At 71.8% G+C, this 57,158-nt stretch carries 49 protein-coding genes (1 of these 49 running past the window's edge); 29 read left to right on the forward strand and 20 right to left on the reverse strand.

Annotated features, from left to right (window positions below; genetic code table 11):
* Positions 1-762: 762 nt before the first annotated feature.
* Positions 763-2,724: an acyl-CoA dehydrogenase gene (locus tag ACH4SP_RS37195; RefSeq protein WP_398421920.1), complete on the reverse strand. Its 1,962-nt coding sequence runs from the start codon at positions 2,722-2,724 to the stop codon at positions 763-765.
* 377 nt (positions 2,725-3,101) lie between these two features.
* Here ACH4SP_RS37195 and ACH4SP_RS37200 point away from each other — a divergent pair, with 377 nt between their 5' ends.
* The 13 genes from ACH4SP_RS37200 to ACH4SP_RS37260 all read left to right on the forward strand — a co-directional run bounded on the left by ACH4SP_RS37200 (position 3,102) and on the right by ACH4SP_RS37260 (position 20,582).
* Complete coding sequence (locus tag ACH4SP_RS37200) at positions 3,102-3,788, forward strand: ScbR family autoregulator-binding transcription factor (RefSeq protein ID WP_398421922.1); 687 nt, start codon at positions 3,102-3,104, stop codon at positions 3,786-3,788.
* Between the two features lie 139 nt (positions 3,789-3,927).
* The gene (locus ACH4SP_RS37205) at positions 3,928-5,166 is read left to right on the forward strand and encodes a cytochrome P450 (RefSeq protein ID WP_398421924.1); all 1,239 of its coding nucleotides are present in this window, start codon (positions 3,928-3,930) and stop codon (positions 5,164-5,166) included.
* Between the two features lie 190 nt (positions 5,167-5,356).
* The gene (locus tag ACH4SP_RS37210; protein ID WP_398421925.1) at positions 5,357-5,566 is read left to right on the forward strand and encodes an acyl-CoA carboxylase subunit epsilon; all 210 of its coding nucleotides are present in this window, start codon (positions 5,357-5,359) and stop codon (positions 5,564-5,566) included.
* A 188-nt stretch (positions 5,567-5,754) separates the two neighbouring features.
* Positions 5,755-6,369, forward strand: a complete 615-nt coding sequence (locus tag ACH4SP_RS37215; protein WP_398421926.1) for a ScbR family autoregulator-binding transcription factor — start codon at positions 5,755-5,757, stop codon at positions 6,367-6,369.
* Between the two features lie 364 nt (positions 6,370-6,733).
* Positions 6,734-7,585, forward strand: coding sequence for a BTAD domain-containing putative transcriptional regulator (locus ACH4SP_RS37220; RefSeq protein WP_398421928.1), 852 nt, complete (start codon positions 6,734-6,736; stop codon positions 7,583-7,585).
* A 5-nt stretch (positions 7,586-7,590) separates the two neighbouring features.
* Positions 7,591-8,274 carry a ScbR family autoregulator-binding transcription factor gene (locus tag ACH4SP_RS37225; RefSeq protein ID WP_398421930.1) on the forward strand — a complete coding sequence of 228 codons (684 nt, stop codon included), beginning with the start codon at positions 7,591-7,593 and terminating at the stop codon, positions 8,272-8,274.
* Between the two features lie 83 nt (positions 8,275-8,357).
* A complete protein-coding gene (locus ACH4SP_RS37230) occupies positions 8,358-11,312 on the forward strand; it encodes a DEAD/DEAH box helicase (RefSeq protein ID WP_398421931.1) in 2,955 nt (984 codons plus the stop codon).
* Positions 11,309-12,685 (forward strand): hypothetical protein, encoded by a 1,377-nt coding sequence (locus tag ACH4SP_RS37235; protein WP_398421932.1) that lies wholly within the window; start codon positions 11,309-11,311, stop codon positions 12,683-12,685. Before ACH4SP_RS37230 ends, ACH4SP_RS37235 begins: the two co-directional genes overlap by 4 nt.
* A 501-nt stretch (positions 12,686-13,186) precedes the next feature.
* The gene (locus ACH4SP_RS37240) at positions 13,187-14,125 is read left to right on the forward strand and encodes an MBL fold metallo-hydrolase (protein ID WP_398421933.1); all 939 of its coding nucleotides are present in this window, start codon (positions 13,187-13,189) and stop codon (positions 14,123-14,125) included.
* Positions 14,126-14,712: 587 nt separating this feature from the next.
* On the forward strand, positions 14,713-16,518 hold the full coding sequence (locus ACH4SP_RS37245; RefSeq protein WP_398421935.1) for an acyl-CoA dehydrogenase: 1,806 nt from the start codon (positions 14,713-14,715) through the stop codon (positions 16,516-16,518).
* Positions 16,519-16,604: 86 nt separating this feature from the next.
* Positions 16,605-17,420, forward strand: a complete 816-nt coding sequence (locus tag ACH4SP_RS37250) for a 4'-phosphopantetheinyl transferase family protein (protein ID WP_398421937.1) — start codon at positions 16,605-16,607, stop codon at positions 17,418-17,420.
* Between the two features lie 418 nt (positions 17,421-17,838).
* Complete coding sequence (locus ACH4SP_RS37255) at positions 17,839-19,989, forward strand: condensation domain-containing protein (protein WP_398421939.1); 2,151 nt, start codon at positions 17,839-17,841, stop codon at positions 19,987-19,989.
* A 92-nt stretch (positions 19,990-20,081) separates the two neighbouring features.
* Positions 20,082-20,582 carry a DUF5949 family protein gene (locus ACH4SP_RS37260; protein WP_398421941.1) on the forward strand — a complete coding sequence of 167 codons (501 nt, stop codon included), beginning with the start codon at positions 20,082-20,084 and terminating at the stop codon, positions 20,580-20,582.
* A gap of 186 nt (positions 20,583-20,768) precedes the next feature.
* Here ACH4SP_RS37260 and ACH4SP_RS37265 read toward each other — a convergent pair whose 3' ends face one another.
* On the reverse strand, positions 20,769-21,170 hold the full coding sequence (locus ACH4SP_RS37265) for a rodlin (protein ID WP_398421942.1): 402 nt from the start codon (positions 21,168-21,170) through the stop codon (positions 20,769-20,771).
* A 259-nt stretch (positions 21,171-21,429) separates the two neighbouring features.
* Here ACH4SP_RS37265 and ACH4SP_RS37270 point away from each other — a divergent pair, with 259 nt between their 5' ends.
* The 3 genes from ACH4SP_RS37270 to ACH4SP_RS37280 all read left to right on the forward strand — a co-directional run bounded on the left by ACH4SP_RS37270 (position 21,430) and on the right by ACH4SP_RS37280 (position 24,766).
* Positions 21,430-21,837 (forward strand): rodlin, encoded by a 408-nt coding sequence (locus ACH4SP_RS37270; RefSeq protein ID WP_398421944.1) that lies wholly within the window; start codon positions 21,430-21,432, stop codon positions 21,835-21,837.
* A gap of 399 nt (positions 21,838-22,236) precedes the next feature.
* Positions 22,237-24,315, forward strand: a complete 2,079-nt coding sequence (locus tag ACH4SP_RS37275; protein ID WP_398421946.1) for a reprolysin-like metallopeptidase — start codon at positions 22,237-22,239, stop codon at positions 24,313-24,315.
* A 211-nt stretch (positions 24,316-24,526) separates the two neighbouring features.
* Positions 24,527-24,766: a chaplin gene (locus ACH4SP_RS37280; protein WP_398421948.1), complete on the forward strand. Its 240-nt coding sequence runs from the start codon at positions 24,527-24,529 to the stop codon at positions 24,764-24,766.
* A 71-nt stretch (positions 24,767-24,837) separates the two neighbouring features.
* On the opposite strand, the gene ACH4SP_RS37285 is transcribed toward ACH4SP_RS37280, so the two are convergent.
* From ACH4SP_RS37285 to ACH4SP_RS37310, 6 genes are all read right to left on the reverse strand, one after another.
* Complete coding sequence (locus tag ACH4SP_RS37285) at positions 24,838-25,083, reverse strand: hypothetical protein (protein ID WP_398421950.1); 246 nt, start codon at positions 25,081-25,083, stop codon at positions 24,838-24,840.
* 129 nt (positions 25,084-25,212) lie between these two features.
* Complete coding sequence (locus ACH4SP_RS37290; protein WP_398421951.1) at positions 25,213-25,533, reverse strand: hypothetical protein; 321 nt, start codon at positions 25,531-25,533, stop codon at positions 25,213-25,215.
* Between the two features lie 355 nt (positions 25,534-25,888).
* Positions 25,889-26,902 carry a chaplin family protein gene (locus ACH4SP_RS37295; RefSeq protein ID WP_398421953.1) on the reverse strand — a complete coding sequence of 338 codons (1,014 nt, stop codon included), beginning with the start codon at positions 26,900-26,902 and terminating at the stop codon, positions 25,889-25,891.
* 205 nt (positions 26,903-27,107) lie between these two features.
* Positions 27,108-27,341 carry a chaplin gene (locus ACH4SP_RS37300; RefSeq protein ID WP_398421955.1) on the reverse strand — a complete coding sequence of 78 codons (234 nt, stop codon included), beginning with the start codon at positions 27,339-27,341 and terminating at the stop codon, positions 27,108-27,110.
* Between the two features lie 196 nt (positions 27,342-27,537).
* Entirely contained in the window at positions 27,538-27,717 is a 180-nt protein-coding gene (locus ACH4SP_RS37305; RefSeq protein ID WP_398421957.1) for a hypothetical protein, read from the reverse strand.
* Between the two features lie 53 nt (positions 27,718-27,770).
* A complete protein-coding gene (locus ACH4SP_RS37310; protein ID WP_398421959.1) occupies positions 27,771-28,016 on the reverse strand; it encodes a hypothetical protein in 246 nt (81 codons plus the stop codon).
* A 335-nt stretch (positions 28,017-28,351) separates the two neighbouring features.
* Here ACH4SP_RS37310 and ACH4SP_RS37315 point away from each other — a divergent pair, with 335 nt between their 5' ends.
* Positions 28,352-28,720, forward strand: a complete 369-nt coding sequence (locus ACH4SP_RS37315) for a hypothetical protein (protein ID WP_398421961.1) — start codon at positions 28,352-28,354, stop codon at positions 28,718-28,720.
* 105 nt (positions 28,721-28,825) lie between these two features.
* Here the strand turns inward: ACH4SP_RS37315 and ACH4SP_RS37320 are convergent, their stop codons facing one another.
* The 3 genes from ACH4SP_RS37320 to ACH4SP_RS37330 form a co-directional block, all read right to left on the reverse strand.
* Positions 28,826-31,102, reverse strand: coding sequence for a DPP IV N-terminal domain-containing protein (locus ACH4SP_RS37320; protein WP_398421963.1), 2,277 nt, complete (start codon positions 31,100-31,102; stop codon positions 28,826-28,828).
* A gap of 103 nt (positions 31,103-31,205) precedes the next feature.
* Entirely contained in the window at positions 31,206-32,333 is a 1,128-nt protein-coding gene (locus tag ACH4SP_RS37325) for a serine hydrolase domain-containing protein (RefSeq protein ID WP_398421965.1), read from the reverse strand.
* A gap of 38 nt (positions 32,334-32,371) precedes the next feature.
* Positions 32,372-33,040, reverse strand: coding sequence for a DUF4097 family beta strand repeat-containing protein (locus ACH4SP_RS37330; RefSeq protein ID WP_398421967.1), 669 nt, complete (start codon positions 33,038-33,040; stop codon positions 32,372-32,374).
* A gap of 238 nt (positions 33,041-33,278) precedes the next feature.
* Between ACH4SP_RS37330 and ACH4SP_RS37335 the strand changes: the two genes are divergently transcribed.
* The 4 genes from ACH4SP_RS37335 (at position 33,279) to ACH4SP_RS37350 (ending at position 37,082) form a co-directional block, all read left to right on the forward strand.
* Positions 33,279-34,010 (forward strand): helix-turn-helix domain-containing protein, encoded by a 732-nt coding sequence (locus ACH4SP_RS37335; RefSeq protein ID WP_398421969.1) that lies wholly within the window; start codon positions 33,279-33,281, stop codon positions 34,008-34,010.
* Between the two features lie 240 nt (positions 34,011-34,250).
* Complete coding sequence (locus ACH4SP_RS37340; protein ID WP_398421971.1) at positions 34,251-35,525, forward strand: beta-ketoacyl-[acyl-carrier-protein] synthase family protein; 1,275 nt, start codon at positions 34,251-34,253, stop codon at positions 35,523-35,525.
* Positions 35,522-36,763 carry a ketosynthase chain-length factor gene (locus ACH4SP_RS37345; protein WP_398421973.1) on the forward strand — a complete coding sequence of 414 codons (1,242 nt, stop codon included), beginning with the start codon at positions 35,522-35,524 and terminating at the stop codon, positions 36,761-36,763. The genes ACH4SP_RS37340 and ACH4SP_RS37345 overlap by 4 nt, the downstream gene beginning before the upstream one ends.
* A gap of 55 nt (positions 36,764-36,818) precedes the next feature.
* Positions 36,819-37,082 (forward strand): acyl carrier protein, encoded by a 264-nt coding sequence (locus ACH4SP_RS37350; RefSeq protein WP_398421975.1) that lies wholly within the window; start codon positions 36,819-36,821, stop codon positions 37,080-37,082.
* A 93-nt stretch (positions 37,083-37,175) separates the two neighbouring features.
* Here the strand turns inward: ACH4SP_RS37350 and ACH4SP_RS37355 are convergent, their stop codons facing one another.
* A complete protein-coding gene (locus ACH4SP_RS37355) occupies positions 37,176-37,622 on the reverse strand; it encodes a nuclear transport factor 2 family protein (RefSeq protein ID WP_398421977.1) in 447 nt (148 codons plus the stop codon).
* A gap of 201 nt (positions 37,623-37,823) precedes the next feature.
* Between ACH4SP_RS37355 and fabG the strand changes: the two genes are divergently transcribed.
* The 3 genes from fabG (at position 37,824) to ACH4SP_RS37370 (ending at position 40,896) form a co-directional block, all read left to right on the forward strand.
* Positions 37,824-38,609 carry a 3-oxoacyl-ACP reductase FabG gene (fabG, locus tag ACH4SP_RS37360; RefSeq protein WP_398421979.1) on the forward strand — a complete coding sequence of 262 codons (786 nt, stop codon included), beginning with the start codon at positions 37,824-37,826 and terminating at the stop codon, positions 38,607-38,609.
* An 86-nt stretch (positions 38,610-38,695) separates the two neighbouring features.
* A complete protein-coding gene (locus tag ACH4SP_RS37365; RefSeq protein WP_398421981.1) occupies positions 38,696-39,634 on the forward strand; it encodes an aromatase/cyclase in 939 nt (312 codons plus the stop codon).
* A gap of 74 nt (positions 39,635-39,708) precedes the next feature.
* Positions 39,709-40,896 carry a cytochrome P450 gene (locus ACH4SP_RS37370; RefSeq protein ID WP_398421983.1) on the forward strand — a complete coding sequence of 396 codons (1,188 nt, stop codon included), beginning with the start codon at positions 39,709-39,711 and terminating at the stop codon, positions 40,894-40,896.
* Positions 40,897-41,004: 108 nt separating this feature from the next.
* Here ACH4SP_RS37370 and ACH4SP_RS37375 read toward each other — a convergent pair whose 3' ends face one another.
* The 5 genes from ACH4SP_RS37375 to ACH4SP_RS37395 form a co-directional block, all read right to left on the reverse strand.
* Positions 41,005-42,270 carry an SRPBCC family protein gene (locus tag ACH4SP_RS37375; RefSeq protein ID WP_398421985.1) on the reverse strand — a complete coding sequence of 422 codons (1,266 nt, stop codon included), beginning with the start codon at positions 42,268-42,270 and terminating at the stop codon, positions 41,005-41,007.
* Entirely contained in the window at positions 42,267-43,463 is a 1,197-nt protein-coding gene (locus ACH4SP_RS37380) for a hypothetical protein (RefSeq protein ID WP_398421987.1), read from the reverse strand. The genes ACH4SP_RS37375 and ACH4SP_RS37380 overlap by 4 nt, the downstream gene beginning before the upstream one ends.
* Positions 43,464-43,649: 186 nt before the next feature.
* Complete coding sequence (rfbD, locus tag ACH4SP_RS37385; protein WP_398421989.1) at positions 43,650-44,546, reverse strand: dTDP-4-dehydrorhamnose reductase; 897 nt, start codon at positions 44,544-44,546, stop codon at positions 43,650-43,652.
* Positions 44,543-45,208 carry a dTDP-4-dehydrorhamnose 3,5-epimerase gene (rfbC, locus tag ACH4SP_RS37390; RefSeq protein WP_398421991.1) on the reverse strand — a complete coding sequence of 222 codons (666 nt, stop codon included), beginning with the start codon at positions 45,206-45,208 and terminating at the stop codon, positions 44,543-44,545. The genes rfbD and rfbC overlap by 4 nt, the downstream gene beginning before the upstream one ends.
* Before the next feature lie 70 nt (positions 45,209-45,278).
* Positions 45,279-46,061 carry an SDR family NAD(P)-dependent oxidoreductase gene (locus ACH4SP_RS37395; RefSeq protein ID WP_398421993.1) on the reverse strand — a complete coding sequence of 261 codons (783 nt, stop codon included), beginning with the start codon at positions 46,059-46,061 and terminating at the stop codon, positions 45,279-45,281.
* Between the two features lie 189 nt (positions 46,062-46,250).
* Between ACH4SP_RS37395 and ACH4SP_RS37400 the strand changes: the two genes are divergently transcribed.
* A complete protein-coding gene (locus tag ACH4SP_RS37400) occupies positions 46,251-47,771 on the forward strand; it encodes an FAD-binding oxidoreductase (protein ID WP_398421995.1) in 1,521 nt (506 codons plus the stop codon).
* Between the two features lie 105 nt (positions 47,772-47,876).
* Here ACH4SP_RS37400 and ACH4SP_RS37405 read toward each other — a convergent pair whose 3' ends face one another.
* The 3 genes from ACH4SP_RS37405 to ACH4SP_RS37415 form a co-directional block, all read right to left on the reverse strand.
* A complete protein-coding gene (locus ACH4SP_RS37405; protein ID WP_398421997.1) occupies positions 47,877-48,182 on the reverse strand; it encodes a muconolactone Delta-isomerase family protein in 306 nt (101 codons plus the stop codon).
* 79 nt (positions 48,183-48,261) lie between these two features.
* On the reverse strand, positions 48,262-49,551 hold the full coding sequence (locus ACH4SP_RS37410) for an activator-dependent family glycosyltransferase (RefSeq protein ID WP_398421999.1): 1,290 nt from the start codon (positions 49,549-49,551) through the stop codon (positions 48,262-48,264).
* 132 nt (positions 49,552-49,683) lie between these two features.
* Positions 49,684-51,120, reverse strand: coding sequence for an MFS transporter (locus ACH4SP_RS37415; protein ID WP_398422001.1), 1,437 nt, complete (start codon positions 51,118-51,120; stop codon positions 49,684-49,686).
* Positions 51,121-51,677: 557 nt separating this feature from the next.
* Here ACH4SP_RS37415 and ACH4SP_RS37420 point away from each other — a divergent pair.
* The 4 genes from ACH4SP_RS37420 to ACH4SP_RS37435 form a co-directional block, all read left to right on the forward strand.
* Positions 51,678-52,868, forward strand: coding sequence for a hypothetical protein (locus tag ACH4SP_RS37420; RefSeq protein WP_398422003.1), 1,191 nt, complete (start codon positions 51,678-51,680; stop codon positions 52,866-52,868).
* Positions 52,869-53,028: 160 nt separating this feature from the next.
* Positions 53,029-56,088: a DEAD/DEAH box helicase gene (locus ACH4SP_RS37425; RefSeq protein ID WP_398422005.1), complete on the forward strand. Its 3,060-nt coding sequence runs from the start codon at positions 53,029-53,031 to the stop codon at positions 56,086-56,088.
* Entirely contained in the window at positions 56,085-56,897 is an 813-nt protein-coding gene (locus ACH4SP_RS37430; protein WP_398422007.1) for an SWIM zinc finger family protein, read from the forward strand. The genes ACH4SP_RS37425 and ACH4SP_RS37430 overlap by 4 nt, the downstream gene beginning before the upstream one ends.
* Positions 56,898-57,034: 137 nt before the next feature.
* On the forward strand, positions 57,035-57,158 hold the start of the coding sequence (locus ACH4SP_RS37435) for an antibiotic biosynthesis monooxygenase family protein (protein ID WP_398422009.1). 191 nt of this gene lie beyond the right edge of the window; only the first 124 of its 315 coding nucleotides appear in the window; the start codon lies at positions 57,035-57,037; its stop codon lies off the right edge, out of view.

The raw sequence follows: 57,158 nt of genomic DNA on the forward strand, positions 1-57,158 counted from the left end.
GGGGGGGGGGGGGGGTGGGGGGGGGGGGGGGGGGGGGGGGGGGGGGGGTTTTTTTTATCCCCCCCAACCCCCCCCCCCCCCCCCCACAGCCGTATCGACAGCTACCGAAGCGACCCAAGCGACTCTGACACCAGGTTGTCCCAAAGACCGTTTGTCCCAATGGAGGCTTGTCCCCAAGACGGGTTGTCCCCAAAGAAGGTGCGGTGGCAAGACGCTATGGGAAGACACGGTGAGAAGACCTGGCGGAACGACGTGGTGGGGGCCTCGTGGGGGCACGGTGGGGGAGGGGAACCCCGCGGAGTGCGGCCGCCCTGCGACACAGTGCAGCGCAGCGCCGCAGGGCAGCACAGTGCCGCAGCGCTGTGCACTGCCGCACGGCACAGCGCTGCACTGTGCGGCACTGCGCAGCGCAGCGCCGCACAGCCGGACCGTGTGGCCACACAGCGCTGCGGGTGATTACGCCGTAATCACTTTCCGGGGTGTCCCAGTACACCAATGCACCCAGGCAACCCGGATAGCCCGGATGAACCAGAAAACCCAGACGATCCAGGCAACCTGGATAGTTCGAGCAACCCGGATAATCCGGTGCTCCCGGTGCTCCCGGTGCTCCCGGTGCTCCCGGTGCTCCCGGTGCTCCCGGTGCTCCCGGTGCTCCCGGTGCACCCGGTGCACCCGGAGAACCCGGAGAACCCGGAGAACCCGGAGAACCCAGTGCACCCGGAGAACCGGGAGCACCAAGAGCTTCAAGTGATTACGCCGTAATCACTCTCCGGCCCAGGCGGGCAGAGCGTCCGGGAGGAAGCCGTAGCCGTTGTCCTGAAGCATCGGGAGGGCGTCCAGGAACTCGGTCGGCAGGTCGAACGCGTCGACGAGGGTCGCCATGTGGGGCGCGAGCTCCGAGGTGACCGCCTCGACCGCTTCGGGCAGGGCGCGGACATGGTCGGCGCTCAGGTGACCCGCAGCCAGCAGATCGCCGGTGTGCTCGTCGAGCTGCTCCAGCAGGAACAGCCGGCACACGTTCTCCAGCAAGGCCCTCGTCGCCGGGTCGGCGGCCCGGCCGATGGTACGGAAGAAGGCGTCGGCCGCCCGTACGGTGGCATGGATCTTGACCATCCTCAGCGCGGCGAACGAGGCAGAGTTCCAGCGGCCGAGCGGATCCCCCGCCGGGCCGCCCCGCAGCCCCGCACTGGCCCTGGTCCGCCACAGCTGCTCGGCATCGGCCAGCAGCGCGCGCAGGAAGCGCAGTTCCGTCAATGGCTGTTCCTCCAGCGGGACTTCACTCTCCTCACGCTGCGCGGTGCCGGACCGGAAGAGCATCTCGCTCGCGGCCTTCAGCCAGACCACCAGGTTGTCGCCCTCTGCGGTGATCGTCCCCTCGGTGTACTGCGGGAAGTCGGCGAGGCCGTTCACCGAGAACAGGGCCTGGGCCCCGCACCGCTCCCGGCACTCGGTGGTGATGGTGCGCGCCTGCCAGGTGATCCAGCCCTTCATGACGGCGACTTCGCGCTCGACGGCTTCCCGCTCCTCGGGGGAGTCCACCTCGTTCCAGCGGTCGACCACCTCGCGGTGCGCGAAGGTCATGGCGTAGGAGGTGACCAACGAGCTGAGCAGCCTGCCGTGGTGGCTGCGGTGCGCCTGCAGCGCCACCCGCTCGCCGGCCTTCGCCCCGCTGATGCGGCGGTGGTGTGCATAGCGCACGGCGATGGCGAGGGCGGCCCGCGAGGCGCCCACCGCGGCGCCGCTCATGCAGAGCTTGCCCGTGGTGACCCGGCAGATGGAGTGTAGGAAACGTTTGCGTCGGTTGCCCAGGGCGCTGGTCAGCCGCCCCTCCTCGTCCAGCCGTCCGTGCTCGGCCTCCAGCAGGGCCTCGCGGCCCAGCCGGACCCGGTCGAAGGAGGTGAGGCAGTGGTCCACCGGAGCACCCGAACGGTAGGGCAGCAGACGGACGTTGACCCCCGGCAGCGGACCCTCTTCGTCGCTCAGTGGCACCAGGAAGAGGAAGACGCCCTCGTCCCGCCCGCCGACGAGCAGCCGCGCCGCCACGAGTGCGCTCTTGGGGCCGCCGACGGGGCTGGTGTTCGGCATGAACTTCTGGGCGCCCGCGGTGGGAGTGTGCAGGACGAAGCCGTCGCACTCGGGGTCGTACTCGGCGACGGTCTCCAGGGCGCTCGCATCGTTCCCGTGCTCCAGCTCGGTGCACAGGAAGGTGCCCGTACGGCGCATGGAGGTGAAGTCGGACAGGTCGCGCTTCTCGCTGCCCTCGTGATCGAGGAGGCTGCCGAGGAACAGGTTGTAGTGGATGCTGGCGACCGTGCACAGTCCGCCGCCGCCGTCCACGACCGCGGCCCACTCGTGCAGGCTGGCCAGCATCCGCGGGTCGCGTGCGAGGGTCTCGGGGCTGCCGATCAGGGAGTTGACCTCCCGCAGCCGTTCGTAGGCGAGCGAAGCGCGGTCGGCGGGAGAGAGGCCGTCGCGGTAGCGGAACGCCTCGTCCGAGATGAATTCGCGCCAAGTGCCGTGCACCCGCTGCCGCTCACCGCCGTCGAAAAGCAGATGGCTGAGCTCTCCGGTGATCGTGCCGGTGGGGGAGACCTGTGCCGACGCCGGTGGGGCGCCGTGCTCCGGGACGTCCAGGACGTCCGGAAACAGAGCTGTTCCGGCGTGAAAGGGCTGCGGGAGCCCGGAGGAGGTCAGCTGTTCCTGGTGGTACGAGAGCACGGTCATGTATTCCCCCACAGCATCGTCACAGAGCCAGTTCCAGCCACGAAGATACGTACCACCCGGTTTTGTTTTCAAGTGTCTCTGAGCACTAAATTGAGGTCAGCACAAGAGGAATGTCAGCTTCATAGCGCGGGATGCCGGTGCACATGCGGGGGGAACTTGCCAAGATGCGAGCCATTGAAAAACCGGCTGACTGGTTTTATTGTCCTGTCGCAGGGCGAAACGAGCACACAGTTCGCCTCTGCAGGGGAGTGGTCCCCGCCTTTCACCAAAACCGCGTGGTGGAGGCATCTACTACGGAGGAAGATCAAGATAAGATACGTACCGCCCGGTCTTTAAATGTTGGGGCGGTCCTGGCAAGACGTGGCGCGGAGGTAGTTGTGGCGAAGCAGGAGCGGGCAGTCCGGACGCGAGACGCGATTCTGGTCGGGGCGGCCGAGGTGTTCGACGAGGTCGGGTACGAGGCCGCGGCCATCTCCGAGATCCTCAGCAGAGCCGGGGTGACCAAGGGCGCCCTCTACTTCCACTTCGCGTCCAAGAAGGAACTGGCCCAGGCGGTACTCGCCAACCAGGTCATCGCGGTCCCGGAGATCCCCCGGCGCGAGCTGCTGCTCCAGCAGGGGGTGGACGAGTCGCTGGTGATCGCCCACATGCTCAGTACGGGCGACGCGATGGTGCGCGGCAGCGTACGGCTCACCGTCGACCAGGGTTCGCGGGTCGACGGTCTTGACCGGCGGGTCCCGATGAGCGCGTGGGTCGACCGCAACGCCGCGATACTCACCGCGGCGCAGGAGAACGGGGAGCTCCTTCCTCAGGTGGACATCGACTCCGCGGCGAAGCTGTTCACCGGGGGATTCACCGGTGTGCAGGTTCTCTCGAAGATCATGACCGACCACGCCGACCTGCCGGAACGCGTGGCGGATCTCCAGCGGTACCTCATGTCGAGTCTCGCGGTGCCCGCGGTGCTCGTCCGGCTCGACATCTCGCCGGACCGGGCGGCACGGGTGTACGAAGAGGCCGTCACGGCGCGCGCGGAGAAGATGGCACTCGCGGCCGGGGCGAACTGAACCGACAGCGCGACCTGAACCGACACCGCGACCTGAACCGACACCGCGACCCAAGTACGAGTCACACACCGGAACCCAGTACGCATCAGTACGAGTACGACGTGCACGACAGCAGTGGACATCGACGCAGGGGTGGGAAATGACCGAGATAGCCGCATGCCCGTACGCGCTGGACGTCACCGGGCGTGACCTGGCGGGCGAAGCCACGATGCTGCGGGCCCAGGGCCCCGCGGTCCAGGTGACCCTGCCGGGCGGGGTGACGGCCTGGGCCGTCGTGGGCCAGCAGCAGGTCGAGCGGTTGCTGACCGACCCGCGGGTGTCCAAGGACGCGCGGCAGCACTGGCCGGCCCTGCAGGAGGGGCGGATCACCCCGGACTGGCCGCTGTACGCCTGGGTGGCCAACGAGAACATGCTGTTCGCGTACGGCGACCAGCACTCCAGGCTCCGGCGGCTGGTGGCGGGGGCCTTCACGGCACGCCGCTCCGAGGCCATGCGGCCCCGCGTCGAGGAGATCGCCGCCGAGCTGGTCGACCGGCTGGCCGACCTGCCCGCCGACGTACCCGTCGACCTGCGTGCGGAGTTCGCCGAGCTGCTGCCCATGCGGGTGATCTGCGAGCTCTTCGGAGTCCCGCAGGGCGCCGCCACGAAGGCCCTGTGCACGGCCCTGCACACGGTGTTCAGCACCACGGTCTCGGCCCAGGAGATGGAGGCGGCGCGGATGGAGGCCTTCGGGCTGCTCGCCGCGCACGTGGCCGTCAAGCGCGCCGAACCGGGCGAGGACCTGACGTCGCTGCTGATCCAGGCCCGGGACGAGGGGGACCGGCTCAGCGAGGCCGAACTCCTGGGCACCCTCTACCTGATGATCGCGGGCGGCCAGGACACCACGGCCGCGCTGATCACCAACGCCGTCGGCCGGCTGCTCACCCACCCCGAGCAGCACGACCACGTCCGGGCCGGCCGTGCCACCTGGGACGACGTGGCCGCCGAGACGATGCGGATGCACACGCCCGGGGCGTACTCGCCGATGCGCTTCGCCGTCGAGGACATCGACCTGGACGGAGTGCGGATATCGCAGGGCGACCCGATCCTCGTCTCGTTCGCCGCCGGAGGCCTCGACCCGGAGCGGTACGGGGAGGACGCGGCCGCGTTCGACCTGCTGCGCACCGACCGCGACACCCTCGGCTACGGGCACGGCGCGCACCGCTGCATGGGGGTCCCGCTGGCCAGGGTGGAAGCCACCTCCGCCTTCGCCGCCCTCTTCGAGAGGTTCCCGGACCTGCGGCTCGCGTGCGCACCGCACGAGCTCGAACCCCTGCCCACGTTCCTGATGAACGGCTACCGGGAGCTGCCTGTCCTGCTCGGCGCCCGGGCGCGCTGACGAGGCCCCTCCACCCCTGTGCGGCCTGATCCGCCGGACAGACCCTGGAGCTCCGCGGCCCGCGAGCGGGCCGCGGAGCTCTTTTCATTGGCCGCTTCCCTCCGCCCCTCCACCGGAGTTGGAGCGGTCCTTGAGAGGAGTGTCGGACCGTGACGGGGTTCGGACCGTGACGGAAAGTCAGGAGGACTTCATGAGCAGTGCGGCAAGCGCCGGAGCAGTCGTCCGGGTGGAGCGTGGCGAGGCCAGCGAGGAGGAGCTCGCCGCGGTGGTGGCGCTCTTCTCGCTGCTCGCGCAGCGCAGGACGAGTACGAGCGCAGCAGGGGAAGCGGTACGGCCCCGCGCCCGGTGGCGGCGGCCGGAACGCACCGTCGGCTACCACGCCCCGTACAGCTGGAGGTGACAGAACCCGGCGGCGGCCGAGAAACATGCTTCCCACATCTACAAACCGCACGTGCGGTTTGTTAATGTGTTGATCAAGGCCTCAGGGCGTTCCGCCGGTACGGCGGAGTGCTCGTCGGGCCGCGATCGCGGGGTGCGACACGGCGGTGCCGCCGTCGCCTGCCGCCGAAAACCCCCGGGAGAGAACAAATGGTCCGACAGGAACGCGCGGTACGCACGCGGAATTCGCTGATCCGCGCGGCTGCCGAGGTGTTCGCGGAGGAGGGGTACGTGCCCGCCTCGCTGACCACGATCAGCCAGCGCGCCGGGGTCAGCAACGGCGCACTGCACTTCCACTTCGAGAACAAGCAGACGCTCGCCCTGGCCGTCGAGGAGGAGGCCGCCCGAGCACTGGGCGGGATCACCGAGGGAGCCACCGGCGCCGAGGGCGGTGTGTTCCAGGAGCTCGTCGGCGCGACCCACGCGCTGATGGACAGGCTTTCGCAGGACGTCGTGGTCAGGGCCGGTTTCGAGCTGGGCGGGGACCGCACCAGGGGAGCCGGATCCTGCCGGCGGGACTGGCAGCGGTGGGTCGAGGAGGCGCTGTCCCGGGCCGAGCGGGAGGGGAGTCTCGCGGAAGGCGTCTCGCCGGACGACGCCGCCTGTGCGATCGTCGCCGTCACCGCGGGCTTCGAGGTGCTCGGCGCGCGGGACCCCGGCTGGTACACCGAGCAGAGGATCGCGGGGTTCTGGGAACTGCTGCTGCCCCGGCTCGCGCAGGGCCAGGACCTGCTGCGTTCCCGCTCCGGTGAGGTTGTCGGCTGACCTCGCACCAGCAAAACAGACCGTTCGGTCTGTTAATTCATCAACTTCTCTGGCCGGTCCAGATTCCTCAGTATGTTTTCTTCGACGACCCCTGCAGGGCGCACCGAGCCGTGCTGAAGTGCGGCAAGCGGCGAAGGCCGTCAACTCACCATGAAACGGGCGGCCTTCGGGGAGTTCCCCTCCCTTCCGGTGAAGCTGTAGGGGCGCTTGAGCTGGCCCTACGACTCTAAGAAAACAGCGTGAGCGGTTTGGTATTGACAGACCGGTCGGCCTGTTTTTAACTAGGGGTGCACCGAGTCCGAGAAACGGGCTCGCGACGGGGCCTCGGGCGACTGATGACTCAGGCACGAAGAGGGGAAACGGCGTGGACATCGAAGTACTGGGCCCGTTGGCCGTCAGTGAGAACGGAATCTCGGTCACGCCGACGGCCCCCAAGCCGCGACAGGTGCTGGCCCTGCTGGCCCTGCACGCCGACGAGGTCGTCCCCGTGGCCGCGCTCGTCGAGGAACTCTGGGGCGACCGGGCGCCGCGCAGTGCGCGCACCACCCTCCAGACGTACGTACTGCAGCTCCGGGAGCTGCTCGCGACGGCCCTCAGGCACGATCCCGAGGGTGCCGAGCCGCGCATCGCCAAGGACGTGCTCGTGACCGCGCCCGGCGGCTATGCGCTGATCACCTCGGGCGGCAGCAGCGACGTCCGCGAGTTCGAGCGGTTCGCCGGGGCGGGCTACCGGGCGATGGACGCGGGCGACTTCCCGCGCGCGGCCCGCGAGTTGAGCGCCGCCCTGGCCCTGTGGAACGGCTCCGCGCTCGCCGACGTACAGGCGGGCCCCCGGCTGGAGACGCAGATCCGGCGGCTGGAGGAGACCTGGCTGTGCGCGCTCGACCAGCGCATCGAGGCCGATCTGCGGCTCGGCCGGCACCGCGAACTGCTCGCCGAACTGACCGTGCTGGTCAGCCGCTACCGCACCCACGAGAACCTGCACGGCCAGTTCATGCTCGCGCTGCACCGCTCCGGCCGCCGCAGCGAGGCGCTCGACGTCTACCAGCGGCTGCGCCAGACCCTGGTGCGCGAGCTCGGCCTGGAACCGTCCGTCGGGCTGCGCAGGCTGCAGCGCTCGATCCTGATGGCCGGTCCTGAGCAGCCGTTCGACGCGCCCGCACCCGCACCTGCACACGCAGCCGCCGGTACGGAGCGGCTGAGCCGGGTGGGGTGAGTCCCGTGCAGACCAGGTCGGAGCAGACGCGGCAGCGGCTGGTGCGGGCCGGTGCGGAGATGTTCTGCCGCAACGGGTACGCGAACGCCACGCTCGGGCAGATCGTCGCCGCCGCCGGGATGACCAAGGGGGCGCTGTACTTCCACTTCGTCTCCAAGGACCGGCTCGCCGACGCGGTGCAGGAGCAGGGCCGCGCCATGCTGGACGACTTCGTGCGCGGGCGCAGCGCGGCGGGGGAGCCCCCCGTGCAGGTGCTGATCGACCTGACGCACTGGCTGGTGCGGGCACGCTGCGAGGAACCGGTCGTCCGGGCCGCCTTCCGCATCGGGTACGAGTGCGAGGGCCGGCAGCCGCCGGCCACCGACTTCCACCAGGTGTGGACGGCCGAGGTGCTGCGGCTGATCGGCGAGGCCCGTGCGGCGGGCGACCTGTACGGCGGCGTGGGCCGCGAGACGACCGATGCGCTGCTGCCGGCGGCGGTGTGCGGGATCGGAGTCCTGTCGGGGACGGCACTGTCGTACGACCGACTCCGGTACCGGGCCGGGGAGTTGTGGAAGGCGCTCCTCCCGGTGCTGGTCCCGCCGGGCGAGGTCGGCCGCTACCGTGTCGACGCGTCGTACGCGCACGGTGTTCTCCCCGTTGTCCGTACGGATGTTCAAGAGCTTGAGAAACTGGTCACCACGGGCTGAACCCGGCCGCCGACGGCGGAGCAGTGCCAGGGCCTGTCCGCCGGACGGGCCCGCTGCGACGAACAAGCACGAAAGCGGGATCCATGGTGTGGCTGACGCGTGACCAGGCGCGGCTCCTTGCACGGTGTGCGGCTGTCTTCGAGCCGGGCGACCCGGCACGCACCGGACGGCTGACGTTCTGGGACCCGGGCGGCGCACCGCCGCCGCCCCTGCCCGCCGGGCCGGCGGCCGAGCCGGGCGAGCAGGCCGGGCAGGCCGGGCAGGGCGAGCAGGCCGAGGCGCTGCTGTGGACACCGGAAGGACCGCGCACCCTGCCCGTACTGCGCCTGCCGGTGGCCGACGCACTGCCCGTACTGCTCACTGCCCGCCGGGAGTACGGGCGGGAGTACGGGGACGAGGGTGGGGGCAGCCCCCACCCTGCTGCCGCCTTCTGGGGCGCCGCCGCCGCGCTCGCCCTCCACCTGACCGCCCGCGAGCGCGTCCTGCCGGGTGTCTCGCCCGGCGGGTACGACGCCTGGCGGGTCGGCCCGTTCGACCCCGAGGACGTACTGCGGCTGCGGGAACTGGCCGCCGCGGCCCCACCGGAGGCGTTCGCGGCCCCCGTGCCCGGCACGGACCTGCTGCCCGAACCCGACGGCCTGCTGCGGGCCTTCCTCGACGCCGTCGCCGACACCCTGCCGCGCACGGCGGCCGCCGAGACGGCCACCGGGCGGGCCGCGTTCGCCGCCGCTGATCCCCAGCACGTGCCGCAGCTGCGGGCGTGGGCCGACGAGATCTCCGTCGGCCTCGACTCGGGCATCCGCATGACCCTGCAGGTCGTGCTCGACCACCCGCGGGGAGACGGCGCGGCAAGCCCCGGCGAGGGCCCCGGCCCCGGAGGAAGCCCCGGCCCCGGAGGAAGCCCCGGCCCCGGCCCCGGCGTGCGCATCGTCCCCCGCGTGGCCAGCCTCGCCGACCCCACCCTCACCCTCGACGCCGGAGAGCTCTTCGACGGCGCCCCGCACGCGCTCGGCCCGCGCGCCCAGGCGGACACCGTCCTGGCGGTGCGCCGCGCCGCGGACGTGTGGGAACCCCTGCGGGCCCTGCTGCCCGTACCGCGCGAACTCGCCCTGGGGAGCCGGGAGATCACCCAGCTGCTCGGCGAAGCAGCCCCCCGGCTGCGGGCCCGCGGCATCGACGTGCGCTGGCCCCAGGAGGTGACCGGGTCGCTGGTCGCGCGCGCCGTCGTCGGCGCCGACTGCGCACCCCCGGCCGACCTGCGCTCCTTCATGGGCGCCGACGGGACCGTGGACCTGCGCCGGCGGTTCGACCTGGACGGCGAGGAGCTCACCGAACAGGAGAGCGCGGCGATCGCCGAGGGGAACCCGCTGGTGGCGCTGCGCGGACGCTGGGTGTTCGTCGACGCGGGCCTCGCGCGCAAGGCCCGTACCCGCGAACTCAAACCGCTCACCGCCATCGAGGCACTCGCCGTCGCCCTGAGCGGATACGCCGAGATCGGCGGCGAACAGGTACCGGTGGTGCCCAGCGCCTGGCTGACCGCCCTGCGCGCCCGGCTCGCCGACCCCGACGGCGGCACCGAACCCGTCGCCCCGCCCGCCGCCCTCGCCGCGACCCTGCGCGACTACCAACTGCGCGGCCTGCGCTGGCTGGACCGGATGACCTCGCTGGGCCTCGGCGGCTGCCTGGCCGACGACATGGGCCTGGGCAAGACCATCCAGCTCATCGCGCTGCACCTGCTGCGCCAGGAGCACGGGGCCAGCCGCGGCCCCACGCTCGTGGTGTGCCCCGCCTCGCTGCTCGGCAACTGGGAGCGGGAGGTGAACCGGTTCGCCCCTGGCACCGAGGTGCGCCGCTTCCACGGGCCGGGGCGCGACCTCGAAGGAGCCGGTACGGGCTTCGTCCTGACCACGTACAGCACCATGCGCCTGGACGCGGAGCGCCTCGGCGCCCACCCCTGGTCGATGGTGGTCGCGGACGAGGCGCAGCACGTCAAGAACCCCGCGTCGGCCACCGCCAGGGCCCTGCGCCGGATCCCCGCCGACGCGCGCGTCGCGCTCACCGGCACCCCCGTCGAGAACAGCCTCTTCGAGCTGTGGGCCGTCCTCGACTGGACCACCCCCGGACTGCTGGGCGGCCACGCCCGGTTCCGGCGCCGCTGGGCCGCCCCGATCGAGGCCGAACGGGCCGGCCCGCCCGAGGAGCGGCACACCGCACAGCGGCTGGCCGGGCTGGTGCGCCCCTTCCTGCTGCGCCGCCGCAAGTCCGACCCGGGCGTGGCGCCCGAACTGCCGCCCAAGACCGAGACGGACCGCCCGGTTGCCCTCACCGACGAACAGCGCACGCTGTACGAGCGGCGGGTGCACGACGTCATGGCCGAGATCCGCGCCACCAAGGGCATCGCCCGCAGCGGCCTGGTGCTCAAACTGCTCACGAACCTCAAGCAGATCTGCAACCACCCGGCCCAGTTCCTCAAGGAGGACCCGGCCGCCGACGGGCTGCGGCTGACCGGCCGCTCCGCCAAGCTGGACCTGCTCGACGAACTCGTCGACACCATCGTCGCGGAGGACGGCGCCGTCCTCGTCTTCACCCAGTACGTCGCCATGGCCCGCCTGCTGGAGCGGCACCTCGCCGACCGGGGGGTGCCCGCCCAACTGCTGCACGGCGGCACGCCGGTGCCCAGACGGGAGGAGCTGGTGCAGCGCTTCCAGGACGGCCGGGTCCCGGTCTTCCTCCTTTCGCTGAAGGCGGCGGGCACGGGCCTCAATCTGACCCGGGCCGACCACGTCGTGCACTACGACCGCTGGTGGAACCCGGCCGTCGAGGCCCAGGCCACCGACCGGGCGTACCGGATCGGCCAGACCAGGCCGGTGCAGGTGCACCGGATGATCGCGGAGGGCACCGTCGAGGACCGCATCGCGCAACTGCTCCACTCCAAGCGGGAACTCGCGGACGCCGTCCTCGGCTCCGGCGAACAGGCCCTGACCAGGCTGGGCAACGACGAGCTGGCGAACCTGGTCGAGCTGAGGAGCGCACGATGAGCGACGAGTACGAGGAGTACGAGGAGTACGACGGGGACGTCGAGCACGACGGGGCCGCCGAAGGAGAGGTCCACGACGGGGAAGCCGCCCTCGGCTTCCCCGCCTTCGCCGCCCGCCGGGGCGGCCGGACGCGCGGCAGGTCCTGGTGGGGCAACGCGTGGGCCGAGGCCCTGGAGGACAGCTGGCCGGAGGAGGACCCGCTCAGGCGCGGCCGTACGGTGGCCCGTTCGGGCACGGTCGGCCCGCTCACGGTCGGCCCGGGCCGCATCGCCGCGCAGGTGTACGGCGGCGAGGAGACGTACACGACCGAAATCGCCGTGGGCGAGTTCGACGAGGAGCAGTGGGACGCACTGTGGGACAAGGCCGCCCAGCGGCCCGGGGTGAGCGAGGCGCTGCTCGCCGGTGAGCTGCCGCCCGACCTCCTGGAGGCGGCCGAGGACGCCAGGATCGGGCTGCTGCCCGGGTACGGGGACCTGGAACCGGAGTGCGACTGCGACGAGTTCGACCTGCCGTGCTCCCACGCGGTGGCGCTCGGCTACCAGTTCTCCTGGCTGCTCGACGCGGACCCGCTGCTGGTGCTGCTGGTACGGGGGCGCGGGGGAGCGGAGGCCCTGGACGACCTCAAGTCCGTCCTGCTGCTGCGGGCGATGGGCGGCGCCGACGACGAGCCGGAAGGGCCCGAGGACGCGTCCGCCGATTCCGATTCCGATGCTGAGGCCGAGGCCGCGCGGATCGCGGGTGCGCGCGGGACACCGGCCGCCGAGGCGTACGCCCGGCCGGGGCTGCCGCTGCCCGCGCTCCCGCCGCAGCACCGGCCGCCGGAACAGCCGGACGAGGCGGACGAGGCGCCCGTGACCGGTATCGAGGCGGACCCACTGGGCCGGCTCGCCGCCGATGCTGCGCAGCGCGCCCGGGACCTGCTCGGATACGTGCACGGCTTCGCCGACGAGCCCCGGCCGCCGCTCGACGCGTGGCAGGACACCGTACGGATCGCCGCGGCCCACCCCCACCCGAAGGTGCTGGAACGGCTCCGTGGGGGAGCGGGCGGCCGGGGCGGCGAACTGGACCGGGCCGTGGTGGCCTGGCGGACCGGCGGAGCGGCGGGCCTGGAGGTGCTCCAGGAGCGCTGGGAACCGTCCCGTGCGGAGTCGGCCAGGGGCCGCACCGCGCTCGCGGCGGGCTGGGAGGAGGACGAGCTGCCCGCGTTCACGGTCGACGGCAACCACTGGACGCTGACCGGCCGCGGGCTGCAGCTGCGCCAGGGCAGGGACGGCCGCTGGTACCCCTACCGCGAGGAGGCGGGCACCTGGTGGCCGGCGGGCCCACCGTCCCCGGAACCGGCCCTCGCACTGGCCGAACTCCTCGACGGCTGAGGGGAGTTCGCCCGCTCGGCGCCCGATGGGAGACCGGCCCCCGTGCCGGTCTCCCACCGGAACGGGACGGTCTCCCACGCGTCGAGCCGGACCGAACCTGCCGCAGCCCGGCCCTCCGGGACCCGCGGCCCGCAGCAGGGACCGACCGCCGCCCGCATCGTGCGAACCACGCTCGCCCTCGCGGACCGCACGCGCCGACACGGACGCCGAGGGCCTCGTCGAGCGCTCCCCGGGCCAGGCCACGGAGCCGCTCCGGGCCTTCACCGTGCCACTGTGCTGCTGTGCTGCTGTGCTGCTGTGCTGCTGTGCTGCTGTGCCGCTGTCAACGGAATCGACCAGTACATCACCGGAGACGCCACCGGCCGAACCGGCCAGGACGTTTCTCCACCGGGTCTCAGGGGGTTCTCCAGCCAGGTTCCCGACCCTGGGCACACAGCTGGGACAACGGAAAGGATCCGCCATGCATCTCACCCTGGCCGAGCCCGTCCCCCAGGGCGTCCTGTGATCACGGCGGCGCCCGCCCGCGCCCGTACCACCGAGGTCGCCGCCGGCGTACACGCCCACGTCCCGTCCGCCGCCGACGACGGCAGGCGCCCCAACAACGCGGGCCTCGTCGTCGGCGCGGACGGCCGGAGCCTCCTGATCGACACCGCCGCCACCGAACGGCGCACCAGGGCCCTGCGCGAGGAAGCCCTGCGCCTGGCGTCGGGCCCGCCGCACCTGCTGGTCAACACGCACTTCCACGGCGACCACGCCTTCGGCAACCACCGCTTCCCCGAGGCGCTGGTCGTCGCCCACGAGCCCACCCGCACCGAGCGCGCCACCGCCGGGCTGCAACTGACCGGGCTGTGGCCCGAGGTGTGCTGGGGCGACGTCCGGCAGACGCTGCCCCACCTCACCTTCCGCAACACCCTGACGCTGTACGTCGGCGGGACCCGGGTGGAGCTCCTGCACGTCGGCCCAGCCGCGCACACCACCAACGACATCGTCGTCTGGCTGCCGGAGCAGCGGGTGCTGTTCGCCGGGGACGTCCTCATGAACGGGTCCGCCCCGTTCTGCCTGATGGGCTCGGTGACCGGCTCGCTCGCGGCCGCCGGGCGACTGCGCGCGCTGGACGCCCATACGATCGTGCCCGGCCACGGCCCGGTCGGCGGCCCCGAACTCATCGACGCCAACGAGGAGTACCTCCGCCGGCTCGCGGACCTCGCCGAACAGGGCGTGGCGGCGGGCCTGAGCCCGCTCGACCTCGCCAGGGAGACCGGAACGGGCCCGTACGGGCCGCCCTGGCCGTACGACCAGGCCACCGAAGCCGAGCTGCTGCCCAACCTCCAACGCGCCTACGCCGAACTGCGCGGCACGCCCCCGGGCGGCCCGCTGGACCTGGACACGCTCTTCCAGGAACTGGCCACCGCCGAGGACCAGCCCGCCTGCGCGGCCTGACCCCACCGGACCGTCACCCCCGACCCGCCCGTACGGGGCCGTCTGCGGCTGCCCCCAACATCCGCCGCCGAGGGCCGGTCCAACCTGCGCGGTCCGGCCGGCCCACCTGCGCGGTCGGCCCGCCTGTGCGGCCTGACCCCTGCCGGACCGTCACCCCTGACCTGCTTGTACGGGGCCGTCTGCGGCTGCCCCTGACAGCCGCCGACGAGGGCAGACCCGCCTGCGCGGCCTGACCAGCTGCGCTGCCTGATCCGCCTGATCCGCCTGACCCGCCAGCCCCCGCCGAACCGCCTCCCCTGACCCACCGCCGAACCCGGCCCGCCCGTACGGCCGTACGCCGCTGCCCCCGACACGCGCGGCACAGCCGCACCGCGCCGGGGCGCTCCGCTTGCGGGCCGCCCGACCCTGCGACGCCCGACCCCGCACCGCCCTGCACCGCCCCGCCCGGCCCCGCCCCGCACCGCCCCCACCCCACCCCGCCCCGCGACGCCCCCACCCCACCCCAACACCCGCCCTCCGCCCGTCTTCCGCACCCGTTGGACCGGCTCTCCGACGATCCTCAAGCGAAGGCCGACACCGTGTCCACCATGACCACCAGCGCCGTAACCGTCGACACCCCGGGTTCCGTGCGCACCCGCCGGGCCGCCGCCGACGCGTCCGCGCGCGCCGCCCGTCTGGAGGCGCTGCTCGGCGATCCGTACGACCCGGCCAACCCGCACGGCCTGCGGGCCCTGTTCGCCGCCGACGCCCGGCGCGACGTACCCGCCGAGACCGAGGCGCTCCTGTCCGCCGAGGGCATCGGCGCCGAGTACGTCCCCGCCGCGCACGGCGGCCTGCTCACCCGCGCCGACCACCTCGTACGCGCCCTGCGCCCCGTCTTCCGGCGTGACCTCGCGCTCGGCTTCGGCCACGGCATCACCTCGCTGTTCGCGGCCGGCCCCGTCTGGGCCACCGGCAGCGCACACCAGCGCCGGTACGTCGCCGACCTGCTGCTCACCGGCCGGCGGGCCGCGATCCTGCACCACGAACTCGCCCACGGCAACGCGATCCTGCGCGACGAGTTCACCGCCCGCCCCGCGCCCGGCCCCGCCACCCCCACCGGCCCCGCCGACCCCGGCGGCCGCCTGCTCGGCAGCCGTCTGCTCGGCGGCCGCAAGGACGTCATCATCAACGCGCGCCGCGCCGACCTCCAGGTCGTCTACGCCCGTACCGACGCCGCCCGCGGGCCGCGCAGCCACTCCGTACTCCTCCTGGACCCCGCCGGGCAGCGGCCCGAGCACGTACGGCAGCTGCCCCGGGTGGAGACGCCCGGCATGCGCGGAGCGCTGTTCAGCGGCCTCGAATTCACCGACTGCCCCGTCCCCGCGGACGCCCTGGTCGGGGCGGTCGGCGAGGGAGTGCCCCTCGCCCTGCGCACCTTCCAGGTCAACCGCAGCCTGGTCTGCGGCGTCGTCACCGCCGCCGCGGACACGGTGCTGCGCTCCGCCGTACGGGCCTCGGCCGAAGGCGGCGACGGCCTGGTGCTCCGGCGCCGGCCCAAGCCGCTCGCGGGGGTCTTCGCCGACCTGCTGGCCTGCGACAGCATGGCCACGGTCGCCCTGCGGGCACTGAGCCTGCGCCCCGCCGGGGCCCACCTCTTCGCCGCCGCCGTCAAGTACGTGGTGCCGGACCTGCTCCGCGAGGACCTCGAAGAACTCGCCACCGTCCTCGGCGCACACGGCTACGACCACCGGGCCCCCGAGTACGGCGCGCTCGGCAAACTCGCCAGGGACCTGCCCGTCGCCGGGCTCGGCCACGCCGGCAGCGCCTCCTGCCTGGCCGCGCTCGTGCCCCAGCTGCGCGGCCTGGCCGGGCGGTCCTGGTTCGCCGAGGACGAGCCACCGCCCGAGCTGTTCCGCCCCGACGCCGAACTGCCCGACCTGGACTACCGGTTGCTCTCCGTCGCGGGCGGCGGAGACTTCATGGCCGCCTCGCTCGTCGGCAGCGCGGCCCGGCTCGCCGCGGCGCACGGCGCAGGCGGACACCTCGCCGCACTGGCCGCGCTCGCCGAGGCGTTCGCCACCGAACTGCGCGCCCTCCAGGAACAGTGCCGCCGCCTCCCGGCAGCCGCCGCGGCCCTCACCGACCCCGCCGTCGCCGTCCTCGGCGACCGCTACTGCCGCGTCGTCGGCGCGGCCGCCGTCCTGGGGACCTGGGAGCACCAGGACGGCACCGACCCGTTCCTCGCCGACCCCGCCTGGGCGGTCCTCGCCCTCACCCGGATCGGCGGCCAGCTCTCCATCCCGGTGCCCGACCTGCCCGACGGCTGCCGGGAGAGGGTCCTCGAAGAGGTCGTACGCCGCTACCGGGACGGCCGCAGCTACGACCTCGACGCGGTCGCCCTCGCAGGGTGACCCCCTCCCGTCCCCCGGCATCCCACCCGCCACCCGGCATCCCACCCGCTCCCCAACTCCCCAACTCCCCACGGAAGGCAGGGACGTTGACGAACACCCGGACGACGCCCGGCGCCGAGCGCATCGGCACGCCGGTCCACGTCGGCGGCCCCGACGCCCCCTGGCACCGCGTGCGGGAGTCCATGGACCGGCACGGAAACGCCGTCGTCCACACCACCTGGGGCGAATGGCTGCCCGCCGCGGTCGCCACGCCCTCGCTGCGCCCCCTCCTCGGCCGCGACTGGCAGCGCTACCGGCGCACCGGGGACCCCACCGTCCGCTACCGCTTCGTCGCCTCCCGGCTCGCCACCAAGTACACCGCCGCGGCCGCCCTGCACGTCGACCCGGCCGAGATCGACCTCGCGTACAAGACCGGCGGACGGCCGTACCTGCGCGGCCTCGGCCAGATCGACGTGAGCCTGACGCACACCGACGACCTGATCGCCGTCGGCATCAGCCGCGACGGCCGCATCGGCGTCGACGCCGAACCCGCCGACCGGCGCATGCCGTACGAGCTGATGCGGCGCCAGGTCCTCACCCCCGCCGAACGCGCCGAGCTCGAAGTCCTCACCGAGGAGGAACGCACCGCGCGGATGCTGCGGCTGTGGACCCTGAAGGAGGCCTACACCAAGGCGCTCGGCCAGGGACTGCGGCTCGGATTCACCGAGTTCGGCTTCGGCGCGGCCGACGAGGGCCCCGCCACCCACGAGGAGTGGGCCTTCGCCACGCACCACGTCCTGGGCGACCGCTACCTCCTCAGCGTCGCCCGGCACGACGCGGGCCTGGACAGCTCGCCCGACACGGCGGCGCACACCATGTTCGACGAGGGATTCATGGCGGCCGTCGCCGAACTCGTCGACTGACCCGCCCACATACGCCCCCGCCCGGTACAGGGCGGTTCGTGCGGCTCTGGAGCCCCGCTCAAGGAACCTGACCCCCTGCCCCGCACGCGGCTACCGTACGAAAACGGTGGGTGCGTACGCGAGACGAGGAGGCCGTCATGGCGAAGCCCGGCGCAGCCCCTCACCCACGCCGCCCGCCCCGGGCCGGGGCGCCACCACCCCCCTGCCGTCCCGGCCCGCCCCCACCCGGCCGCCGTCCCCGCGCTGCCCCGGCCCCCGGCCGCCGCCGTGTCAGCGCCGTGTCAGGCCCGTGTCGACGGGCCTTCGCATACTCGGTCCGCGCTCGCAGAGGAGGGAGGGTGGGGTGTCGCCGTGTGCGTAACAGCGGCCCTGTGTGGAGACATACACAGGTAAGCGGACGCACACCCCCCGGATGACCATGACCGCCGATGATGCCCCGCACGCCCCGAACGACGCACCCGTCGAGCAGCTGACCGTCGTCGTCGACCTCGCCGGCAAGGACGAAGACACCTTGCCGGTACTGGAGTTGCGCGGCCCCCTGGACACCCACTGTCTTGAGTCGGCCCTGGACCGCATCGACCGCGCGACCCTGCGCCCCACGCGCGAACCCCTGTGGCAGCACAGCCTCGAACACTACGGCCCCGGCCGGCACACGCTGCGGCTCACCGCCACGACGCCCCCGGAGTCCCCGGTGGACTTCCCGGCCGGTCTGCTCGCCGACCTGCTCACCCACACGCCGTGCGGCGGTCCTGACGGGCGCCGGCTCCGGCCCACCCCGCTGCAGCGCGAACTCGTCGCCGACGCCGACGCCCACCCGGCCGCCGCCCGCCACAGCGAACAGTTCGCCTTCGCCTGGAGCGGACCGCTGGACCTCGACCGGTTCACCGCCGCCTGGCAGTCGGTCTTCGACCACGAGAGCGTGCTGCGCGCCGCCTTCGAGGACGGCCCCGAGCCGTACCTCGTACAGCACGACCGGATCGTCCCCGAGGTCGTCCGGCTCTCGTACGACACCACCGACTGGCACACGGTCGTCGAAGCGGACCGCCGCCGCGGCATCGACCCCCGCGGCCCCGGCCCCCTGCGCATCACCGTCCTGACCACCACCCCGCCCGGCACCACCACCCCGCCCGGCACCACCGGCACCACGAGCACCACCGGCACCCCGGCCGGGACCGCCCAGGACCCGGCCGTCCCCACCCCCGCCCCCGAACCCGCCCGCATCCTGCTCACCTTCCACCACGCCCTGCTGGACGGCCGCAGCGTGCGGATCCTGCTCCAGGAGTTCTACCGCGCGTACCTCGCGGACGGCGTGCTGCCCGGCGGCGAACGCCGCCCCGACCTCGCCGACTACCTGCGCTGGCTCGCGGACCGGAACACCGCCCCCGCCCAGGAGTTCTGGGCCGGGGCCGACCTCGCCCCCGGCACGGACCTGCCCGCCGCCGCCACCGGAGCGGGCGTCGGGTACACCCGCACCCGGCTGACCGTCCGTCAGACCGAGCGGCTCAGGACCTGGGCGGCCGAACTCGGCAGCCCCGAGAGCAGCGTGCTGCACGCCGTGTGGGCCCTGCTGCTGTACCGGGCCCGGGGCGGCGAGGGCCCCGCCCGGGTCCGCTTCCACACCACCGTCTCCGGACGCGGCATCCCCTTCGACGGCGTCGAGGGGCTGCCCGCCCCGCTGCGCAGCCCCCTGCCGGTGACCGTCGACGTCGACCCGCAGGCCACCGTGCCCGCGTTCCTGGGCGCGCTGCGCGACCGTGCCGTGGAGCGGTCGGCCTACGAATGGGTGTCGGCGGGGCAGATACGTTCCTGGTCCGGGCTGCGCGGCACGGCGCCGACCGGCAGCCTGCTCGTCTTCGAGGACCTGCCGCGCGAGTCCGACGTCCTCGCCCGGCTCCTTGCCGAGCAGGGGGTGTCCGTCGGCGCCGCCGAGACCCTCGGTGCCCGCACCGCGTTCCCCTTCACCCTCGTCGCCCACCACCACGACGACGGAGCCCTCGCCCTCACCGCCTCGTACGACCGGACCCGCCTGGGCGACGCCGGTCAACTCCTCGCGCACACGGCCCAGTTACTGCGCCGCATCCCCTGCGAGGCGGACCGCACCACGACCGTCGGGGAGCTCGTCGCACTGCTCGACGACCTCCCCCGGGAACCCCGGCCCGCCCCGGTCCGCGCCGTCTCCCGTCCGTACGCCGAGGACACCGCCGCGTCCCCGCTCGTCGTACTCCGCCCGGCCACCCGCCCCGGCGCGGGCACGGTCTGTCTGGTGCAGACCCCGGCCACGCCCCGCGCCCTGCACACCTCGCTGGTCAGGGCCTACCGGGGCCCCGAGGCGGTCGCCCTGCTGCGCCCGGCGGAGCTCTCCCGCCTGCGCGACGCCGTCCTGCGCGCACTCACCGAGGGCCCGGTCGTGCTCGGCGGGTTCTCCGGCGCGGGCGTCGTCGGATACGAAGTCGCCCGCGCGGTGGCGGCCTTCGGCGCCCGTGCCCCCAAGGTGGTGCTCACCGCGGCGGGCACCTCCACCGCGGACTTCGCCCGTACGCTCCAGGACGCCTCGCGCCACACCCGCTGAGTACCCGTACGGACTACCGTCCAGCATTCCTTAGCCCGAGTGGGTGACAAGAATCGCCGGACGGGCAAGCAGGGCAATTACTGTCCTGTCGCATGACTTCCACCGAAACAAGCGAAATCGTCCTCAACAAGGCTCACTTGGGCACGATCGGTGTCCTCGCCTGGGCCGGCACGCACACCGACGACGGACGTGACGCGGCCTTCCTGCTCGCCTACCCGCTCGGGGACGGAGAGGGCAGTACGGAAGAGGGCGAGCTCGCGGTCCGCGCCATGCTCACCCAGGCCCAGCTCCCCGTGGGCGGCGCCATCGTCAACGGCGCACTGTCCAGCGTCCCGCTGTCCCTGCTGGTCGAGGGCGGCAACGCGGTCCTGACCCTGCCCCAGCTCAACGCCACCTGCACCGCCCCGCCGGAGTGGCTCGCCGCCGCGGAGAAGCGCGGTCAGGTGCATCTGATGTTCACCACCCGCGCCTGGCCGGAGGCCAAGCCGGGCGAGCCCGTCACCGAGGAGAACCTCCAGGAGTTCGTCGGGGACGAGGAGACGATCCGCTCCTCCGCCCACTGCCGACTCCCGGCGGCCCGCCTGCGTACGTGACCGTACGCAGCACGTGACCGTACGTCCCGGCGACGTGCAGGGGACGTTCCGGCGACGTGCATGGGGCCCCGCGAAGATCTTCCTTCGCGGGGCCCCATGCGCCGTTCACCTCAACCCGGCGCGCGAGCGGCTGTCACGCGCGCCGGGCCCACCACCAGGCCCCTCCGCAGCAGAAGGGCCCGGACGTCAGTGGTTGTTCGCGCCGTTGCCCGTCAGGACCGGGATGTCGCTGAGGATGTGCGAGAGCGGCTCGTCACCCTTGGCCTGGGTGGAGTTCTCGACGCACTGCTGGTTCTGCGGCGCGGACAGGATCGGAATGTCCTGGACGCCGACCGGCACGACACCCACGAGCGACTGGAGGTTCGCCTTGGCCGGCAGGCCGACACAGGGCTTGTTGAGCGAGCCCTGGACCAGGGACATCTGCGGGCTCATGTCGCCGCGGGTCTCCGAGTTGCCGTAGTGCTGCTCGGCACCGTTACCGCTCAGCGACGTCGTGCCACCGTCGTCCGCGATCGCCATGGCCTGCGGAGCGGCGAAGCCCACCGCGGACGCTGCGACTGCGGCCGTGACCATCATCTTCTTCAGCATCTACATTTCCCTCTTCGTTTCGGACAGACGGTCTTGCGGCCTGCTCAACCAGGGCACCTCGGGTTTGGTTCCTGCCGTTCACCCGAACGGCATAAAAACGTTCTGCCGGGCCCCCGTCGCTGTGATTTCCATCCGGTCTGTTCTTCATTTAATTCGCACGAGAGCCGTACGAGTGAATGGTGATAACCAAAGGCGCCCCGAAGAGTTTTCCAGGGAGCCTCAGCTCGGGGTACTCCAGTGGGAAAGAAGGAATTCAGAGATGAAGAAGGTCATGGCAAGCGCCGTGTTCGCAGCGTCCGCGGTGGGCCTCAGCGTCATCGGCGCTCCGCAGGCCATGGCGATCACGGACGACGGTGGCACCACCTCGCTGAGCGGCAACAAGGCGGAGCAGCACTACGGCAACGCCACGACCGGCGGCGACATGAGCCCCCAGATGTCCCTGGTCCAGGGCTCGCTCAACAAGCCCTGCATCGGCCTGCCCGCCAAGGCGAACGCCCAGTCGCTCGTCGGCCTGGTGCCGGTCGGCCTCCAGGACATCCCGGTCCTGTCCGCGCCGCAGAACCAGCAGTGCGTCGAGAACTCCACCCAGGCCAAGGGTGACGAGCCGCTCTCGCACATCCTGGAGGACATCCCGGTCCTGACGGGCAACGGAACGAACAACCACTGACGCTGTTCCGCGGCGCGGCCCCCGGCGGGGCCGCGCCGCGGTGCGCTCTTTGCACACATGAGTGGGCCCCGGCAGATCTGCCGGGGCCCACTCATGTGTGCAATACAGGAGGACGTGCACGCCTGCGTGAATTGGCGGTCATCAACGACGTGTGCGCCGACGGCTGGGAGAATCGCGCCCGAACAGGTGCAAGTACGAGATTACCGTACCCAACCAGAAATCCGGCCGGGTATCACCCGAATGCTTTTCGTGCCGTGTGTGCGGACAAAGTGTTCGGGCAAATCGGTGCGCATGTGCGGGGTATACGGGTGACACCGGTGATTTCCCGGTGCGCCTCCTGTCGTCCGAGGGAAGTGTGACGCCGTTCCCTCTCGCCTTTCGGCAGGAAGAAGTTGACACGTGAAGCGCAGAAATCAGTGGGCCGGGGGGCTCGCGCTCGGCGCGATGGTCCTCGGCAGTTCCGGGTTCGCCGCACCGCCCCGGCCCGCCCCCGCAGCAGCCGCCGCGTCCTTCGCCGGGCCGGGGGCCGTGCTGTCGGTCGCGCCCGCGAAGGAGGACACCACGCCCGAGGACGGCGGCGGCTCCGAGGCGGTGCGCCAGCGCGAGGCCCGGCTCAACCCCGTGGCGATGCAGGCCCTGTGCGCGGGTCCCTCCGAGCGTGAGTACGGCTTCCCCCTCTTCGACGACGTGAACGTCGAGGTGGTGGAGCAGTCCCGCAGCGTGGTGGGCGACATGGTGGTGCTCACGGCCGCGGTGCAGGGAGCGGTCGGCCAGCAGGTCGTGGCCACGGCCCAGAACGCCTGCGACGGCACGCTGGGCAACGAGCACCTGACGGCCCAGTTCATGCTGGGCGGCGACTCGTACGCCATCGAGTCCAGCGGTCCCGGCCGGGTGTCCATCACCCAGGTGACCCCGCTGGGCGACGAGGACGAGTCGGCGTCCATGAGCATGCCGCCGGCCCCGGCCCCGCCGGCTTCGATCCCCGTACTGCGGTCCGCCCCGGTGGCTCCGGACAAGGCCTGCCGGCGGGGTGGCAGCACCACGCTGATCGACCTCGTCGTCGGCTACACGCCCAAGGCGCTCTCGGAGTCGGGCGGCGTCACCCAGATGCGGTCCGACATCACCCGGGCCGTGGCCCTCACCAACGACGCCCTGGCCGACAGCAAGGTCGACGCCCGGGTCCGCCTGGTGAACATTCCCCCCGTCTCCAACGTTCCGGCGGCCCGCGACGGCGTCACCCAGGACCTCATCAAGGCGCTGGCCACCCCCCGTGACGGGCTGCTCGACGAGATGCAGACCCTCCGCGACCGTTACGGCGCCGACCTGGTCTCGGTGATCGCGGGCGGCCGGGCCGCGGGCGGCCTCGGCTACTCGCCCAAGGCACCGTCCACCAAGACCGCCAACTACGGCTACAACGTCGTGGCGCACGCCGCGCTGAAGAACTTCTCCCTCGGCCACGAGATCGGCCACAACCTCGGTTCCGCGCACGACCGCGTCACCCAACCGAACCAGCCGCCGCCCTACGGCGCCAACGGCTACTTCCCCCGCAACGGCGACTTCGCCTCGCTGATGGCCTACGAGTCCAGCTGCCGCAAATCCACCAAGGGCCGGTGCGGACGCGTCAACCAGTTCTCCAACCCCCATCTGACCTACCGCGGCCAGGCCTTCGGCATCCCGCTCGGCCGGACCGACGAGGCGGACACCGCGCAGGTCTTCAACACCACGTCCAAGGCCATCGCCAGCTACCGCAACACCAAGTCCAGCGACACCCTGTGCGCGGTGACCACCACGGTCTCCCCCGGTGGCGCCGGCACCGTGACCCCTGCCCAGACGGGCCCCTACCCCAAGGGCAGCACCGCCCGGTTCACCGCGAAGCCCGGCTCGGGCTACGTCTTCGCCGGCTGGACCCTGAACGGGAGGAAGGCCGGCACCGCCGACAACACCCTCACCGTCGCCGTCACCGCCGACCAGACGCTGACCGCCTCCTTCCGCAAGGGCCAGACCCCGCAGCCGAAGGTGGCCACCTCCGCCACCCGGGGCGGCACCGTGAAGAAGGTGCCCGCCAAGCGCGGGGCCCCCTCGACCGGCACCGAGCTGTACGACGCGGTCCCCGAGCCCGGCTGGAGCTTCAGCGGCTGGACCCTCAACGGCTCGAACGCCGGTGACGACGAGACGGTCGAGCTCTCGCCGGACGACGAGAACCTCGCGCTGCGCGCGGAGTTCGACCGCAACAAGTACAACCTCGGCGTGGACGTGCGCGGCCGGGGGAAGGTCGCCCTGAGCGAGCAGGGTCCGTACGCCGAAGGGGACACCGTGACCGCCACGGCCACCCCGGAGCGCGGCTTCGTCTTCACCGGCTGGCTCCTCGACGGTGAGGAGTACGGCGGCGACATCGACAGGTCCAACGGCGAGACCGCCGTCTCCTTCAGCAACGACAGGAGCCACACCCTCACCGCGGTATTCGCACCGGTGAAGTGACCTGGCGTCACACCTGGGAACGCGGCCGGCCCCTCCCGGGGGGCCGGCCATCGTCTTTTCCCCGTACAAAGAAATAAAAATATAGAAGCAAGTAAATCCGAGTGCGCCATCTGCGGTATTTCGGCCGTTCCGGTGTTTCCTGCGGACGGGGCTTTCTCTGCAATGTGTAAAGATCGTCGAAATACCCCAGCTCCTCAGGAGGTGCACCATTATGAACGCTGCCAAGAAGGCTGCTTTCGTCCTTGCCACTGCCGGTCTCGCGGCAGGCGCCGCCGCTGGTACCGCCGCGGCCGACAGCGACGCGCAGGGCACCGCGACCAACTCCCCGGGTGTCGTCTCGGGCAACCAGGCCCAGGTTCCCGTGCACGTTCCGGTGAACGTGTCCGGCAACACCGTGAACGGGATCGCCGGGCTGAACCCGGCGTTCGGCAACGAAGCCACCAACAGCTGACTTTGGCTGCCGTCCACACGAGTGGGGCCCCACAGAAGAACTGTGGGGCCCCACTCGTGTGCATGTCCGGGTCAGAGCACCCCGACGCCCAGACCGAGGCCCACGCCGAGGCCGACGCCGTGGTACGGGTACCACCGGGGGCCGTCGTGGCAGAACAGCTGCCCGTGGTGCGCCCAGCAGCGGTCGGCGGCCGACGGCTGGGCCGACGGCTCAGCCGGTGCGGCGGAGGCCGTCCCTGCCAGCGGAAGAAGAGCGACTGCCGTGAGGGCAGCCGTTGCAGCGGCTCGTCCGACGATCTTGCGCATGTGTGCTCCCATGAACGTGGAATATGACAGAAGGAGGCATACCGCTGCTCCTTGTTGTCGTCACCACGAGGCATGCGCCTCACTCGTACGGACCCATGATTGGGCCGTACGGCTCCGTCCGGCGAACCTTGACGGCAGGCCTCAGCCGCCGACCGGGAGACCGCCGAGCATCGAACCGCCGGCGGGGCTCACCGCGCCCTCGACCAGCTTCATCGGCTCCGCGTTCCTCGTGTCGTTCAGCTTCTTCGCCACGTCCTTCGCGGAGTTCACCAGCGGTACCGGACCGTCGAGCCGCTTCGTCTGCGTGTTGTACGCGTCCACCAGCTGCTGCACACCGGCGTTGAGGCTCATCGAGGGGCTGGTCGGCATGCCGGTTCCGCCCTGGGCGGCAGCAACCGAGGAGGCTGCGCCCACCGTGACCATCGACACGGCCAGGACCGAAGCAGCCTTCGTGTACTTCATCTCAGTTCCCTCAATCTCTGCGGTGAGCTTCTCAGTCTGATGAAATCCGGCGCCGTGCGTACGTCCTCGCGCAGCGCCCGCACCTTGCCTAACGGTCTGTCGGCCGCGGAGAAACTGAATCCATGCACGGTTTCCCGCATTTCACCCGTGTGCTGAGAAGAAGCGCACGCGGAATTCGTGTCTCTCGTACTTCGACGTGCTTCGAACGAATGCTTCGAACGAAGCCGTCCCGCCACCTGAAGGCAGCGGGACGGAAGAGCGGGGCCGACCCTTTCGACGCCTGCGTCCTCTTTGACGACGGTGTCCTCAAGGGCCTGCCCCGCTGGGGCGGCGAAGGCCGCCCGGCGCTGTGGGGTCAGCGCTGTGCGGCGCGTCCGCGACGGGCCAGGAACAGGCCGGCGGGGAGCAGCGCCGCGCCCAGCGCGGCAGCCTGTCCGGGCTCACCGACACCGGTGGAAGCCATGTGCGGCTTACCGGTGGGCTTGCCGTGGGGCTTGCTCGGCGCGGTGGGCTTGGACGGAGCGGTCGGCTTGCTGACCGGCGGCTTTACGACCGGGGGCTTCACGACCGGCGGCTTCACGACCGGGGGCTCGTCGGCGGCCGGGGGCTCGTCCGCGGGCGGCTGGTCGGCCGGGGGCTCGTCGGCCGGGGGCTCGTCGGCGGGCGGCTCATCGGCCGGGGGCTCGTCCGCGGGCGGCTCGTCGGCGGGCGGCTCATCGGCGGGCGGCTCATCGGCCGGGGGCTCGTCCGCGGGCGGCTCGTCCGCCGGGGGCTCGTCGGCCGGGGGCTGGTCCACCGGCGGAGCCTGCATGGCCGGTCCGTTGGCGCAGTCGTTGCCGAACGCGGGGTTCAGTCCGGCGATCCCGTTGGCCGTGTTGCCGCAGGCGTTGACCGGGACGTGCACCGGAACCTGGGCGTTGTTGCCGGAGACGACGCCGGGGGAGTTGGTCACCGTCGAGTCGGCGGAGGCTCCGCTGACCGTGCCCGGCGCCTTCCCGGAGGCGTTCTCGCAGTCGTTGCCGAACGCGGGGTTCAGCCCGGCGATCCCGTTGACCGTGTTGCCGCAGACGTTCACGGGCACGTGCACCGGAACCTGGGCGTTGTTGCCGGACACGACGCCGGGGGAGTTGGACACCTTCGAGTCGGCGGAGGCCCCGCCGCTCTTGCCCGTGCCCGGCGTCTTGCCGGAGACGTTCGCGCACTTGTTGCCGAACGCCGGGTTCAGCAGACCGATCACATTGACCGTGTTGCCGCAGAGGTTCACCGGGACATGCACCGGAACCTGCACGCTGTTGCCGGACCCGACGCCCGGCGAGTTCGAGGTCGTCCCCTCCGCCGTCGCGTCCGCGTGGGCGGCGCCCGCGGTCATGGAGAGCACCCCCGAGACTGCCGCCGTGACCAGCACACTCTTACGCAATACCTGTCGCACTTCGCCGTTGCCTGTCTTTCATGATTGCGGGGCAAGCCGATTGCTCACCCACACACGAGGAGGCGTTGAACGGCCAACCCCTGAATGCAATACATGAATTCAGGGACTGGCCGGGTCCGAACACACGAGGGTTCGGATTTCAGAACTACTTGTTGACGCAGGTGTTGCCGAACGCCGGGTTCAGCAGGGCGATCAGGTTGACGCTGTTGCCGCAGACGTTCACGGGCACGTGCACCGGAACCTGGATGTTGTTGCCCGAGATCACGCCGGGGGAGTTGGTGACGGTGGCGTCGGCGCCGGCGTCGGCCATGGCGGGGGCAGCCCCACCGAGGACCATCAGCGAGCTGGCGATGACTGCGGCGATCTTCGTGGACTTCATGGTGTGACCTTTCTTTTGGCGGCACCGTGAACAGTCACGCATTTCGTGCTGCACGGGTAAATTTCACATTTCCGTGGCGCCGCTTTCGCTATCGGTAACGATGTGGCGTCATTAAAGAAACTCATTTGATTCCGGGAGTTTCTTCTGTCACTCGAAAGGCCTATGAGGAGAAGCTGCAAGAAGTGATCCGCAGTGCTTATCGGGAGGCCGGGGATGCGGGCTCCAGGACGCGGTCGGCGTCCTGGAAGCTCCCCTTGGACACCTGAGGCACCGTCAGGGGCAGTGCGAGCGGCAGTTCGTCCGCGGCGGCGGCACCGGCCGGGACGGAGAGTGCGGCACAGGCCGCGGCGGCGAGGATCAGCGCGTGCTTCTTCATGGGCTGTCAACGGCGGGCGCACCGGTGGGTCACGCCGACCGCGGGAACGTGGTTCAGCCGCCGAGGGGGAGGCCGCCGAGCATGCCGCCGGGGGCGCCGGACGTCGCGGGCGCGGCCCCCTTGGCCAGGTCCCCGACGACGGGCAGCCCGCTCAGCAGGTCGCCGGCCGGCGCCGCGGCGGCCGGACCCGGCTTGGGAGCGGCCTCGGGGGCGGCAGCCTGAGCGGTCCCGGCGGCGGCGAGCGCCGCGCCCGAGGCGAGGACGGCGAGGGCGGCGGCGGTGGTCTTGTGGTGACGCATGATTCTCCTGCTGAGTGCGGTTCGGCTGGACGGCAGGCGCAACGAGCCGCACCGCACGGAAGTCACGCGCCCGCCCCACTCCGCCCGGGACCGGTCCACGCCGCCGGCGCACCGCGCACGGCGGTCGGTTCACCCGCCACGGCCCCGCCCCGGAAGGACGTTCGGCCCCAGCCCACCGGAGGACGGGGGGCGTCAATGACGGAGTGCGTCAATAGGGTGATCTGCGGTCCGGTCACGTCTCCAACGGCGCAGGCACGCGTTCTCCAGAGGTGAGAACGACAGGGGCCACCCCGGCGGCCTGTCGCCCCGTCAGCGCCCGAAAGACAGGACCCCTCGTGAAGTACATGCAGGCCACCGCCGCCCTCGCAGGAACGTTCGTTGCCCTGGGATCGGCCACCCCGGCGTTCGCCCACCACGACGGTGACCACGCCATGCCTGGATCCGAGCAGGTCGCAGCGGCGCAGTCGAAGGCCGACGAGGTCACCGCCCAGCAGATGCAGAAGCTCACGGACCTGACCACCCCGCAGAAGTTCCTGGCCGGCGTCAAGTCCCAGGTGGACGACATGCAGCTCAGGCAGGAAGCCGCGGCCGCCCGGGTGCACCCGGGCGGCCCCGGTGCCATGCCCGCGCCCGGCGCCCTGCTCGGTGGGCTGACCGCGGGCGGGGGCCCGGTCGGCGTTCCGGTCGGCGACGTGCTGGGCTGACCCGCGTACACCTCGCCGGGTTGACGCCTCGGGCATCCCCGTGCTGCCCGCCCGACACAGCGGCACCGCTGCGCTCAAGGCGCAGCGGTGCCGCTGTGTCGGGTTTCAGGCGAACATCTCGGCGAGCAGTTCCGGGCCGATGGCGATGGGCGCGGGCCGGTAGGACGGCGGCTGCGTGCCCATCAGCTCCCGTACCAGGAAGTCCCAGCAGCGGGTGCGTACGTAGGCCAGGCAGTCGATGAATGTGTGCTCGGCCCCTGGTACGACGAGCAGTTCGAAGTCCTTGCCCGCGGCGACGAGCCGGTCGGCGAGGCGCAGCGTGTGGGTGGGGTGGACCTGGTCGTCCAGCTCGCCGTGCACGAGCAGCAGCTTGCCGGTCAGCCGGTCCGCGAGCTCCACGCTGGAGGTACGGGCCCAGGCCTCGGGGTCGTCCGCGCCGTCGTAGGTCTCCACGAAGCCCGGGTTGAAGTGACGGGCGTCGTGCGAGCCGGAGAGCGCGGCCCCCGCCCGGTACGTCCCGGGGAAGTCCAGCATCGCCCGCGCCGCGGCGAAGCCGCCGCCGGAGTGGCCGAGCACGCCCACCCGGTCCAGGTCCATCCACGGCCGGGACGCGGCCAGTTGGTGCAGCGCCGCGACGTGGTCGGCCAGATTGCCCGCGTCGGCCACGCGGCCCCACGAGGCGTCGTGGAAGGACTTGTTCCGCCCCGGGGTGCCCCGCCCGTCCAGCGCCACCACCACGAAGCCCAGCGCCGCGAGGGGTTCCGCGTCCATGCCGATCCCGCCGGGGTCGAAGCACGGGGCGACCCGGGCGACCTGCGGACCGGGGTAGACGTTGTCCACCACCGGGTAGCGGCGGGCGGGGTCGAACCCGCGCGGCCGGTACAGCACCCCGTAGACGTCCGTCTCCCCGTCGGCGGCCTTGACGCGGAACCGCTCCGGGGCGGTCCACCCGGTGGCCACGAGCCCGCTGATGTCGGCCCGCTCCAGCTCGACCAGCACCCGGCCCGTCCAGTCGACGACGCGGGTCACCGGCGGGGTGTCGACGGTGGACGCCGAGTCGAGGAAGTACTCCTGGCCGGCCGCCGCGGTGACGACGTGGTCCAGCTCGTCGTCGGTGAGCCTGGCGAAGCCGGAGCCGTCCAGCGAGACGCGGCACACCGTGCGCCGGTACGGGTCCTCCTCGACGAGCCCGGAGGCGGTGAAGTGCACCACCCGTGCGGCCTCGTCGACGCGCAGGATCTCCCGCACCGCCCACTGCCCGGAGGTGACCTGCCCGAGGAGCTCACCGGTGCGCAGGTCGTAGCGGTACAGGTGGCCCCAGCCGTCCCGCTGCGAGTACCACAGCACCTCGTGGTCCAGCACCCGTACGATCGGCGGCTCGTAGAACGACTGGTTGGGCTCCACCCGGGTGTCCCCGCTCTCGCTGAGCACGGTGGTGACCTCGCCGGTGGCCGGGTCCAGCCGACGCAGGGAGAGCGTGCGCGGGTCGCGCGGCCGGTCGAGGTAGTACACGGCCGAGCCGTCCGGACCCCACCACGCCCACCGGGTCGCGATCGGGGACATCGCCGGCATGAGCAGCGGCTCGGCCCGGGCGCGGGTCACCGTGCCCTCGGCGACGTCCAGGACGACGAGTTCGGCCTGCGGCAGGTGCGCGTCACCGGGGTGGGCGTACCGCTGGGTGTGCAGGACGGGCGCGCCGCCGTCGGCGGGCCTGGCCTCCACGAGATGGGCCTGGCGGACCTCGCGCTCGTCGGTCCGGTGCGTCAGCACCTTCGTGGAGTCGGGCGACCAGGCCACCATGGGCGGCAGGTGCGGCAGGCCGATCTTGCGCAGCAGGGTGGCGTTGCCCGTGGCGGCGGGACCCACGCCGTACTGGTGGTCGGGGGCGCCGTCGGTGGTCAGCGCCCACTCGCGGCCGTCGGCCAGCGAGCGCGCCCACAGGTCGTGCCCGCGCCGGGACACCGCGAACTTTCCGTCGGGCGACGGCACTTCGAGGGGGCTGCCCGGCGGTGTGAACTCGGCCGGCTCACAGGTGTAACTGTCCAGGTGGCAGCGCCAGTACGCGCCGAACGCGTCGAACTCCACGGTGTTCGCGGCCAGTTGGATGCCCGTGAAGGGCAGTGCGTCGGGGTCGGCCGCCTGCCCGGAGGCGGCGGTCAGCGCGGCGGCGACCCGGGTGTGGTCGAAGGCCGGTTCGCGGGTGCCCGCCGCCGGGTCGACCAGCACGAACCGTTTGCCGGCGCCGGTGTTCACCGCGTACCAGAAGCGGGCGCCTCCGTCGATCCACTGCGGCCTGACCTTGTCGCCGACGACGAGCTCGCCGGGGCGGGCGGGGCGGCGCAGGAGCTGTTCCGCGGCCTGGTAGTTCTCGTTGGTGCTCATGCTTCTGGTCCTTCCTCGGCGCCGGGGGCGCGCACGGTGCAGATCGTTGCTTCGTTGTTCGCGCGCCAAGTGGTGGACGGGCGCGGGGAGTTCGGTGGCGCGGTCAGCCGGGGAACACTTCCTTCAGGAGGTTCTCCAGGGCCTTCGGGAACACCTGCGCCGGGTCGATCGCGGCGTCGCCCATGGTCACCGAGGCGGTCAGGGTCGTACGGCCGTCGGGGGTGCTGTACATCAGCGCCCCGTAGCCCCCGGGCGGGCTGCCGTTGTGGTGGTGGACGGTGCCGCGGCCCTGGCCCAGGTCCTGCACGAACAGCCCGAGTCCGTAGCCGAGTTGCCCGTACGGCGTGCTCATCTCGGCCAGCAGCGGGGCAGGCAGGAGCCTGCCGCCCATGAGCGCGGAGACGAAGGTGTGGAGGTCCTGGGTGGTCGAGATCATGTCCCCCGCGCCGGCCAGCAGCGAGAGGTTCTGCCGGGTGACGTCGGCCGTCTGCCACCCGTCGGCGTCCTGGTAGCGGCAGTAGCCGTGGGCGTGCGGCTCCGGGAGCTCCGGCGAGGCGCCGGGCACCACGGTGCCCGACAGGCCGAGCGGGTCCAGGATCCGCCGCCGCATCTCCTCGGCGTACGGGCGGCCGGTGACCTCCTCGATCAGCAGCAGGGCGAGTGTGTAGTTGGTGTTGGAGTAGCCGAAGTCGGTGCCCGGGGCGAACCGGGCGGGCTCGGACAGGGCGAACCGTACGAGCTCCTGCGGCCGGTAGGTGTGGAACCGGTTGTCCACCCACTCCTTGCCGGTCGCCGGGATTCCCGGTACGAACGTGCCGCCGGGGCCGGGTTCGCCGGTGTAGTTGTACAGCCCGCTGGTGTGCTGGAGCAGCATCCGTACGGTGATCCGCGGGTCCAGTCCGAACCGGGGCAGGTGGTCGGCGACCGGGGAGTCCAGAGCGATCACGCCGTCGGCGACCAGCTGCAGCACCAGGGTCGCGACGAAGGTCTTGGTGGTGCTGCCCACCCAGAAGTGCCCGTCCGTCGGCGGCTTCGCGTGCCCGCCCAGCTCGGCCACACCGGCGCTGCCGGTCCACTCGCCCCGCGCGTCGTGCACGCGCAGCTGTATCCCGGCGAAACCGGAGTCCACGAACGACTGGAGGGCGTTCTGCAGCTCGGGGCGGTCCTGGCCCGCGGTGTTGTTCTCGTCCTGGTTGCGCGGTTCGTTCGCTGTGACGGTCGGGTTCGGCATGACGACGCTCCTTGTCCTGGGGGAGAGAGGGGTGTGGGTCAGACGCTGCGGGCGGTGATGCTGCCGTACGAGGTGGTGGCCCGGATGTTCAGGGCGGCGGTGGCGCCGTCGGCGTTCTTGAGGGAGTTGTGGATGCGGCCGTAGGCGGTGCCGGCGTCGAGGGTGGCGGAGACGCCGCGGGCGGCGCCGATGTTGATCTCGCCGGCCTCGGTGCGCAGCACGACCTCGCCGCGTACGGCCTCGGTGATGCGCAGGTCGCCCTTCTGGGTGCTGATCTCCGCGGGGCCGCCGAGGCGGCCGACCTGGATGTCGCCGGCCTGGAGGGCGAGGCGGGCGCCGTCGGTCTCGTCGAGCTTGACCGAGCCGTGCGCGCTCTCGTAGCTGACGTCGCCGAGGCGTCCGACGCCCCGGAACTCGGCGGTGGCCGTCTTCGCCTCGACGCGGGAGCCGGCCGGCAGCTGGACGGTGACCTCGACGGATCCGGAGTGGCCGAAGGCCTGGTTCTTCGCGGCGGGGGCCTCGATCCGCAGGACGCCGTCCCGGTAGTCGACCGTGATCTGCTCCGCCGCCTTCACGTCGCGGCTCTTCGAGGCGTTCGAGGGGAGGACCTCGACCGTGGTGTCGGCCCGGTCGGCGGCGATGAGCCGGATGCTGCCCGCGGGGATGTCGAGGACGGCGGAGACGGGGGAGGGGGTGGTGAACTGCATGGTGTTTTCCTTTGGCTCGTTGTTTCCGATGACCGAAACGCTACGTTGCCTTCACGAAGCTGGCAACGCTGTCGTTGCATCAAATCGCCATCACCGCAGGTGGATACGGGTATTTCGTTGCAGTGTCCTTGACGCATAATGCAACGTCAGCTGTCCGATCGTTGCAATGTAATGAGAGTGAACGCTAAGCTCTGGCCGCCCGGGACGACCACGGGCGACGAGAGCGAAGGAGACCGCGATGCCGGGAGGCAGACTCACCCAGCAGGAACGTCAGCAGATCGCGCTGGGACTGGCCGACGGCCTCGCCTACGCGGAGATCGCCCGACGGCTCGACCGCCCGACCTCGACGGTCACCCGCGAGGTCATGCGCAACGGCGGCCCCACCGCCTACCGCGCCGACCTCGCCCACCGCGCCACCGAACGCCGTACCCGGCGGCGCGGGCAGACCGCGCCCCGCGGGCAGGCGGCCGCACCGCAGCCGCACGGACGCGACCCCGAGGCCGTGCGCGCGTACGAGGAGGTGTTCACCGCCGTCCAGATGGCCTCCGGCATGCCCAGGATGATGGCCCGGGTGATGGCCGGCCTCACCCTCACCGACTCCGGCAGCCTCACCGCGGCCGAACTCGCCCAGCACCTTGAGGTCAGCCCGGCGTCCGTCTCGAAGGCGATCGCGTTCCTCGACAGCCAGGGCCTGGTGCGCAGGGAACGCGACGAACGCCGTCGCGAGCGCTACGTCGTCGACGACGACATCTGGTACCAGGCGATGATGGCCAGCGCCCGCTCCACCGCCCAGCTCGTCGAGACCGCACGGGAGGGCGTCGGCGTCCTCGGCCCCGGCACCCCGGCCGCCGCCCGCCTGGAGAACATCGCCCGCTTCCTCGACTTCGTCTCCGAGAGCATCGCCCGCGCCGCCGAACAGGCCCGCGAGATCCTCCACGCGAAACCCGAAGCGGCCCCGGACGGCGAGTAGTTGCCGCAGGGCCGCCCGCCGCGCGACCCGCCCGCCCGCCGAAGGAAAGCGCCCGCCGGAGGGCCCCGCCCGCCGCTCCTGCGCGGCGGGCTCCGTCGAGGGTCGAGCACGGTTTGAGGGCGTCGGCGCACCGTCGACGGGACAGTGAACCGAGCAGAGAGGAAGCGCCGTGGAGACAACGCGCGCCCTTCACGACCGCCGGGTGTCCCGCCCGGCGGCAGGCCGGACAGGCGGTCCGCGATGAGCAGGCGCGTCGTCATCACCGGCATCGGGGTGGTCGCTCCGGGCGGCAGTGGCGGGACCGCGCCCTTCTGGTCGCTGCTGTCCGAGGGGCGGACGGCGACCCGGCCGGTCACCCTGTTCGACGCCTCGTCGTTCCGTTCCCGGATCGCGGCCGAGGTGGACTTCGACGCGGCAGCCTCGGGGCTCACCCCGCAGGAGATCAGGCGCATGGACAGGGCGGCCCAGTTCGCCGTGGTCAGCGCCCGGGAGGCGGTCGCGGACAGCGGCCTGGACCTCGCCGCCCTCGACCCGCACCGCCGGGGCGTCACCCTCGGCAGCGCGGTGGGCGCCACCACGGGGCTCGACGTGGAGTACGACGTGGTGAGCGACGGCGGCGCGAAGTGGAACGTCGACCACGCCTACGCGGCCCCGCACCTGTTCGGCTACTACGTCCCCAGCTCCTTCGCCACCGAAGTGGCCTGGGCGGTCGACGCCCAGGGCCCCACCTCGCTGGTCTCCACCGGCTGCACCTCGGGTCTCGACTCCGTCGGGCACGCGGTGGAACTGATCAGGGAGGGCAGCGCCGACGTGATGATCGCCGGTGCCACCGACGCCCCCATCTCGCCGATCTCCGTGGCCTGCTTCGACGCGATCAAGGCCACCTCGCCGCGCAACGACGACGCCGAGCACGCCTCGCGGCCCTTCGACCGGACCCGCAACGGGTTCGTCCTGGGCGAGGGCTCCGCCGTCTTCGTACTGGAGGAGCTGGGGCAGGCGCGCGCCAGGGGGGCCCACATCTACGCGGAGATCGCCGGGTTCGCCTCGCGCAGCAACGCGTACCACATGACCGGACTCCGCCAGGACGGCGCCGAGATGGCCGAGGCCATCCGGACCGCGCTCGACGAGGCGAGGACCGCGACGTCCGACGTCGACTACATCAACGCGCACGGTTCCGGCACCAAGCAGAACGACCGGCACGAGACGGCGGCCTTCAAGCGCAGCCTCGGCCGGCACGCCTACGAGACGCCCGTCAGCTCGGTGAAGTCGATGATCGGCCACTCCCTGGGGGCCATCGGCTCCCTGGAGATCGCCGCCTCGGTACTCGCCATGGAGCACGGGCTCATTCCCCCCACCGCGAACCTGCACGAGCCCGACCCCGAATGCGACCTGGACTACACGCCGCTCACGGCCCGCGAGGCGCGCGTCGACACGGTGCTGAGCGTCGGCAGCGGATTCGGCGGATTCCAGAGCGCGATGGTCCTCACCCGGCCGGAACGGAAGGCAGCGGCATGAGCACCCCCACGCAGACACCCCCGGTCTTCACCGGCATCGGCGTCGTGGCCCCCAACGGCCTGGGCGTCGAGGCCTGGTGGAACGCCACCCTGGCGGGCGAGCACGGCATCGGACCGGTCACCCGGTTCGACGCCTCCGGCTACCCGGCGACCCTCGCGGGCGAGGTGCCCGGCTTCGACGCCAAGGCCCACATCCCCAGCCGGCTGCTGCCGCAGACCGACCACATGACGCGGCTCGCGCTCACCGCCGCCGAGGAGGCGCTCACCGACGCCAAGGCGGACCCGGAGCAACTGCCGGACTTCGCCGCCGGAGTGGTCACCGCCGCATCGGCCGGCGGCTTCGAGTTCGGGCAGCGCGAACTCCAGGCGCTGCGCAGCAAGGGCGGCCAGCACGTCAGCGCCTACCAGTCGTTCGCCTGGTTCTACGCGGTGAACACCGGCCAGATCTCCATCCGGCACGGGCTGAGGGGCCCCAGCGGCGTCCTGGTGACCGAGCAGGCGGGCGGCCTGGACGCGATCGCCCAGGCCCGCCGCCAGCTGCGCAAGGGCAGCAGCCTCATGGTCACCGGCGGCGTGGACGGGGCGATCTGCCCCTGGGGCTGGACCGCCCAGCTGGCCGGCGGGCGGCTGAGTACCCAGGCGGACCCCGCGCGCGCCTACCTGCCGTTCAGCGACGCCGCCTGCGGGCACGTGCCCGGAGAGGGCGGGGCCATCCTCGTACTGGAGGACGCGCAGGCGGCGCGTGCGCGCGGCGCGCAGACGTACGGGGAACTGGCCGGCTACGCCGCCACGTTCGACCCCGCACCGGGCCGCCCCGGCGGTCCCGCACTGCGCAGGTGCATCGAACTCGCCCTGGAACAGGCCCAGTTGACGCCGCAGCAGATCGACGTCGTGTTCGCCGACGCGGCCGGCGTGCCGGATCTTGACCAGCAGGAGGCACAGGCGATCGGGGACGTCTTCGGTCCTTACGGAGTCCCCGTGACCGCTCCCAAGACCATGACCGGCAGGCTCTCGGCCGGCGGGGCCTCGCTGGACCTGGCGGCGGCGCTGCTGTCCGTGCGCAACGGCGTACTGCCTCCCACGGTCCACGTGGCGTATCCGGCGGACGACCACCGGCTCGACCTGGTCACCTCCGTGCGCCGGGGCCTGGTGCGCGCCGCCCTGGTGCTCGCCCGGGGCCACGGGGGCTTCAACGCGGCCGCCGTGGTGACGGACGAACGTACCCACACGTCGGCCTGAGCGGTCCGACGGCCCGACCACCGAATCCGTACCCCCACCCGAAAGGTGTTTTCCCATGGCACAGATGACGCTGACCGAACTGACCAGCCTGCTGCGCGAGTGCGCGGGCGAGCAGGAGGGCGTGGACCTGGCGGGCGACGTCGCCGACGTCGACTTCACAGACCTGGGATACGACTCCCTCGCCGTGCTCCAGGCCGCCGGAATCATCGAGCGCGACCACAACATCGTGCTGCCCGACGAGACCGTCGCCGAGGCCAGCACCCCCGGCCTGCTGCTGGAGTTCGTCAACGCGAGCCTGAGCGCGGGGGCCAGCAGCTGACCCCGTACCGCCCGTACGACGCACGACACCGTCCGCCGGAAGCCAGGAGGCTTCCGGCGGACGGTGTCGTGACGGGCGTTTGAGCGCCGAGGCTCAGTCGAGGTCGTCGCGGTGGATCTGACGGTGCTTCACCAGCCACCGGCCCGCCTCCCGCACCAGCACGTCGCGGCAGGAGGTGCTGGCACGCAGCTCGGGGCGCCCGCCGCGGGGGGTCTCCAGGACCTGCGCGTAGGAGTTCGCCACGACCTCGCCCGTCCCGTTCTCCTCCAGCGCCAGCATGCCCAGCCAGTGGCGGCGCTGGATGCCGCGCGCCGCGTAGTCGTCGCAGGCCTTGCGCACCGCGGCAGAGATGGCGGAGCGGCCGGCCACGGGCTGAGGGAACGCGTTCGCGTCGAAGACGCCTTCCTGGGTGAAGGTCGCGGCCCACTCCTCGGCCCTGCCGGTGTCCAGCAGCTGCATCTGCGTGGCGTAGAACTGCTGGATCTCCTGGTACAGACCGGCGGAGCCGATGCCGGAGGGAGACACCTCTGTGACGGTCATCTGAGGACCTTTCCTGGGGAGTTCACAAACTCGGGAACACGGGCTCCGCCGATGGTCGCGCCCCCGCCTGCAAACTCCCTCGACGCCTGCTGGAGTCCGCCGTCCGGGCCGTCCGGCGCCCGCCGTCCAGCGCTCTTCGACTCCCGTGCGAGTCCCGTCGGAAAGGGTGAACGCCGACTACATCCGAGGGGAGTGCCCAGCATGGTGAGTGAAGAGCGGCGAGTGGCCCTGATCACGGGAGCCACCAGTGGAATCGGCCTGTCCGTGGCGAAGGACCTGGCGCAGAAGGGGCTGGCGGTCTTCGTCTGCGCCCGTGACGCGGAAGCGGTCAAGCGGACCGTCGAGGAGCTCAGGGCCGAGGGCCTGGAGGCCGACGGCACGTCCGCCGACGTGCGCGACCGGGAGTCGGTGCGCGCGCTCGTCTCGTCGGCGGTGGCGGCGTTCGGCCGGGTCGACGTACTGGTGAACAACGCGGGCCGCAACGGCGGCGGCGTGACGGCCGACCTCGCCGACGAGCTCTGGTACGACGTGATCGACACCAACCTGAACAGCGTCTTCCTGGTGACCCGGGAAGTGCTCAAGCAGTCCGGCATGCAGGACCGCGGCTGGGGGCGGATCATCAACATCGCCTCCACCGGGGGCAAGCAGGGCGTCGTCCTGGCCGCCCCGTACTCCGCCTCCAAGCACGGAGTGATCGGCTTCAGCAAGGCCGTCGGCAAGGAACTCGCACCGAGCGGCATCACCGTCAACGCGGTGTGCCCCGGCTACGTCGAGACGCCGATGGCCCAGCGCGTGCGCTCCGGCTACGCGGCCGCCTGGGAGACGACCGAGGAGGACATCCTGGAGCGCTTCCAGTCGAAGATCCCGCTCGGCCGCTACTCCACGCCCCAGGAGGTCGCAGGACTCGTCGGCTACCTGGCCACCGACGTCGCGGCGTCCATCACCGCGCAGGCGCTCAACGTCTGCGGCGGACTCGGCAACTACTGAGCCCCGGCAGGGGGTCGGACCGGCCGGACCCCGGACCACCGCATCCGCCACCCCCTCCTCCACCCCGTGGAACGGAAGGATCCTTCGTGCCCGAGAGGCATCACGCAACCCACACCGTCACCGTCGACGCCCCGGCCGAGACGGTGTACGAGATCATCGCCGACGTCACGCGCTGGCCCCAGTTCTTCGCGCCGAACATCCACGTCGAGCACCTGGACAAGGGTGCGCAGGACGAGCGCATCCACATCTGGGCCACCGCCAACGGGGCGGTCAAGCACTGGATCTCGCGCCGCGAGCTGAACCGCGCCGAGCGGTCCGTCACCTTCCGCCAGGAGGTGTCCACCGCACCGGTGGCCTCCATGGGCGGCACCTGGACGGTGATCCCGGAGGGCGCGGGCTCACGGCTGGAACTGCGCCACGACTTCACGGTCGTCGACGACGCCCCCGAGGGCGTCGACTGGGTGAACACCGCGCTTGACCGCAACAGCGAGGCCGAACTGGCCGGAATCAAGCGGGTCGCCGAGGAGTACGACCGGCTCGGCGACCTGATGTTCGACTTCGAGGACACCGTGCACGTCGCGGCGGACGGCAAGGACGTCTTCGAGTTCCTCCAGCGGGCCGACCTGTGGCCGCAGCGGCTGCCGCACGTCGACCGGCTCGACCTGACCGAGGACGAACCGGGCGTGCAGGTGATGGCCATGGACACCAGGGCCGCCGACGGCTCGGTGCACACCACCGAGTCCGTGCGCGTGGTCTTCGGCGCCGACCGGATCGTCTACAAGCAGACCACGGTGCCCGCACTGATGACGGCGCACACCGGCTGCTGGACCGTCACGGCGAACGGCGACGGTGTGGACGTCACCTCCCAGCACACCGTCATCATCAGGCCCGACGCGATCGAGCGGATCCTCGGCGCGGGACGCACCGAGGCCGACGCCCGTGCGTACGTGCAGCACGCGCTGAGCACCAACAGCCGAGCCACCCTCGGCCACGCCAAGGAGTACGCGGAAGCACTCCGCGGCTGAACCCGGGCGCCGCCCCGAACGCCCCACGAGGCCCGTGGCCGAGGGCCCGGGAACGAAGACGAGGAGAGATACCGATGGGTGGTCCGCACTTCTCCCAGGAGATGCAGGACACGCTGGCCTGGTACGCGCGGATGCGCAGGGACGAGCCGGTCAGCCATGACGAGAAGTCGGGCCGGTGGCGGGTCTTCCGGTACGCGGACGGTCTCAAGGTGATGCAGGACCCCGCGACGTTCTCCAACGACATGAGCGAGTTCATGCCGGACGTCGAGGAGCTCACCGCGTTCCAGAAGGGCAACTTCCAGAACATGGACATGCCCCGGCACCGGGAGCTGCGCGGGCTGGTCAGCCAGGCGTTCACCCCCCGGTTCGTGGCGAGCCTCGAACCGCGGATCGCCGCGGTGACCAAGGACCTGCTGGACGCCGCCGAGGCCAGGGGCGGCACCATCGACGTGGTGGGCGACCTCGCCCACCCGCTCCCCGTCACCGTCATCGCCGAGGTGATGGGCCTGCCCAAGGAGGACCACCCGCTCTTCCGCAAGTGGGCCTACGCGCTGCTGGTCGACAACGGCGTCGACGCCATCCGCAGCGAAGAGGGCATGGCGGCCATGGCGCCGGCCGTCCGCGAGATGAACACGTACCTCAAGGAGCTCGTGCAGAAGCACCGGGCCGCGCCGGGGGAGGGACTGATCGCCGACCTGCTGCGGGCCGAGACCCAGGGCATGCGGCTGGACGACCAGGAGATCGTCGGCTTCCTCGGGCTGCTGCTGATCGCCGGGTTCCTGACCACCAGCGCCCTGCTGGGCAACGCGGTGCTCTGCCTCGACGAGCACCCCGAGATCGTCGACAGGCTGCGCAAGGACCCGGAGCTGCTGCCCTCGGTCGTCGAGGAGGTGCTGCGCTACCGCTCCCCGCTCGTCTGGCTGGACCGCAGGGCGGCCAGGGACACCGAGCTGAGCGGGCACCGCATCCCGAAGGGCGCGCTGGTCAGCGTGGCCCTGATCTCGGCGGCCAGGGACGGCGACGCGTTCCCCGACCCCGACGTCTTCGACCCGGACCGCACGAACCACCGCCACCTCTCCTTCGGCAAGGGCGCCCACGTCTGCCTGGGCGCCCCGCTCGCCCGGCTGGAGGCCAGGGTCGCGCTGACCGAACTGCTGTCCCGCTACCGGGAGTTCAGTGTCGAGGGGGAGAAGGTCGAGTACCACGACCCGGACGGGCTGCTGGCGCCCACCCGGCTGCCGCTGCGGGTGCACAAGCGGTAGCGGCCACGTACTCGCAGGAAAGAGCCGGAACGGCGGAGGGCCGAGGGGAGAAATCCCCTCGGCCCTCCGCCGTTCCGCCTGCCGGTGGTTGCTGTGCTGTGCGCCCGCCTACCGGGCCACGGCGTGCGCCAGCGACCGGTAGAAGGCGAGCAGCCCCGGCTCCTTGGGGCTGAGGTGGCCCCGCGCGGCGTAGCGCGAGGTGATGGAGCGCTGTACGGCCTCCAGGCCCCGCCGGTCCTCGGCGTTCACCTGCTCGGTGAACTTCTCCAGGGGACCGCGCAGGTTCTCCAGACCGACCTGCTCCACCAGCTGACGGGGCATCAGCGTGCCCCCGCGCACGATGGTGCGGTCGAGAGAGACGGGGATGAGGCTGAGCCAGGCGATCGTCTCGCCGAAGGTGGCGATGCTGCCGCACGGGAAGACCCGGAAGCTGTAGAGCACCTTCTGCTCCTCCTCGGTCAGCGGCAGCACGGCCGGCGGGGTCGGGTTGCCCGCCGGGGTCAGCAGCCGGGAGACGGTCGGGGAGTCGTAGTGGACGTCCATGTCGATCCCGCCGGTCATCAGCGGTTTCACGGTCTCGGGGTGGAACCCGATCGCGTGGTAGTTCTCGTAGCCGTTCTCCACGGCCACTTTCCAGTTGCAGTTCCAGTCCTCGGTCCAGTGCGAGACCAGGACCATGTCGTCGAGTCGGTAGTTGGTCATCTCGGCTTCGACGAGGGCGAGTTCCTCGGCCAGCGGCCGTGCCTCGGGGTCGAGGTTGACGTACACCAGGCCGTGCCACTCCTCGACGGCGAAGCCCGGCAGACGGCAGGACGCGGGGTCGAAGTCGGGGTTGTTGCGCATGTGGGTCGCGGCGATCAGCTTCCCGCTGAGGTCGTAGCGCCACAGGTGGTACGAGCAGGTGAAGTCCTTGGTGTTGCCCTGCCCCGGCTCGACCAGGGGCATCAGACGGTGGCGGCAGACCGGCGACATGCCGTGCAGTGCCCCGTCCTTGCCCCGGGTGACGACGACGGGCTCGCCCGCGATGTCGAGCGCCAGGTAGTCGCCCGGCCTGGCGAACTGGTCGACGTGGCCGATCAGCACCCAGGAGCGGGCGAAGATCACCTCGCGCTCGCGCTCGTAGAGCTCCGGGCTGGCGAACGCACGGGGCGGCAGACTCATCGCCGGCGGGACGGGCGAGAGGTACTCGCGCAGCTCGCCGAGCAGTTCGTCGAGGGCGGTGGAGTTCCCCGTACCGCCCGTGCCTTCCGTGCTTCCCGTGCTTCCCGTGCTCCTGGAGTTCCCCGTGGTCACCGCGCCCCCGCTGATCCCGGCGGTCCCGGCGGTCCCGGTGGTCCCGCTGATCCCGGTGGTCTCGGTGGTCTCGGTGGTCATCGGGACTCGCCCTCCAGCCGGCCTTCCTCCGGAGTGATCGCCCCCAGTGCCTTCCACGCCTCGTCGTCCATCCAGGCGGGGATGCTGGTCTCGCCGTTCACGCCCTTCTCGATGAAGGCGATGTTGTGGTACGTGTGCACGCCGATGACCTGCTGCTGCGTGAGCGACCTGGACTCGGGCTTCGGGTCGAACTCCGCGTAGTGGAGGTCGTCCACCAGCCGCTTCAGCAGCCCGACCGAGGTGTCCGGCGCGGTGACCGGGCCCGGGGTGCCGCCGAACCTCGGCCAGTACGCGGTCTGGAGGTCCTCGATGACGTAGAGGCCGCCGGGCTTGACGTACGGGAAGAGGGCGTCGAACGACACCCGCACGTGCTCGTTCTCGTGGCTGCCGTCGTCGATGATGATGTCGAACGGCCCGTACTTCTCGGCCAGTTCGCGCAGCCCCTCGGGGTTGCCCTGGTCGCCGGTGAGCGCGTTGAGCCGGTTCTGGTTCAGCGCGGACTTGTCGAACAGGTCCAGGCCGAAGATCATGCCCCGGTGGAAGTAGCGCTTCCACATCTTCAGCGAGGGGCCGCCCAGGTCCGCCGCGTACCCGCCGATGCCGATCTCCAGGACGCGCACCGGGCGGTCCCGGTACTTCGCGAAGTGGTTCTCGTAGTGCTGCGTGTACCAGTGGAAACTGGCCCACTTGTCGGATCCGTACTTCACGGACAGCGAGCCGAGCCCGGGGGCCTCGCTGGTGCAGCCGGACAGCAGCGTGCCGCCCGCCTGGTGGGTGGCCTTCAGGATGTCCGGCAGCTCGCTCAGGTTCTCCGGGCGGTCCGGCAGGAAGATGTCGGTGAAGTCGCCGCTGTGCTGGCGGTGCAGCGGACCGTACAGGCGCTGGACCAGGTCGCTCAGCTCGATCCGCAGGTGGCGGCGGATCACCGCCGACGTGTCGCCGCCGTCCAGGACGCGGATCGGGGTGCCGGGGACCATGCGCAGGACGACGCGGTGCGTCTCGCCCCCGTGCAGGATCTCCAGCGCGATGTCGACGGGCGTGGTGTTCACGGGCTCGTCGCAGCGGAAGAGGACTTCGTCGGCGAGCACGGCGCCGATCTGCTCCAGACCGGCTTCCTTGACCAGCGCGGCCAGCTCGCTGTCGGGTGCGGTGCCGCACAGGGTGAGGCGCTCGGTGAGTTGATCCGGGGTCATAGACGGTCGCTTTCTCTGCGGTGGGACCGGGAGGGGGCGCGAATGACGGTAGGGACCGCGGCTCGCACCAGGGTCGAAGCCGACTCGTGCGGGCAGTTGTCCGTCCGGGGCCGAAGGCAACTCGCCGGGGCCGAAGGCGACTCGCGCACGGTCGCCCATGCGCCGGGATGTCCTGCGGTGCCCGGTTCAGGACCCCGTGCCGACCCGCCCGGCGAGCGCCAGGGACGGCATCGCCGCGGCCAGGGCGTCGCGCCAGTGCCGGATCGGGGGGAGCCCCGCGCCGGACCAGCCGTCGTGGCCGAGCACGCTGTACGCGGGCCGCGCGGCGGGCCGGTCCAGGGCCGCGCTGCTGACGGGGCGGACCCGGTCGGGGTCGGCGCCCAGTAGCCGCAGGCACTCGCGGGCCAGACCGAACCAGGTCGCCTGGCCCCCGCTCGTCCCGTGGTACACGCCGGGCGGGGCGTCCCCCCGCTCCGCGGCACGGCCCAGCAGCACCAGGTGGTCGGCCAGGTCCACGGTCCACGTGGGCTGGCCGTGCTGGTCGTCGACCACTTCGAGGGTCTGCCGCCGCTGCTCCTGGGCGAGCACGCTGCGCGGGAAGTTCCTGCCGTGCGCGCCGTACAGCCAGGCGGTGCGCACCACGTAACCGAGCTCGGGCAGCGTGGCCAGCACGGCCCGTTCGCCCGCCAGCTTTGTACGCCCGTACGCGGTGCGCGGCCCGGTCACGTCCTGTTCGCCGTACGGGCGCAGGCCGTCGCCGGGGAAGACGTAGTCGGTGGACAGCTGGAGCAGCAGGGACCCGGAGTCCGCGCAGGCCTCGGCCAGCAGCCGGGGCCCGTCGGCGTTGACGCGCGCCGCGGCGTCCTCGTGCCGCTCCGCGTCGTCGACGGCCGTCCAGGCGGCCAGGTTGACCACGGTGCGGGGACGGTGGACGCGGATCGCGTCGCGGACGGCCCGCGGGTCGGTGATGTCGAGCTGCTCCCTGTCCAGCGCCACCGTCTCGGTCCCCGACGCGGCCAGCGCGGCCAGCAGGTCGCGGGCGAGCATGCCCCGGGCGCCGGTCACCAGCCAGGGTCGGCTCATGCGGACACCGCGCGCTGTGCCCGCTGTACTCGCTGCGTCTGCTGCGCCCGCTGCGGACCGGCGGTGGATCCGGCGTACGGCGCCGTGAACCGCTGGCACTCCGCGTACGAGGGGAGCAGCCCCAGATCGCGCGCCTCGGCGAGCGAGGGTGCGTTGCTGTCCTTCTCCGACAGCAGCGGGACACCGGCCTCCGCGGGCCACTCGATGCCGAGCTCCGGATCGAGCGGGTGCACGCCGTGCTCGCGCGTGGGGCTGTAACCGGTGGAGCAGAGGTAGACCACCGTGGCCTCGTCGGTGAGGGCGGCGAAGCCGTGGCCGAGGCCCTCGGAGAGGAAGACGGTCCGGTGCGTGCGGTCGTCGAGCCGTACCGCCTCCCACTCGCCGAAGGTGGGGGAGCCGGTGCGTACGTCCACGATCACGTCGAGGACCGCGCCCCGGACACAGGTGACGTACTTCGCCTGTCCCGGCGGGACGTCGCTGAAGTGGATGCCCCGGACGACGCCGCGCCGGGACACCGACTGGTTGGCCTGGGCCAGCGTCAGCCGGCGGCCGGTGGCGTCCTCCAGGGCGTCGCCGCCGAACCACTCGTGGAAACTTCCGCGGGAGTCGTCGAACAGCCGGGGCTCTTCCACCCAGGCCCCGGGGATACGCAGTGCTCGCACGGCACGTTCCTCCTTGCGCGTTCGTTCTTGCGTGTTCGTTGGTCTGTGCGGTCGTTGGTCTGTGCGGTCGCTACTGGACGGACAGGGCGCCGTCCACGGCCACCACCGTGCCGTTCGCGTACTGGGCCTCGGGAGAGGCGAGTTGGACCACCCACCAGGCGATCTCCTCGGGGCTGCCGACCCGCCCGGCGGGGATCCGCTCCCGCATGCCGGTGATGAAGGCGTCGTACGCGTCGGCGCCCGCGCCGTTGCGGGTGGCCATGCCGGTGTCGATCACGCCCGGTGCCAGCGCCACCACGCGCACACCGCGCGGGGCGAACTCCACCGCCCAGGTCCTGGTGAGGAAGTCCATGGCGACCTTCGAAGCGCCGTACACGGACATCCCGGGCCAGGCCCGGCGGCCCAGCGAGCCCGAGGTGCTGAGGTTCACCACGGTGCCCGAGGTCTTCGAGAGGGCGTCCAGTGCCTGCTGGGTGAGCAGGATCGGAGCCCGCAGGTTGGTGGCGAGCTGTGCGTCGAGGGGCTCGATCGCCAGCTCGTCCAGGTTGCCCTGGATGCCCAGCGCGGCGTTGTTCACCAGTACGTCGATCCTGCCGAAGCGTTCGAGCGCGGCGGTCACCACCTGCTGGGGCCCGTCGGGCGCGGTGATGTCCACGGCGAGCGTGCTGATGGAGGGGTGGTCCTCGGCGGTCTCGGCGAGGGCCGCGGCTCCGCGCCCCACCACGAGGACGTTCGCGCCCCGGGCGGCGAACAGCCGGGCGGTAGCCCGGCCGATGCCGCTGCCGCCGCCGGTGATCACGACGGTCCTCGGTTCCGTTTCTGCGCGGTCTGGGTGGTTCGTCAGTTCGGTCACGGTGACGGACGTTAGGGGCGGCCGCTCGAACCGCACTCGAAGGCCGCTCGGCGTCCGCTGGTCCCCGCGCCGCTCCGCCCCCGTGATCCAGCGGCATTCGAGCCCTCTTGTGTGAGGTGGTGGGGTGGCAGGCCCGGCCGGTCAACAGCCGGTTCACGGGCGAACTTCAGGGAACGGAAGAGGTACGGCATGACTGAGGGCGCACGGCACCGCCCGCCCCTGGGCCCGGTGTCCATCGGGGCCGCCGACCCGCGCTACGTCGATCTGGTCAACGGGGTCAACACCCGCTTCACCGGCAGCCCGGACCACATCCGTGTCGTCGGCTCGGCGGAGCAGACCGTACAGGCGGTGCAGGACGCGGTGGACGCCGGCCGGCGGATCGCGGTGCGCAGCGGAGGGCACTGCCTGGAGGACTTCGTCGACGGCCCCGACACCCGTTTCCTGATCGACATGTCCCAGCTGGACGAGGTGTACTACGACCCCGGCATGGGGGCCTTCGCGATCGAGCCGGGCGCCCAGCTCGGCGCCGTGTACCGGGCCCTCTACAAGGGCTGGGGGGTGACGATCCCCGGCGGCTCCTGCCCCACGGTCGGGGCCGGCGGGCACATCCTCGGCGGCGGGTACGGGCCGCTGGCACGGCTGCACGGCTGCGTGGTCGACTACCTGTACGCGGTCGAGGTGGTGGTGGTCGACGAGACCGGCACGGCCAGGAGCGTGGTGGCCACCCGGGACAGCGAGGGCGAACTCGGCGACCTGTGGTGGGCGCACACGGGCGGCGGCGGCGGGAACTTCGGCGTCGTGACCCGCTACTGGATGCGCGGCCACCAGGACAGCGACGACCCCGCCGACCTGCTGCCCCGCCCGCCATCCCGCGTCCTCGACAGCATGGTGGTCTGGCCCTGGCAGGACATGACGCCCGAACGCTTCCGGACACTGCTGGGCAACCACGCCCGGTGGCACGAGCGCAACAGCGCCCCCGGCTCTCCCGGCGCGGCCATGTTCACCGTGCTCGGGGTGATGCACCAGGCCTCGGGCGTGATCCTGTCGAACTGTCAGATCGACGCCGACGCCCCGGGCGCCAGGGAACTCCTTGACGACTACGTCGCATGCCTCGACGAGGGCGTCGGACTGGGGCCCCACCACACGGTGCTGACCAGGCCCTGGCTCCAGTCGATGCTCCACCCCACGCTGCCGGACACGGTGACCGGGATGCGCTCCAAGGGCAAGGCGGCGTACCTCCGCAAGGGGTACACCGACGGCCAACTCGACGTCATGTACGGGGCGTTGACCGACATGGACTACGGGCACCCGGGCTGCGGCGTGCTGTTCATGTCCTACGGCGGCCAGGTCGGTGCCGTGGCGCCGGACGCCACCGCGACGGCGCAGCGCAGTGCGGTGCTCAAGGCGTTCTACGTCGACCTGTGGAAGGACCCGGCCGAGGACGACCGGCACCTCGCCTGGATCCGGGCCGCTTACCGCGACATGTACGCGCACACCGGCGGGGTTCCCGTACCGGACGAGTCGTGCGACGGCACGTACATCAACTATCCGGACGCCGACCTCGCGGACCCCGAGTGGAACACCTCGGGAGTCCCCTGGCACACCCTCTACTACAAGGACAACTACCCGCGGCTGCAGCGCGCCAAGGCGCAGTGGGACCCCGGGAACGTCTTCCGGCACGCGCTGTCGATCGCGCTGCCCGAGGACTGACGGGCACCCGGACCGACGGGCACCCGGACCGACGGGCACACGAGGAGGGCGCCGGGGCATTCAAGCCCCGGCGCCCTCCCCGTGCAGCGGGCGGACCGCTTCCTGCTAGCCCTTGTTCTTCTCCTGGTACGAGGTCGAGTGGAACGCCTTGGGGTCGGCGAGCGGAATGACCTCGAACTTCAGGTGCGGGCTCATGGGGTTGTCGTACAGGTGGCCCAGCAGCTCCTCGTGCGAGGCCACGTCGTAGATGAGCAGCCCGCCGGAGGCGCCCACCCGGACCCAGCTGTGCTTGATGACGCCCTTGTCGGCGAGGTTCTTGGTGTACGCGAAGCCCTCGGGCAGCCGGGTCCTGAACTCGTCGGCGCTGATGCCCGCGGGGTCCTGCGTGGCCAGAACGGCGAACAGTGCCATGGGTGTTCCTCCTGAAGTGGGGATGAAGTACGGCTTGTGGGGCTGAAGTACGGTTTGTGGAGCGGAAGTTGATGGATGATCAGCGCTGAGCGGTGTGCTCCGCGGTCATCCGTTCCAGGGCGGCCACGAGGTCGTTCGGGCTCGGCTCCGCCACGATCTCGGTACGGAGCTCCTGCGCGGCCTTCGCGAACGAGGGCTCGTACAGCACGCGGTCCAGGCTCGTGCGGAGCAGGGCGGGGGTCAGTTCGGCGGGCGGCAGGAAGATGCCGGCCCCCAGCTCCTGGGTGCGCCGGGCGCGGTGCACGTTGTCCCACATCGAGGCCAGCACGATCTGCGGCACGCCGTGGATTGCCGCGGTGCCCCAGGTCCCGGCACCGCCGTGGTGCACGATCGCCGAGCAGGTGGGCAGCAGGACGTGCAGCGACGTGAAGTCGACCACCCGGATGTTGTCCGGCACGGACGTCAGCCGCGCACGCTCGGCCTCGCCGAGGATCGCGACCACCTCCGCGTCGAGCCCCGCCACGGCCTCGAAGAAGTCGCCGGTGGTGACGGCGCGGCCGTCGGGCGAGTCGATGGTGCGCACGCTCAGCCCGGTGGTCAGGCAGATCCGGGGGCGCTCGGGTGCGCCGCGCAGCCAGGACGGCACCGTCGCGGGGCCGGGGCCGTTGTAGGGCACGTACCGCATGGTGAGGGTGGACTGTCCGGGGGCGAGCCGCATGCTGGCGGGCATCTGGTCGATCCGCCACTGCCCGGTGACGGTCTCCTCGGTGAAGTCGAGGCCGTGGCGCGCCAGTTGGCCGGTGGCCCAGTCCCGCAGCGGGTCGGCGCCCGGGGTGCGGGCCGGGTCGACGCCGTCCTGGGCGAGGCGGCCCAGGAGGCTGGTGCGCATGTGCAGGAAGAGGTCGGGGCCCCAGAGGACGCGGGCGTGCGGGATCCCCGCGACGCGGGCCGCGATCGCGCCGCCGAAGGTGAAGGTCTCCCAGAGGACCAGGTCGGGCTGCCAGTCGCGGCAGACGGCGACGAGGTCGTCGACGGTCTGCTCGCTGTTGATCCGCGAGTAGAACGCCTCCGTCAGCATCTCGCTGCTGGCTCGCAGGAACTCCCGCTCCTGCGAAGGGTCCTGATGGTTCATCAGGTCGTGGCCCTCGTGGTGGGCGTAGATCCGCGGGCCCGCGTCGGCCATCACCCGGACGATCTCGGGGTCGTGGCCGACGGGGACGGCGGTGAGGCCTGCGGTGGTGATGCTCTCCGTCAGCGGGGGCTGGCTGGCCACCCGTACCTCGTGGCCCGCCGTGCGCAGGGCCCACGCCAGCGGCACACAGCCGTTGAAGTGGGCGTCCAGGGCGGGCGCGGCTATCAGTACGCGCATCGGCTGCCTTTCCGGCTGGGGTCAACTGGCCCAGGCAGCTTGGAACGTGGGGCTAACGTGGGGCTTGAGCGCCCCTGGAGCGGGGGCCGGGCCGGTCGCAGGACCCGGCCGGCCCCCGCTCCACAGGGCAGGTCAGGCCGGGGTGCCGGCCGGGTCGGACTCCGGCTGGCTCTGCGCCTGGGCGGGCGCGTCGGCCTGCTTGCGCGGCAGGACGAACAGCGCCACGGCCGCGGTCGCCGCCGCGAAGCAGGTGGCGGCCGTGAAGCCCCAGCCCATGCCCGAGACGAGCAGGTGCTCGCTGACCGCGGTCGCGCCCTGGTCGCGCGGCACGTCGGCCGCGCCGCTGCGCTCGCCCTGGCTGAAGACGGTCACCAGGACCGCGAGACCCAGCGAACCACCCACCTGCTGAACGGCGTTGAGGACACTGGAGGCGGAACCCGACTCCTCGGGCGGCACACCGGAAACGGCGAGCATGGTGAGCGGGATGGTGGAGAAGGCGATCCCGCAGCCGTACACGAGCAGCGCGGGCAGCACCCCGAGCCAGTAACTGCTGCTCTGGTCCAGCTGGGTGAGCCACAGGTTGGCCACGGTGATGAGACCGGCGCCGAACACGACCAGCACCCTGCCGCCCACCTTCATGACGAGGGTGATGACCACCTTCGCCAGCGGGACCACCGCGGCGGTGACGGGCAGGAAGCACAGGCCCGCGACGAGCGGGCTGAAGTGGAAGATCTGCTGCACGTACTGGGAGAGGAAGAACAGCATGCCGATCATGCTGCCCTGGACGAGGAGCACGGCGATGTACGCACCGGCGCGGGTGCGCCCGGCGAGCAGGCCGAGCCGGAGAATGGGCTGGCGGGACTTGCTCTCGATGACGAAGAAGGCGGGCAGGAGCACCAGGGCCGCCGCGCAGGCGATCAGCGTCGACGGGTCGCCCCAGCCGTGCTCCGACGCGTTGGTCACACCGTGCACCAGGGCGACCATGCCGAGGGTCGAGGTGAGCGCTCCCGCCACGTCGAAGCGGGCCCGCTGCCGGGGCATTTCATTGATGAACAGCGGCGTGAGCACCAGGACGAGGACGCCGATGGGCACGTTGACGAACAGCACCCAGCGCCAGGACGCGACGTCCGTCAGGACGCCGCCCAGGATGAGGCCCAGGGCCGCGCCCGCTCCGCCGACCACGGAGTAGATGCCGATGGCACGGGCCCGCTTCGGGCCCTCCTCGAAGAGGGAGATGATGAGCGCGAGGGTGCTGGGCGAGGCCAGCGCCGCGCCGACACCCTGCAGGGCGCGGGCGGTGAGCAGCCACCAGCCCTCGGTCGCCATGCCGCCGACCAGCGAGGCGACGGTGAAGACCGCGACTCCGGTGAGGAACATCCTGCGCTTGCCCAGGACGTCGCCGGCCCGGCCGCCCAGGAGCAGCAGACCGCCGAAGGCGAGCGCGTAGGCGCTGATCACCCACGACATGTTGGCCGTGGTCAGCCCGAGGCTGGTCTTCATGTCGGGCAGGGCGATCTGGACGATCATCAGGTCCAGGACCAGCATGAGCTGGCACAGCACGATGATCATGAGTGAAATTCCGGTGCGCCCCGCAAAGCGGGCTCCACCCACCGCGGACGTAGCTTCCGGCGATTGGGGGGACGCCGAATGAGCCGCCATACCTACTCCTCGTCAGTTCGCCGAGCACGCGAAAGGCGTGCGGATCGCGGTGACCATACATCAATTCCTGATTTGTTTCACATGAAGTAATGCACCAATGCGATTTGACAGAATCGGAGATCAATGGTCTGGGCGACCAGCGAAATCCGCGACTTGACAATTTGGAATTATGCGCTCCTGGGCAGGGTCTGCAGTCATGTCAAATTGACTGAATAGCAACGCTCTGGCCGGAATCGATCGAAGCCGTCGCTGCGCGGGCATCGAAGCCGTTGCCGCGCCAGCATCGAAGTCGTTGCCGCGTGGACATCGAAGCCGCCGCCGCACGGGCATCGAAGCCGTCGCCGCGCCGGACTCCGCACGCCGCACCAGCGCGGATCGAGCCGCCCTCAAGCAGCCCTTCCTAGCGTTCGGCGCAGGCCTTTCCGCGGCCGCCCGACCATCGAAGCGAAGCCACCGAAGGAGCGTCCATGCCCGCAGACGTCGCCCACACGCTGGAGAGCACCCTTATCGGCCTGGCCGACGGTCAGGCCGACGAGGTGGCCGCACGCCTGAGGGAGCTCGGGCCCGACCGCTGCGCCACCGCACTGCTCGGCGAGCTGAGCTCCCGGGCCCTGCTCTTCCCCGAACCGGCCGGGAAGACGGCGGTCCGAGCGACCCTCCGGCTGGGCGCGGAGACGCTGGAGTACGAAGTCGTCCTCGGCGGCGGCTCCGCCGAAGTGCGGCCGGGCCCCGCGCCGGACGCGCTCGCGGGCTTCACCCAGGACCTCGTCGAGCTGCTCCGCGCCGTGTACGGGGCGCCCGGCAGGCACGACGCCACCTTCGCCCCGCGCGTCGCTGACCCGGAGCGTCCCGTCATGGACCCGGCCGACCCGGTGATCACCCAGCGGGCCGCGGCGGTCACCGCCCTGCACCAGCTGAGCGGGGCGCTGTCCCGCCCGGAGCGCTCACTGAACGAGCTCGCCGTCCGCTTCGAGTCGGACAAGTGGGGCGGCCACTGGTACACCCCGCACTACGACCGCTACTTCGCCCCGCTGCGCAACAGCCCGGTCACCCTCCTGGAGATCGGCATCGGTGGATACGACGCCCCCGACCAGGGCGGCGCGTCCCTGCGCATGTGGAAGCACTACTTCCCCCGGGGCACGGTGCACGGCCTCGACATCTACGAGAAGCACGGCATCGCGGAGCCGCGCGTACTGCCGCTGCGCGGAGACCAGGGCGACCCCGAGTACCTCGCGAAGCTCGCCGCCGACATCGGCCCCTTCGACATCGTCATCGACGACGGCAGCCACCTCAACCACCATGTGCTGATCTCGTTCCAGGCCCTCTTCCCGCACGTGAAGCCCGGCGGCCTCTACGTCATCGAGGACACCCAGACCGCCTACTGGCCGGGCTGGGGCGGCGACGCCACCGACCTCAACGCCCCCCGGACCTCGATGGGCATGGTCAAGGGACTGCTGGACGGGCTGAACCACCAGGAGAGGCCGGCCGGGGAGAATTCCGACCTTTCCTATACTGACCGGAACATAAGCGGCGTCCATGTCCACCATAATCTCGTGGTCATCGAAAAGGCGGTCAATGCCGAACAGGGAGCCCCTTCCTGGGTGCCCCGCGACGTGGATCCCGAAAGCTGGTACACGGGCCCGGCACGCGACGAATAGAACGGCCGATCAACCTCTCGGGACTGCCTGACCGACTGCCGTGCTCGGGCCGGGACTGTGAAATTCGCGGGCACTGTGCTTTATGCTGTCCGCGTTTTTGGAGTGCATGTTCCGAGCAGAATAGGACCGTTCCATGGTTCGACCGGAGCTTCCCGGCCGCTTGCAAGCAACATTCGTTCCGCACCCCTATGTGCCGGGGGAGGGAAACATCGCCTTCTGGGGCACGCAGGAGCCGGCGGCAGGGGCGAAGGACCTCGGATCCGGGGACTGGGACACCACCGCCGGCTCCGGACGGCTGCCCACCCTCCTGCCCTCGGAGGGCTCCCTGGTCGGCGTGGACGTACCCGCGGTGCTGGTGCCGGTCGGCGAGGCGGTCCGCGTGCTCGCGGCCCTGCCCCTCGACGACCGGCCGGACCGCGACCTGTCGGACCGTGACCTGCCGGACGGCGGTCCGGCGGACGGCGGCTCGTCGGATCCGGGGCGGCCCGGCCCGTCCGTACGCGCCTGGGCCGTCGCCGCGCGGCTCGCGCTGGAGCACGTCACCGCGGGGCACGTCTCCCCGGTACTGCGCCGCTCCGGCACGGGCCGCGCCTTCGCGCACTGGCGGACCGACCTCGGCGGCGACCCCCGACTGGTCGCGCTGGCCGAGGCGCTGCCGGGCGCCGCGCACGCCCTGCGGCTCCCCGACCCGCAGGGCGGCGACCCCGGTACGGCCGACGAAAGCGGCGAGCAGCGCGTCTGGGCCCCGTACCCCCTGCTCACCGTCTTCTGCGACGCGGTGGCCGACGCCTGCGTCCGCGCCACCGCCACTGACACCGCCACTGACACCGCCACCTCTACGAGTACGGACACCGACGGCGACGACTGGCCGCGGCTCTGGCTGCGCGCCCTCACCGGCCCGGGGACTGCGGCCGGCACCGACGTCCCGGACGAAGCGCTGGAGCGCCAACTCGCCGAGTGGGCCGACGCCGTCGGAGGAGAACGCGCGGCGGCACGGATCGCCCTGCGACTCGCCCTGCCCGCCGGGCCCGACGAACCCTGGCCGCTGACCTTCCACCTCCAGACCGTGGACGAACCGGACGTCCTGGTCTCCGCGGAGCGCGTCTGGGCGACCGCCGCCTCGGCACTGACCGTGGGCAACCGGGTCCTCGACAGGCCGCAGGAGACCCTCACCGAAGGACTGGCCCTCGCCGCGCGCACCTTCCCCCCGGTGGCCGCCTGCCTGACGCAGGACCGGCCGACCCGGATCGGGCTGACGGCACGACAGGCCGCCGCACTGCTCGGCGACGGCGGGCGGGCACTGCGTACGGCGGGCTGCGGCGTGCTCGTCCCGGACGAACTCGGCGAGAACGGCGGCGTGCTCACCCCACGCCTGCGGGTGGGCTCCCGCCGGAGCTCCGCCACCGGCGGGCACGGCGGTAAGGCCGGTTCCCCGGCAGCCGCCCGCCGCAGCCGTACGGTCGCCTACCGCTGGGAGGCCGTCGTCGGCGACGAGGTGCTGACCGTCGAGGAGACGGCCGCCCTCGCCGCGCGCGGCGAGCCCCTCGCCCGCTGGCGGGACCGCTGGGTACGGGTGGACTGCGAACGCGTCGACGCCTTGGCCGCCCTGGTCGGCAGCACCGGACGCCTGGCCATGGCGGAGGCGCTGTCCGTCGTCCTGTGCGGACGCCACCGGACCGAGGAGTTCGGCGACGTACCGGCGCTGGCCGTCGGATCGGTCGCCGACCTCGTCGGCGACCTGCGCCAGGCCGGCGCCCGCAAGGAACCCGAACTAGCAGGCGTACAGGCCGAGTTGCGCGAGTACCAGCGCACCGGAGTCGCCTGGCTGCAGTCGCTCACGGGCCTCGGCTTCGGCGCCCTGCTCGCCGACGACATGGGCCTCGGCAAGACCCTGCAGACCATCGCCCTGCTCGCAGGCCGCAGCGGCGAACGGCCGCAGCTGGTGGTGTGCCCCACGTCCGTGATGAGCAACTGGGAGAGGGAGCTGGCACGCTTCGCGCCCGGCCTCACCGTCCGGCGGCACCACGGATCCCGGCGGGCCACCGACGCCGCGGAGTTCGCCCCGGGCGACGTCGTGGTCACCAGCTACGCGCTGCTGCGCCTGGACGCCGAGCTGCTGACGTCCGTCGACTGGGACCTCGCCGTACTCGACGAGGCACAGCAGATCAAGAACCACACCGCGCAGGCGGCCCGCGCCGCCTCCCAACTGACCGCACAGGCACGCGTGGCACTGACCGGCACCCCCGTCGAGAACCGGCTGTCCGAACTCTGGTCGATCATGAACTTCGCCAACCCGGGCCTGCTCGGAACGCACCGCCGCTTCAAGGAGCGCTTCGCCGACCCCATCGAGCGCGAGAAGGACCCGGAGGCGGCCGAGCGGCTGCGCACCATCTCCGCGCCCTTCGTCCTGCGCCGGCTGAAGAAGACGGTCGTGGAGGAACTGCCCGCGAAGCTCCAGTCGACGGTGCCGTGCAACCTCACCGCCGAACAGGTCTCCCTCTACCGGGCCGCGGTGGCGTCGGCCTTCGACACCGACGGCTCGCTCGGCACCGGAATCGCCCGGCAGGGGAACGTCCTGCGGCTGCTCACCGAACTCAAGCAGATCTGCAACCACCCCGCCCAGTACCTGGGCCGGGGCGACCGGCTCGCCGCGGACGAGAAGCTCACCGGCCGCTCCGGCAAACTGGAGCGCGCCACCGAAATGCTCTCCGAGGCGGTGGCCGCCGGACACCGCGCCCTGGTCTTCACCCAGTACCGCGTCATGGGCGACCTGCTGGCCCGCCACTTCCAGGACCAACTCGGCCTGGACCGGGTGCCGTTCCTCAACGGCAGCACCCCGCCCGAACAGCGCGACCGGATGGTCGACGAGTTCCAGCACAGCGACACGGCGTCCCCGCTCCTGCTCGTCAGCCTCAAGGCGGGAGGCTTCGGACTGAACCTCACCCGCGCCTCGCACGTCCTGCACTACGACCGCTGGTGGAACCCGGCGGTCGAGGACCAGGCCACCGACCGAGCCCACCGCATCGGGCAGACCCAGACCGTGCACGTGCACAAGCTCGTCACGGCCGACACGTTCGAAGAGCGCATCGACGCGCTGCTGGAGAGCAAGCGTTCACTGGCCGACTCGGTCGTCGGGACGAGCGAGACCTGGCTGGGCGCACTCGACGACGCGGCACTCTTCGACCTCGTCCAGCTCGCAGATTCCGGAGACGACAAGTGAGCACCACCACCTCCGCCCGCACCGCGCGCGACAAGCAGCCCGCTCCGGAATTCGGCTCCACCTGGTGGAGCAGGCGCTGGATCCGCTCACTGGAATCACTCGGCGCCTCCTACCCCAACACCCGCCTGCCGCGCGGCCGTTCACTGGCCCGCAACGGCGCCGTGCACGGCCTGGAGGTACAGCCGGGAACGGTGACGGCACACGTCGAGCAGGCCAAGCGCACCTGCCTGGTCACCCTCAACCTGCCCGTCTTCTCCGACGACCAGTGGGCGGCAGGGGTACGGGCGCTGGCCGGCCAGCTCCAGCACGCGGCGAGCCTGCTGGAGGGCCGCATGCCGGAGAAGATCGACGAGACCCTGGGCCAGGTCGAACTGGGCCTCTTCCCGCGCCGCGGCGAACTCGACTCGCAGTGCGTGTGCCGGGACAACGGCAACCCCTGCGCCCACGGCGCCGCCGTGCACTACACCTTCGCCAACGCCCTGGAGGACAACCCCTTCCTGCTCCCGGCCCTCCGTGGCCGCAGCAGGGAGGAACTGCTGGCCGAACTGCGGGCGGTACGCAGCGGCGGCACCACGACCGCCCCGGCGAAACAGGGCCTGGCCGCATCCGAACTCGCCCAGGACCAGGCCTACTTCACCGGCGGAGACCTCTCCGCCGTCACGCTGAGCCCGCAGCTCTCGGTGCCGTCCGCACACCACCTGCGCAGGCTGGGCACACCGCCCGGCTGCACCGAGGCCGACGCCGAACTGCTCGCCACCGCAGTGGAGAACGCGGCCAGGCACGCCGGGCGACTGGCCCGGGGGGCGTAGCGCAACCCTGCGGCACCTCTCCTGCCCCTCTCCTGCCCCTCTCCGGTCCGCCGCCCCGCGTTCGAGTGCCTGTCGAGCGCGGGGCGGCACCATCCGAGGAGCACCTCGGCACCCAGAGGCAAGGAGAGGGAATTTCGATGATCACCTTCGTCAACACCTTCGAAGTCCACGGCACCGTCGCGGAGTTCGAGGAGGCCTTCGAGAAGACCTCGGGGTTCTTCAGCGCCCGCCCCGGCTTCCTCAACCACCGTCTGCTGCGTC

Source organism: Streptomyces sp. NPDC021093 (assembly GCF_044333135.1).
Lineage (GTDB): Bacteria > Actinomycetota > Actinomycetes > Streptomycetales > Streptomycetaceae > Streptomyces.

Coding starts and splice junctions, on each gene's coding strand:
- ACH4SP_RS37260 (WP_398421941.1), top strand. CDS start 20,082: ATGACTTCCACCGAAACAAGCGAAATCGTCCTCAACAAGGCTCACTTG.
- ACH4SP_RS37265 (WP_398421942.1), bottom strand. CDS start 21,170: ATGCTGAAGAAGATGATGGTCACGGCCGCAGTCGCAGCGTCCGCGGTG.
- ACH4SP_RS37235 (WP_398421932.1), top strand. CDS start 11,309: ATGAGCGACGAGTACGAGGAGTACGAGGAGTACGACGGGGACGTCGAG.
- ACH4SP_RS37205 (WP_398421924.1), top strand. CDS start 3,928: ATGACCGAGATAGCCGCATGCCCGTACGCGCTGGACGTCACCGGGCGT.
- ACH4SP_RS37410 (WP_398421999.1), bottom strand. CDS start 49,551: ATGCGCGTACTGATAGCCGCGCCCGCCCTGGACGCCCACTTCAACGGC.
- ACH4SP_RS37255 (WP_398421939.1), top strand. CDS start 17,839: ATGACCGCCGATGATGCCCCGCACGCCCCGAACGACGCACCCGTCGAG.
- ACH4SP_RS37270 (WP_398421944.1), top strand. CDS start 21,430: ATGAAGAAGGTCATGGCAAGCGCCGTGTTCGCAGCGTCCGCGGTGGGC.
- rfbD (WP_398421989.1), bottom strand. CDS start 44,546: ATGAGCCGACCCTGGCTGGTGACCGGCGCCCGGGGCATGCTCGCCCGC.
- ACH4SP_RS37280 (WP_398421948.1), top strand. CDS start 24,527: ATGAACGCTGCCAAGAAGGCTGCTTTCGTCCTTGCCACTGCCGGTCTC.
- ACH4SP_RS37415 (WP_398422001.1), bottom strand. CDS start 51,120: ATGATCATCGTGCTGTGCCAGCTCATGCTGGTCCTGGACCTGATGATC.
- ACH4SP_RS37285 (WP_398421950.1), bottom strand. CDS start 25,083: ATGGGAGCACACATGCGCAAGATCGTCGGACGAGCCGCTGCAACGGCT.
- ACH4SP_RS37325 (WP_398421965.1), bottom strand. CDS start 32,333: ATGCCGAACCCGACCGTCACAGCGAACGAACCGCGCAACCAGGACGAG.
- ACH4SP_RS37420 (WP_398422003.1), top strand. CDS start 51,678: ATGCCCGCAGACGTCGCCCACACGCTGGAGAGCACCCTTATCGGCCTG.
- ACH4SP_RS37355 (WP_398421977.1), bottom strand. CDS start 37,622: ATGACCGTCACAGAGGTGTCTCCCTCCGGCATCGGCTCCGCCGGTCTG.
- ACH4SP_RS37305 (WP_398421957.1), bottom strand. CDS start 27,717: ATGAAGAAGCACGCGCTGATCCTCGCCGCCGCGGCCTGTGCCGCACTC.
- ACH4SP_RS37370 (WP_398421983.1), top strand. CDS start 39,709: ATGGGTGGTCCGCACTTCTCCCAGGAGATGCAGGACACGCTGGCCTGG.
- ACH4SP_RS37300 (WP_398421955.1), bottom strand. CDS start 27,341: ATGAAGTCCACGAAGATCGCCGCAGTCATCGCCAGCTCGCTGATGGTC.
- ACH4SP_RS37330 (WP_398421967.1), bottom strand. CDS start 33,040: ATGCAGTTCACCACCCCCTCCCCCGTCTCCGCCGTCCTCGACATCCCC.
- ACH4SP_RS37215 (WP_398421926.1), top strand. CDS start 5,755: ATGGTCCGACAGGAACGCGCGGTACGCACGCGGAATTCGCTGATCCGC.
- ACH4SP_RS37210 (WP_398421925.1), top strand. CDS start 5,357: ATGAGCAGTGCGGCAAGCGCCGGAGCAGTCGTCCGGGTGGAGCGTGGC.
- ACH4SP_RS37310 (WP_398421959.1), bottom strand. CDS start 28,016: ATGCGTCACCACAAGACCACCGCCGCCGCCCTCGCCGTCCTCGCCTCG.
- ACH4SP_RS37340 (WP_398421971.1), top strand. CDS start 34,251: ATGAGCAGGCGCGTCGTCATCACCGGCATCGGGGTGGTCGCTCCGGGC.
- ACH4SP_RS37290 (WP_398421951.1), bottom strand. CDS start 25,533: ATGAAGTACACGAAGGCTGCTTCGGTCCTGGCCGTGTCGATGGTCACG.
- ACH4SP_RS37295 (WP_398421953.1), bottom strand. CDS start 26,902: ATGACCGCGGGCGCCGCCCACGCGGACGCGACGGCGGAGGGGACGACC.
- ACH4SP_RS37230 (WP_398421931.1), top strand. CDS start 8,358: ATGGTGTGGCTGACGCGTGACCAGGCGCGGCTCCTTGCACGGTGTGCG.
- ACH4SP_RS37380 (WP_398421987.1), bottom strand. CDS start 43,463: ATGACCCCGGATCAACTCACCGAGCGCCTCACCCTGTGCGGCACCGCA.
- fabG (WP_398421979.1), top strand. CDS start 37,824: ATGGTGAGTGAAGAGCGGCGAGTGGCCCTGATCACGGGAGCCACCAGT.
- ACH4SP_RS37335 (WP_398421969.1), top strand. CDS start 33,279: ATGCCGGGAGGCAGACTCACCCAGCAGGAACGTCAGCAGATCGCGCTG.
- ACH4SP_RS37350 (WP_398421975.1), top strand. CDS start 36,819: ATGGCACAGATGACGCTGACCGAACTGACCAGCCTGCTGCGCGAGTGC.
- ACH4SP_RS37320 (WP_398421963.1), bottom strand. CDS start 31,102: ATGAGCACCAACGAGAACTACCAGGCCGCGGAACAGCTCCTGCGCCGC.
- ACH4SP_RS37195 (WP_398421920.1), bottom strand. CDS start 2,724: ATGACCGTGCTCTCGTACCACCAGGAACAGCTGACCTCCTCCGGGCTC.
- ACH4SP_RS37405 (WP_398421997.1), bottom strand. CDS start 48,182: ATGGCACTGTTCGCCGTTCTGGCCACGCAGGACCCCGCGGGCATCAGC.
- ACH4SP_RS37345 (WP_398421973.1), top strand. CDS start 35,522: ATGAGCACCCCCACGCAGACACCCCCGGTCTTCACCGGCATCGGCGTC.
- ACH4SP_RS37375 (WP_398421985.1), bottom strand. CDS start 42,270: ATGACCACCGAGACCACCGAGACCACCGGGATCAGCGGGACCACCGGG.
- ACH4SP_RS37245 (WP_398421935.1), top strand. CDS start 14,713: ATGACCACCAGCGCCGTAACCGTCGACACCCCGGGTTCCGTGCGCACC.
- ACH4SP_RS37400 (WP_398421995.1), top strand. CDS start 46,251: ATGACTGAGGGCGCACGGCACCGCCCGCCCCTGGGCCCGGTGTCCATC.